Here is a 57,671-nt window from a genome sequence, read left to right as displayed (position 1 = left end):
ACGATCGGCCACTCGGGATCGCGGTCGGCGCGATGCAGATCGATGCACGACAGGCAGCTCGTGAGTCGCGGCAACACCAGCGGTCCGACGATCCCCACTCCGTCGCGCATCCGCACCTGCAGATGGGGCTTTCCCGCGTCCATGAGACCGGAGACGAGCATCGTGTCGTGTACCAGATAGTCGGTGAGCACCACCAGATCCGTCGGCCATCCCGACACCGGATGCTCGGGCGATGGTCGTCCGCTCGATCGGGTCACGGAGAACCCAGCGTCGGCCAGGGACGTCGCGAGCTGTGAACCCAATGGGCCTGAGCCGTGGACGCGGATGCGGCGCAGGCGCTCGTCGATACGACGTGGAGACGAGAGTCCGTGCAGCGCACGGCCAGCCGCGACCATGTGCTCGAGCAGGGTGGTCAGGTCGTCGGGAGTCAGGCCGGTCGTCGCGAGTTCGCTTGCGACGTCGGACATTCGCTGTGGGCGCTCGAGCGTCACGAGTAGATCCGCGAGTTGGCGTGCCGACACGTCGCGGTCGAGTTCGACCACGATGCCGCTGTCGGGGCCGCTACCGATCTGCAGCCGATTTCCCGGTCGGATGACGACGACTGTGCCCGGGATGACGACGGGCAAGTACTCATCCGATGTCAGCAGCTCACCTGCACGTCGCGCCATGGAAGCAACTCTGCCAGCAGAATCGTGGCGCGCGCCGATCCGCGGCGACGTTATCCACAGCCGACGCAGTGCGTCGGACTCTATGCACAGATGTCGACTTCAGGCGTCGCCGTCAGGCTTCCCGTCGTCCTTACTGTCATTGCCCTTGTCATCGCCGAGCGCGCCGCCGGACTCGGGCTTGTCGCCGGAGTCTTTCGCCGCCTCTTCGGCCTCTTCGGCGAGCGTGCGCTCGAGCTCGGCGATCGCCTCGTCGATGCCACCCACGTCGCCGCCGATGACGCGATCGATGAAGCCTGCGGGATTGTCGAGGTCGTCGGCATCGGGCATGAGGTCGGGATGCGCCCAGACGCCGTCGCGGTTGTTGATGTCGCTGGCCTCGGCGAGCTGACGCCACAGGGTCGACGCCTCGCGCACCTTGCGGGGACGCAGCTCGAGTCCGACGAGCGTCGCAAAGGTCTGCTCGGCGGGGCCGCCGGACGCGCGACGTCGACGCATGGTCTCGGTGAGCGCTGCGGTACTTGGGATTCGATCAGAAAGTGCTTGTGACACAACCTGTTCCACCCACCCCTCGACGAGGGCGAGTAGTGTCTCGAGCCTGCTGAGCGCGGCCTTCTGCTCGGGAGTCGTCGTGGGCTCGAACGACGCAGAGGAACTCATCAGCTCCTCGAGCTTCGACGGATCGGAGAACAACTGCGCCGGATCGATGTTCGCGGTGAGGTCGGTGATGCCACTGAAATCGACGGTGATGCCACGCGCGTACTCTTCGACCGTCGCGAACAGACGCTGACGCAGCCACGGCACATGCGTGAAGAGGCGCAGGTGCGCTGCCTCTCTCGCTGCGAGGAAGACGACGATCTCCTGTGCCGGCTGCTCGAGTCCCTCGGCGAACGCGGCGATCGCCTCGGGCAGCAGCACTGCCTCGCCCTCGGGTGCGAGCGGCAGACCGATATCGGTGGAGGTGAGAACCTCCTTGGCCAGTTGGCCGAGTCCCTGTCCGAGCTGGGTGCCGAAGGCCATGCCGCTCATCTGGGTCAGCATGCCCATCATGGGGCCAGCGAACTGCGCTGCCTCGGGAGGCAGATTCTGCTCCCAGGTACGCGAAAGCTGTTGGGCGACGGGATCGCAGAGGCGCTTCCATGTCGGCATGGTCTCCTCGAGCCACTGCACCGGAGTCCACGCGACAGACTTGCTGACACCACTGGGCAGTGTGGTCGCGTCGTCGAGCCAGACGTCGGCGAGACGAACCGCGTCGGTGACGGCGTTGGTCTCCCGCTCCAGGACAGGGGTGAAGTTGCCGATTTGTTGGCGGGCGAGGTTCGACGCGAGGTCGTAGTTGACCGGCCCCGATCCCTTTCCCTGACCACCGAAGCCGAAGGTGCCAGAACCCATCCCGCTGAGCATGCTGCCGAGCTGGCTGAACACCTGGCCGAGCGCCGCGGGGTCGAGCGACTCACCGCCGAGCGCGAAGCCGAAGGGGTTCTGTGCGGAATCGCCTCCACCAGAGGCGCCGCCGGACGCACCACTGCCCTTGTCGTCGCGGTTCTTGTCGCGGTTGTTGTCGTCACCGTCGCCGGACGGGGAGAAACCGAAGGGCAAATCACTCATGGGTTCCACGGTACCGTCCGAGTCGACCATGGGTGACCTGCACGACGTTCGCCTTGAGCGTAGTTCGCTCATGATCTTCGACGCTGCGCGACGTCGGCTCAATCGTGCCCGCTCGCGCCTGCGTGCAAGTGCCCCTCGCGGCGTCGATTATGGTGGGCGGAATGACAGGTCCCGCAACGATGGTGCGGCAGCATTCCCGCCGAATCGCCACCATCGCAGTGACGACGCTGCTCCTTCTCATCCTCATTGTCGTCGGCACAACCGTGCAGGTGCCCTTCGTGGCGCTCGGACCAGGACCGACCGTCAACACGCTGGGCAAGCTCGACGACAAGCCCGTCGTCGACATCACCGGTACCCCCGTCGATCCGACGACCGGAAACCTCAACCTCACGACCGTGTCGGTCAATGACGGCCTCACCCTGTTCGATTCGATCCGCCTGTGGGTCTCCGGCCGCTACACCGTGCAGCCCCGTGAGCAGATCTTCCCGCCCGACCAGACGACGCAGCAGGTTCAGGAACAGAACCAGCAGCAGATGTCCGGGTCGGAGAGCACCGCGACGGCCGCCGCGCTGCGCCACCTCAACCGTCCGACCAAGCTGATCGTCGACTCCGTCGCCGCAGACGGACCGTCGTCGAAGGTGTTGCGGCAGGGGGATCAGATCCTGTCGGTCGGTGGGGTAGCGGTGTCGACGTCGGAGGATGTGCAGTCGGCCGTACGCAAGCAAAAGCCGGGTGCGCAGATCCCGATCGAGATCGATCGCGCGGGCACCAAGCAAACCGTCACGGTCACTGCGGCCGCTCGCCCCGACGACAACGACGTCGCCTACATAGGACTCACGCCGGATGTGGTCAACGCCGACCCCAACCTGAAGATCACCTACAACGTCGGCGACATCGGCGGCCCGTCAGCCGGTCTGATGCTGACACTCGCGGTGATCGACCGTCTCTCAACCGGCGAGCTGACCGGCGGCAAGTTCATCGCGGGCACCGGAACGATCGCCGACGACGGTCAGGTCGGCCCCATCGGCGGGATCACGCACAAGACCCGCGCCGCCCGTGAAGCCGGAGCGACCGTCTTCCTCGTGCCGGAACGCAACTGCACCGAGGCCAAGTCCGACGCTCCCGACGGACTGCAACTGGTCAAGGTGAACTCGCTCGACTCCGCGCTCTCGGCGCTCGACGATGTGCGCGCCGGCAAGGACGCACCTCACTGCTGACGCGGCGTCGATCCCGCTGAGTGCTAGGCCTGTGGTCCGCGGTCGTCGAGCGTGGCGGCCAGAGCCGACTGCAGCGTCGACGCCAGTTCTGGATGCGTGAGCAGTTCCATCGGAGCATCGGGATCGTCGTCCGGAGTGGGCTGCAACCGCATCAACGACAGCGTCTTGCCCTCACGCAGGGCGCCGACCGCCAGGCGTGCCGTGCGCGCCGACGGGTGTCTGCGGGCCGCTGCGCGCGCTGCGGACTCGCTCGCGGCCGGATCGCCGAGCAGTGGTTCGAATGCGGAGTCCAGGTCACCTTCGGCATCCGGAGGCAACACGACGATCTCCAGGACCAGCGCGACCCCTTCCACCGGCGGACTCCACGTCGCTGTCGCCAAGAACTCCTCGAGCTGTGCGTAGGGCTCGTCGCCCGCGGCGACCTCGAGTGGGTCCTGCGCGACGGGACTCAGCGCGGAGTCGTCGTCCTCGTCGACGAGCCCCGGATTCTGCGCGGCGATCAGACTCGTCGGCACGAGGGCGAACAGTTGCGGCGGCTGGCCCCAGCCTCCGGATTCCACGTGATCGAGTACGTCGTGCAGTGCGCTGCCCAGATCGTCACGAGAAAACGTGCCGACGTCGTCGGGGCCTGTGTGCTCGTCGGTCATGGAACTCCATACTGCCCGCTACGTTGTGCAGATGTACCGCGGACACGTCCTCCGATGGGGTCGGCGCGGGGACAGTACAGTGAATGCCACGATCGCGCAGTCGAGGTGCGGCAGCCCCGGAGATGTCCGAAATGACCGAACCGGGTCCGCCCTGTAATGATCGTGGTGAAATCAACGATCGCACCGAGAACAACGATCGCACCGAGAACACCGATCGCACCGAGAACGATGGCACTGGGAGAGTGGGTTAGTGGGCGTACGCGGGCCGGCGGGCATGCCGACACTGTCGCGCAAGAGCAAGATCGCCATCGGGGTGGGTGTGGCCATCCTCGTGGTGCTGCTGGTGGGGCCACGGCTCGTCAGCGTCATCACCGACTGGCTGTGGATGTCCGACGTCGGATACACCGAGGTGTTCTCCACGATCGTGTGGACACGCATCGCGTTGTTCTTCATCGTCGGGATCGTCGCGGGTGGTCTGATCTTCGGCGCCGTTGCGTTGTCTTATCGGTCGCGCCCGGTCTTCGTGCCCGCGAGCGGCCCGAATGATCCACTGGCGCGGTACCGGGCCTCGATCATGGGCCACATTCGCTGGTACGCGATCATCCCGCCGATTCTCATCGGGCTGATCTTCGCGCTCGTCGCGCAGGGTTCGTGGGCCACGGTGCAGACCTTCCTGCACGGAACCGAGTTCGGGCAACGCGACCCGCAATTCGGCCTCGACGTCGGGTTCTACGCCTTCGACCTTCCGTTCTATCGGTTCGTGCTCAACATCCTGTTCGTTGTGGTGGTGATCTCCTTCTTCGCGAACCTGATCACCCACTACCTGTTCGGCGGCATTCGTCTCGGCAGCGGCGGCAACTCGATCACCAACGCCGCCCGAATTCAACTGGCCGTCCTCGCGGGAACCTTCTTGTTGCTCAAGGCGGTGTCGTACTGGCTCGATCGGTATTCGCTGTTGTCGAGTCAGCGCAAACAGGAGATCTTCACCGGCGCGAGCTACACCGATATCAACGCGGTGTTGCCGTCGAAACTGATCCTCATGGTCGTCGCGATCATCTGTGCCGTCGCATTCTTCGCGGGCGCGGTGATGCGGGATCTCCGCGTTCCTGCTCTCGCAACCGTGCTGATGTTGTTCACCGCGCTTGTCATGGGCGTCGGGTGGCCGCTGGCGATGGAGCAGTTCTCGGTCAAGCCGAACGCGGCGCAAAAAGAACTCGAATACATCCAGCGCAATATGGACGCGACGAAACAGGCGTACGGCCTCGTCGACGGCACCGACGTCGAGTATCAACGCAATTGGACCCAGCAACCGGCCGATCCTGTCGCGGTCAACAACGACAGCGCCACGCTGTCGAATATCCGCATCCTCGATCCGAACGTGATCGAGCCCGCGTTCACCCAGCGTCAGAAGCTCAAGAACTTCTACGGATTCCCGACTCAGCTCGCCGTCGACCGCTACAACGTCGACGGTCAGCAGCGCGATTTCATCGTCGCCGCACGCGAACTCGATCCCAGCAAGTTCGACGCCAACCAGCAGAACTGGATCAACAAGCACACCGTCTTCACACACGGCAACGGATTCATCGCCGCGCAGGCGAACACCGTCGACGAAGCGTCGTCGGATGCCGAGAGCGATCGCGGTGGCCTGCCGGTCTTCGCGGTGAGCGACCTGGAGAACTACCAGACCGAGAACTACAAGGCCAACGCTCCGATCAAGGTCAGCCAGCCGCGTATCTACTTCGGCGAGCTGATCGCCAAAGTCGATCCCGACTACGCGATCGTCGGATCGACCGGAGGCGACAAGGAGTACGACCTCGACGGCAAGAACTACACCTACAGTGCCGATTCGGGTGTCTCTCTTGGTAATTGGTTCAACCGGTTGCTGTATTCGGTCAAGTACACCGAGCGCAACATCCTGCTCTCGGGCGCAATCAACTCCAACTCGAAGATCATCTACAACCGCGACCCCCGAGACCGCGTCAAGAAGGTCGCACCGTGGCTGACCGTCGATTCCAAGACCTATCCGTCGGTGATGGCTGACGGGTCGATCAAGTGGATCGTCGACGGCTACACCACTCTTGCGACATACCCGTACGCGCAGAAGACGTCGCTGCAGGATGCGACGACCGATGCTCAGGAGCTCAACCGCGGCCAGACGGGCCGGACGCAGGTCAACAAGCAGGTGTCGTACGTGCGCAACTCGGTGAAGGCGACCGTCGACGCCTACACCGGCAAGGTGACCCTGTACGAGGTCGACCAGAACGACCCCGTGCTCAAGACCTGGATGAAGGTCTTCCCTGGAACGGTCAAGCCGCGCAGCGACTTCGACAAGCAGGCTGATCTCAAGCAGCACGTGCGCTATCCCGAGGACCTGTTCAAGATCCAGCGCGCGCTGTTGTCGCGCTATCACGTGTCGGACCCGGGAACGTTCTTCCGCAGCAACGATTTCTGGTCGATCCCGAACGACCCGACGAAGGACGACGCGACGCAGCAGGGTCTGAGTCAGCCGCCGTACTACTTCACCGCGGCATCGCCGCGCGGGCCGCAGGCGGAGTTCCAGTTGACGACGGTGATGAACGGCTTCAACAGTCGATTCCTCTCGGCGTACATGACGGCGTCGTCGGACCCCGACGACTACGGCAAGATCACCGTCAAGACACTGCCGACGACCAAGCAGACCGTCGGACCGCAGCAGGCGCAAGAGAACATGAAGAGCGCCGGACCCGTGGCATCCGACCGAAAACAGGTCGAGGACACCACCAAGGTCACCTACGGCAATCTGCTCACCCTTCCGGTGGGACAGAACGGCGTGCTCTACATGGAGCCGATGTACACGCAGTCGAAGACCGACGACTCCGCGATACCGAAGCTCTACCGTGTGCTGGTCTACTACAACGCCGCCAGCGACGAGGCCCGCGTCGGCTACGCCGCGACGGTGGCCGAGGCGCTCAAGCAGGTGGGTATTTCACCCGCCCAGGCGACGACACCCGAGAACGGTCCGGTCGACGTCGGCGACGATGGCCAACAGCCCATCGCGCAGCCGACACAACCGAGCCAGCAGGGGCCGTCGTCTCCGCAGCGTGACGCCGCGGTGAAGGAGATCGGTGCTGCACTCGGCCAGCTCAAGGATGCGCAGAGCAAGGGCGACTTCACCGCGTACGGGCAGGCGCTCGACCGGCTGAACAAGGCTGTGCAGAACTACGAGGCGCTGCCCTCCGGCAACTGACCTCGAGTAACGGCCGATTCTCGGCGTCGGACCACAGCGGTCCGACGCCGAGAGTCGTTGTGGGGTCTTGTCTCGCCGGTCTCATCGCGCATCCAAATGTGCTCTGGCGCACTGAAAGCCGTGGTTCAAGGGACCGTCACATCGATCGTTCACGATGCAAGCATCGTCGATGACGATGGCTAATGTGACAATCGCGAGTGCTCGATAAGCCGGGTGCTGATTGTTCGTTGGGGAGGTCGGGGAAGATGCCACCGCTGAGTCGGCTCGCTCGAATCCAGATCGCTGTGCTGATCATCGCCGGGCTTGTGGTGTCGGTCTTCGCGGGCATCCGCTACGTGCATCTCAATCGTGTTGTCGGCGTGGGGATCTACACGGTCGACGCTCATCTGCCGGAGTCCGGTGGGATCTTCACCAACGCCGAGGTCACCTATATGGGCGTGCCCGTGGGTCGTGTCGGCACACTGACGCTCAGGTCGGACGGGGTCACGGTGCCGCTGATCCTCGAGTCGTCCGGACCCGACATTCCGGCGAATTCGGTTGCCGTGGTGGCGAATCGGTCGGCCATCGGTGAGCAGTACGTCGATCTGCGACCGCAGTCGGGTTCTGGGCCATTCCTGCACGACGGATCGGTCATCACCAAGACTTCCGTCCCGCCACCGATCGAAGACGTCGTGTCGTCGGCGCTCGACTTCACCTCGTCGATCCCGATCGACGATCTGCACACTGTCATCACCCAGCTCGGCGCGGCGTTCAACGGGCAGGCAGATAACCTCACACGGCTCGTCGACTCGCTCGGGAAGCTTTCGCGCGCAGGGGTTGACTCACTGCCGCAGGCAATCTCGCTGATCAACTCGGCAGACTCCGTGCTCGCGACGCAAGCGGCGCAGTCGGATCAGATCCTGGCGTGGTCGCGCAGCCTTGATCTGATCACCGCGACACTCGCGTCGTCGGATCCCGATCTGCGCAGGCTGCTGACAACGGGAACGACCTCGGCCACGCAGATCTCCATACTCATCCAGCGCAACGGTGGCGATATCGGCAAGGTGGTCGGGCAGCTCTCCGAGGTGGCCCGCACCATCGCGCCCGCGGGCTACAACATCGGAAACACCTTCGCGATGCTCAGTCTGCTGTCGGCACAGGGGCATACGACGGCGCCGGGTGACGGTCAGATCCACTTCGGCGTGGTGCTGGAGACCAATAACCCGCCGGCGTGCACGCAGGGCTATGAGTCGACCGACGCGATGCTCGCGCGGGTTCGACGTGAGAAGCCGGCCTTCGACATCAACTACGACGAGTTCCCGTTCAACACAGAGGCGAAGTGCACCGTGCCCTTCGGTAACCCGACGGCTGTCCGTGGCGCACAACGAGTCTCAACCGCCAACCCCAACACTCCGCAGCCGTGGGACTCGACGCCGAAGAAGGACCCCGACAAGCTCAACCTCAATCCGCTCGCGCAGCAACTCGCGGGTCTGATGGGCGTGCGGACGTCGTGACGTCGGTCACCACGATGCTCGCCGATGCCACTTTTCGACGCATCGCCGCAGGTCATACCGGTCGGCGCAATGGATTTGCATCTGCGCCGAACGCACCTGTAACGTGGTGTTCACCAACGCGGGGTGGAGCAGCTCGGTAGCTCGCTGGGCTCATAACCCAGAGGTCGCAGGTTCAAATCCTGTCCCCGCTACTAGGAACCGGCCCCGCCGGGACGAGGACCATCGCCCCGGCGGGGCCGGATTCATTTGTGCCAGTGCGGTTCCCGCTCATCGCGAAACCATGTCACCGCGGGTAGGTGAATAATTCCCTCCGCGGCGATCTAACTTTTGGGCACAAACGTATCCGGACCGCGAAGTGGCGATGGCCGTGGGCGAGAGATTGGTTGACGGCGTCGTCGAGGACTCGATCCGTGTCACGCGCGTCGGAAGAGATTGCTGTCATCACACCTCCCGGCAGTGGATGCAGAAGTAGACACCCGATTACTAGACACCGGGGTGGCCGATGGTGGCAGTCTTGGGCTCACGTCGATTTCCACTTTGCGGCGCGAGCGGCACGGTTTGTCTTTAGGTGAATTCGACGATCCGGCGTTGATGAGCACCTTCAATCAGAGATTCGATATACTCATGTCGATTCGATAGCGATGTGTGCGCTGTGAGTTGTTGGGGCAACTTGGCGCAGAGTCCGTCCGGGGGGATGAACCGTGCGGTCGGCAGTGTGGCGTGTGCGAACACGGCACACTGCGCTGGTGTAGTGACGCTCATCACTGCTGATTGCGCCAGGAGGGATAGCTGCCGGGGTTGTCGGATTTCAGCGATTACGAGGGAGGGGACGCCGGAATGGCGACAAAGAAGATAGTCAAGTTCGTCGACGATCTCGACGGTTCTGAATTGGACGAAGCGGTGACCGTGGTTTTCGGCCTGAACGGAAAACAGTACGAGTTCGACACGTCACCTGCGCATGCGAAGGAATTCGCACAATCGCTTCAGAAGTATCTTGCAATTTCTCGCGTTGCGGATGGTTCGGGCAACAGGCACCCGTCCAAGCGGGCGCACCCCAGGACGCAGGCTATCCGCGCCTGGGCACGCGAGAACGGTTACGAGATCAGCAACCGCGGTCGCATCTCGTCGGAGATCGTGTCGGCATTCGAGGGCGCGGTCTGAATTTGCGGCTCGTGTCGCATCGTCGGGACTAACGTGGGGGTCATGGCGACCGATAAGCAAATCCACGAACACATCAACGACCTCATAGCCGAGGAGCACGAACTCCGCGCCAAGGTGGGCCGCGGCGACATCACGCCCGACGAGGAGAACTCGCGTCTGTCGCAGGTCGAGGTGTCTCTCGATCAGGCCTGGGATCTCTTGCGGCAGCGTCAGGCCAAACGGGACGCAGGCCAGGACCCTGACGCTGCGGCAACCAGGCCGGCCGATGTCGTCGAAAAGTACCTGGACTGAGCGACGAGAAGAGCGTTCGATGGCGAGCTACGACGACACGTTCGCGCGCAGCGTCGACGATAGGGAGAACTTTTGGCTGCAGGCAGCAGCCGACGTCGAATGGTCGGTTCCGCCGACCGTGGCACTCGACGATTCGACAGCGCCGATGTATCGCTGGTTCCCCGACGGTCGGCTCAACACCTGTTACAACGCGCTGGACCGGCACGTCGCCGCGGGGCATGGTGACCGTCTCGCCCTGATCTGGGACTCCGCGATGGTCGACGAGATCCGCGAGTACACCTACGCCGAGCTGCTGGTGGAGGTCTCGCGATTCGCCGACGTGCTGCGCCGCCGGGGTGTCTCTCGCGGCGACCGGGTCATCATCTACATGCCGATGATCCCCGAGGCAGCGATCGCCATGCTCGCCTGCGCGCGGCTCGGTGCAGTGCATGCGGTGGTGTTCGGCGGCTTTGCCGCCCCCGAACTCGCCACACGCATCGACGACGCCGAGCCGGTTGCGATCGTGACCGCATCGGGCGGCCTCGAGCCGGGACGCAGCGTCGAGTATCTGCCGATGGTGGCAAGCGCCCTTGACCTCTCCGACAGCGCTGTCTCGACGGTCATCGTGAAGGATCGCCCGCAGGTGGCGGGTTCTGCCGCCGACCATGGCTCGTCCAGCAATGAAGGCGACTCGTCGAGTAATGAAGGGCGCGACTGGCTCGATTGGGATGCCGAGATGGAGACGGCAGGTCTCACCGAAGCCGTCGACGTCGCGGCGACCGACCCGCTCTACATCCTGTATACGTCGGGTACTACGGGAAAGCCCAAAGGCGTTGTGCGCGACAACGGCGGGCACGCTGTCGCACTGACCTGGTCGATGGCGAACATCTACGACATCGATGCGGGCGACATCTGGTGGACGGCGTCGGACGTCGGGTGGGTTGTCGGCCACTCGTACATCGTCTACGCGCCGCTGCTCGTCGGCGCGACGACGGTGATGTACGAGGGCAAACCGGTTGGCACACCTGATGCGGGAGCCTTCTGGCGAGTCATCGCCGAGCACCGGGTCAAGGCGCTGTTCACCGCGCCGACCGCGATCCGGGCGATCCGCAAGACCGACCCGGACGCGAGACTTCTTGATCAGTACGACATCTCGTCACTCCGCTCGCTCTTCGTCGCGGGTGAGCGGCTCGACCCCGACACGCTCGCCTGGTCGTCGAACGTGCTCGGTGTGCCGGTGATCGACCATTGGTGGCAGACCGAGACCGGATGGGCGATCGCGGCCAATCTGCGTGGGCTGCAACCGATGCCGGTCAAGGCGGGATCGGCGACCGTTGCCGTCCCGGGCTTCGGAGTCGGTGTCGTCGACGCCGAGGGGAACGTCGTCGATGCGGGCGTCGAAGGCAATATCGTGATCGCACTGCCGTTGCCACCGGGCACATTGACCGGACTGTGGGGCGACGAAGAGCGTTATCGCAGTTCGTATCTCAACGCCTTCCCCGGCTACTACCTGACCGGCGACTCCGGATACATCGACCACGACGGCTACATCTTCATCCTCGGACGATCCGACGACGTGATCAACGTCGCCGGGCACCGACTGTCGACCGGAAGCATCGAGGCTGTCGTGGCGTCGCATCCCGCGGTCGCCGAATGCGCCGTGATCGGCATCCACGACGACCTCAAGGGTCAGCGTCCGAGTGGCTACGTCGTGCTCAAGTCGGGTGTCGAGATCGAACCCGACACGCTGCGTGACGAACTGATCGCGAAGGTCCGCGACGAGATCGGGCCGGTGGCGACGTTCCGCGACGTGACCGTGGTTGCCGCGCTACCGAAGACACGGTCGGGCAAGATTCTGCGAAAGACCATGCGGCAGATCGCCGATCATCAGGAGTACGCCGTGCCGTCGACCATCGAGGATCCGAACGTCCTGGCGCGACTCGCGCAACAGATCGGACAGTGACATCGCGGACTTCGCGCCCAGGGGCGACGGCTCGATAGATCCCGACGCGCCGGCCGACCGGCCTCTGCACCTGCAGTTCGGAGCGATCGCACTGGTCTTCCTCGGCGGGATCTGCGGAACTGGTCTGCGCTACGTGATCGAGGAGGCATTTCCCACGGTCGGCACGGGATGGCCGTGGGCGACGTTCGCGATCAATGTCAGCGGCGCGTTCGTGCTCGGCGCGTTGCTGGAGTTCTTGGCGCTCGCGGGCCCCGACGACGGCTGGCGTCGCACTGTGCGTGTCTTTGCGGGCACCGGTCTCTGCGGGGCCTTCACGACGTATTCCACGTTCGCGCTCGAGACCACCCAACTCGGCGATCACGGCGCGCCCGGGGTGGCGATCGCGTATGCGGTGGTCAGCGTCGTGCTCGGTGTGCTCGGCGCCTGGGCGGGCATCGTCGTGGCGGGCACCGCGGGTCGACGACGTGCGGTGCGACGAGGCGGTGTGTCGTGACGGTGCTGGCGATACTCCTCGCGGGTGCGCTCGGGGCCGTGGCGCGCTTCGTCGTCGATGGTGCGATCAAGCGGTGGCGGAACACGACGTTCCCGTGGGCGACGTTGATCATCAACGTGTCCGGCTCGTTGCTGTTGGGTGTGCTCGCGGGGCTGGTGATCTACCACGGGGCGCCGAGTGAGCTGCAGGCCATCGTGGGCACCGGATTCTGCGGCGGCTATACGACTTTCAGCACGGCAAGCGTCGAGACGGTGCGTCTGGCCGAGCGGCGCGCCGGTGGGCTCGCGCTGTGCAATGCGGTGGGCTCGGTGGCGGCGGCCACTGCGGCCTGCGCCGTCGGGCTCGCGCTCGCGTGGGCTGTGTGAGGGGTCGGGAAAGAATCGAGCCCTGCGGCACCGTGGCGCCGCAGGGCTCGTGACTCGTCGAGACTCAGTGTCTCACTTGAGTTCTGCGCTGCTCTTGTTCAACACGCGGCGCGCGATGATGAGCTGCTGGATCTGCTGGGTGCCCTCGAAGATGTCGAGGATCTTCGAGTCGCGGGCCCACTTCTCGAGTAGCAGCCGCTCCGAATACCCAAGCGTGCCAGTCAGTTCGACGGCCTTGTTGGTGACGTCGGTGACGGTGCGGCCGGCCTTGGCCTTGGCCATCGATGCCTGCAGCGAGTTGGGTTCCTTGTTGTCGGCCATCCACGTGGCGCGGATCGTCATCAGGTAGGCGGCCTCGTAGTCGGACTCCATCCGGATGAACTCGGCAGCGGCGGCATGCTGGTTCTCGGCAGGCTTGTCGTAATCAATCTCGATGCCCGCCTCCTCGAGGATGCGACGCAACTCCTCCAGGGCGGCGCGCGCTACACCGATGGCCATACCCGCGACGAGTGGGCGGGTGTTGTCGAAGGTCTGCATGACCCCGCCGAAACCCTTCTTGGTATCCACCTCGGGACTGCCGAGCAGATTCTCCTTGGGGATGCGGCAATTCTCGAAGCGGATCACCGCAGTGTCGGAGACGCGGATGCCCAGCTTGTGCTCGAGGCGCACCACCTCGACACCGGGATGCTCACGCGGCACGACGAAGCTCTTGATGGCCGCGCGCCCGAGGCTGCGGTCGACGCTTGCCCACACGACGATGTGGGTGGCGCGCGAACCGGAGGTCACGAAGATCTTCTCGCCGTTGATGACGTACTCGTCGCCGTCGAGTGTGGCGGTGGCGGTCACCGCGGCCGAATCGGAGCCGAAGCTGGGCTCGGTGATGGCCATGGCGGCCCACACCTTGCCGAAGCGCTTGAGCTGCTCGTCGGTCGCGACAGCGGCGATGGCCGAGTTGCCCAGTCCCTGGTACGGCATCGACAACGTCAAACCGACGTCGCCCCAGCATGTTTCGATGACGTTCATCACCGACTGCATGTTGCCGCCGTTGATATTCGCGCCCTCGCGCCCCGGCTTGGCCTTCTTCTCCTGGCTTCGTCCGCCGTCGGCACCGGCACCGGCCTGACCGGTCTCGGCGAGACCGTCGTACAGGCTTGCGAGAGTGTCGAGTTCGACCGGGTAGGAGTGCTCGGCGAGGTCGTACTTGCGCGAGATGGGGCGGAAGATCTCGGCCGCGGCCTGGTGGGCCTGGTCGATCGTGGTGTTCAGCTTCCGGGGGAGTTCCAGATTGATTGCCATGTCAGATGCTTTCTCGGTCGGTCTCGTCGTCGGAAGACAGTCGCCGTCAGAGGACGACGATGCCCTCGCCGATGCCGGCGCCGCGCAGATCGCGGTACCAACGCTCGACCGGGTGCTCCTTGGTGAAGCCGTGGCCACCGAGCAACTGCACGCCGTCGAGTCCGATCTGTAGTCCCTTGTCGATGGTCAGCTTGCGTGCGAGTGCCGATTCGCGGGCAAACGACAGACCCTGCTCGGCCCGCGATGCGCCGCGCAGCGTGACCAGGCGGATACCGTCGAGCTCGGTGGCGATGTTGGCAACCATGAAGGCGACGGCCTGACGGTTGGAGATCGGCTCGCCGAATGCCTCACGCTCGTTGACGTAGGGGATCACGTAGTCGAGGACGGCCCTGCCGGTTCCGGCGGCAAGCGCCGACCAACCGAGGCGCGACAGACGTACGACGTCGCGGTAGGCCGCGAGGGCTGCCTCGCCGGTCTCTTCGCCGAGGAGCGCGCTCTCGGGGACGGCAACGTCTTGCAGCAGTAGGCGACCCATGCCCGCGGCGCGCACACCCATGCCCGGATCTGCCTCGACGATCAGTCCCTCGGAATCGGATTCGACGATGAACAGCGCGGGCCGGCCGTCGAGCTGGGCTCCGACGATGAACAGTTCCGACGATCCCGCAGCGGGCACGAACGACTTCACGCCGTTGAGTCGGTAGCCGCTCGGCACCCGAGTTGCCTTGGTCTGCAACGAGAATGCGTCGAACAGAGCGCGCGGCTCCGCGATGACGACGGACGACTGCGGCACGTTCTCGCCTGCGAAGTCGGGCAGGTAGGTCTTCTGCTGACTGTCGCTACCGAAGTTGGTGAGGGTGGTGGCGACGCCGCTCGGTGCGAGGAGCGGAAGGGCTAGTCCCATGTCGCCGTAAGCCATTGCCTCGGCAACCAGGGCGTTGGTGACGACGCCACGCTCGGACGCCGCGCCGTCGAACTGCTCGGGCACGTTGATCATCGTGATGCCGAGTTCGGCGGAGCGCTTGACGATGTCTTCAGGTGCGCTCGCGGCGGCGTCGGCATCGTAGGCTGCGGGGCGCAGGATCTCCTCGGCGAATTCCTTCACCGTTTCGGCGATCATCTGCTGCTCGTCGTCGGGGTTGAGGTTGAAGTAGTCCTTCGGTGTGGTGCTCAGTCGTGCCGCGCCACCCGAGCCGCCCTGCACCTTCTTGAACGCGCGGTTGGCTGCGCCGAGGGTCTGGAAGCCGGTCTTGGTCGCCTGGTAGGCGATTCGGTTGATGGGCTCACGGATCTGGTACTTCTCCGCGAAGTCGGAGCCGGTGACCGTCGTGAGCACACGCATCGCGGTGCCGATGGCATTGCGCTTGTGCGGGTTCTTGCCGACCGCAGAGGTGTCGCGGGGTTCGGTGTGAGTCGTCATGACAACCATTTCTCTTCGCACGGGTGCTTGGACTGCGCGTGAGCAGTATCTTACTCGGTAGTAAGTACAAACCTTACTACTCGGTAAGGAGATTGTCACGCGCTCGTCGAACGTCGTGTTCTCATCGCCGGTTTAGGCTGGTCACGTGTCAACCGATCGCACCGACCTCCCGGGTCCATACACAGCGGCACCGTCGGGTGCGGGTGGCCGACGGGTCGGACCGGCGATGGTGGTCGCGGTCGGTGGGGCAGCGCTGCTCACCGCGATCGTGTGGCCGCTGGGATCGGTTGATCACGGCCGCGACCTCTGTGTCTTCCGCGCGCTCACGGGCCTGCCGTGTCCGGGGTGCGGACTGACGCGCAGTTGGGTGCACCTCATGCATGGCGACGTGGGCGGGGCGTTCACCTACAACGTATTCGGACCGTTGACGCTGGTGGCGACCGTGATCGCCGTCGCCGCCGGAGTCTGGTGTCTCGTCGCAGGTCCGGGAGCGTTGAAGCGGCTCCGGCTACGTCGAGCGCTGCCGGTGTTGGTGGTGGTGCTCGGGTTGTGGCTGGTCTACGGCGTCGCTCGCATCGTCGACGCTGCTGCGGGCTGGGGTGTGTTCCCAGCGGTTGTGTGATCCGGGGTTCGGCTGGACCAATGCGTAAACCCGTGCGGGAGAGCACAGTGGACGCATGGAGATCACCCACTTCGGCCATTCCTGCATGCTCGTCGAATTGGAGGGGACTCGTATCCTCTTCGACCCGGGCACCCTTGCGCACGGCTTCGAAGGGCTGACCGGACTCGACGCGATCCTGATCACCCATCAACATCCTGATCACTGCGACGTCGCGCGGCTGCCGAATCTGGTCGGTGAGAACCCTCAGGCGATCCGTATCGCCGACCCGCAGACCGCCGCACAACTCAACTCCGACGATGCGGCAGGGGAGTGGACTGCGGCACTCGCGGGCGGCCAGGTCGGTGTCGGCGCGGTGACCGCGCGATTCACCGGAGGGCGTCACGCCGTGATCCACCCCGAGATCCCCGTCGTCGACAACGTTGCGTATGTGCTCGGAACATCAACGGCTCCAGGGCGTTTCATGCATCCCGGTGATTCGTTCTACATTCCGTTCGAGCAGATCGACGTGCTCGCGCTGCCGTCGGCGGCGCCGTGGATGAAACTCAGCGAGTCGGTCGACTACCTGCGCGCGATGGCGCCGCGGGTTGCCGTCCCGATCCACCAGGCTGTGCTCTCCGACGCGGGTACCGGTGTTCACTACTCGCGGCTGACCGAGATGAAGGATCCCGGCACCGAATTCGTCGTGCTCGATGAGGAGTCGGGAACGCAGGTTTGACGAAGCTGTTTCAGCTCATGCAGGAGGTGCGAAGAACTCCAGCGCGATGTTGTCGGGGTCTCGGAACGAGATGCCGGACCCATAGTGCGCCCGCTTGATATCGCTGTGCGCGACCCCGAGTTCGTCCAAGCGTGCCAACCAGCCGTCGAGCTCCTCACCCCTGACGGCGAAGGCGACGTGGTCGAGTCCCGTCCGGTGTTCGTCGAAGCTTCCCGACGCCGCCGAGCCGGTGTGAGTGTGCAGTCCGAAGAGGGTTCCGCCATCGAGTGCGAACACCGCGTGGTGGAACTCGCCCGACTCCTCATCCTCGTCGAGCACTGGCGCGGCGTCGAACAGAGCCGAGTACCAACGAGTGCTGGCGTCGAGGTCGGTGACGGTGATGGCCACGTGGGTCAGTGCGGGGAAGCCGGGCATCGCGAATCTCCTGGAGCGTCGGGTCTGAAGACGTGGGGGTCTGCAGACAGCGGTGGGTCTCAGACGCACACGCTAGGAGCTGTCGCCGGTCGCCACGCCGGGATTGCGCAGGGACTATCCGAGCGGGCAGGTAGGTCGGGCGCGGCGCTGCGGTTACCCCTCGAGGGCGGTGAGCACCTCGTCGTGAAGGAGTCCGTTGGTGGCGACCGCGCTGCCGCCGCCGGGGCCGGGGGAGCCGTCGAGCGAGGTGAAGCGCCCGCCGGCTTCGCGCACCAGCACGTCGAGCGGGGCGAGATCCCACAGCGACACCTCGGGTTCTGCCGCGATGTCGACCGCGCCCTCGGCGACGAGGCAGTAGTTGAGGAAGTCGCCGTAACCGCGCACTCGCCAGACACGGTCGGTGAGGTCGATGAACTTGTCGCGGACGCCGCGGTCGGCCCAGCCGGACAGGCTCGAGAAGGTCAGGCTCGACGACGCGAGGTCGGCGACCTGCGAGACCGTCATCTGGCGCGCGTCGCCGTGGTCGAACGCGACAAACGCCCCGTGGCCGGCGGCGGCCCACCACCGGCGGCTCAACGCAGGCGCCGACACCACGCCGACCACCGGCACGCCGTCGACCAGCAAAGCGATCAGCGTGGCCCAGATCGGGAGGCCGCGCACGAAGTTCTTGGTGCCATCGATGGGGTCGACGACCCATTGCCGACCGGTCAGGATCGCGTCGCCGCCGAACTCTTCACCGAGGACCTCGTCGTCGGGGAACACGGCCGCGAGACGTTCGCGGATCATCTGCTCGCAGGCGAGGTCGGCGTCGGAGACCGGGGTGAGGTCGGGTTTGGCGTCTACCTCGAGGTCGAGCGCGCCGAAGCGCCCCATCGTCAGCGCATCGGCGGACTCTGCGAGAGAGAGCGCGAAATCGAGGTCGGCGGTGGCGTCGGAATCAGGCGTCGGAAGCACCCGGTCAGCGTAACGCTTGGCTGCGGCGCGAAAACTGTCGAGGACGGCGGCCGCGATGACGGTCGACGCTGCGTTCGCCGCCCGAAATGCCCGGTCGGGTCGGTAGGGTTGAGGTCATGTTGACCGTCATTCTCGTCATTTTGCTCGTCGTCGCCGTGATCGCGATGATCATGCGTTTTCGCGGACAGCGAATCGGCGGATTCGGTGGCAACACGGCGGGCTACGCGCAGGGGACCCTGACGGTCACCGGCGTGAGTGATCAGGGCGAGCCGGACAGCAAGGGGCAAGCGTTCTGCACCATCTCCGGAACGATCAACGGTCCGGGAACCAACCCGACCGAGGTGTACGGAACGATGATCCTCGCCGTGGGCGAGCCGTGGCCGCAGATCGGTTCCGAGCATGCCGTCGTCTACAAACCGGGCAAGACCGCCACGACGTGGAGTTTCGGCCAACTGCCTCCCATGCAGGCTCCCGACGCCCCGCCCTCGGTGCCGCCGTCGGCGTGAGGAGTGGGGGCACATCGGCGATCAGCAGTCGGTACCCTGGTAAACCGTGCATCCTGACGTAGCAACCGATCTCGAATCCCTCGACTCGACCCTGACGACCGTCGAGAAAGTCCTCGACGTCGAGGAGTTGCGCCGGAGGATCGACGAGCTCGAGATGCAGGCGTCCGACCCTGATCTGTGGAACGACCAAGACCACGCGCAGAAGGTGACGAGCGAACTCTCGCACGCCCAGGCGGAGCTGCGTCGCGTCACCGAGTTGCGGCAGCGACTCGACGACATGCCCGTCCACTACGAACTCGCGGAGTCCGAAGAGGGTGAGGCACGCACATCTGCGCTTGCCGACGCCGATGCCGAGCGCGAATCCCTGCGCAGCGACATCCAGGCCATGGAGGTCAAGACCATGCTCGCCGGCGAGTACGACTCGCGCGATGCCGTGGTCAACATCAGGTCGGGCGCGGGCGGCGTCGACGCCGCGGATTGGGCCCAGATGTTGATGCGCATGTACATCCGCTGGGCGGAGAAGCACGGCTACGGCGTCGAGGTCTACGACACCTCCTACGCGGAAGAAGCGGGTCTGAAGTCGGCGACGTTCGCGGTCAAGTCGCCCTACATGTACGGCACGCTGTCGGTGGAGCAGGGAACACACCGTTTGGTCCGCATCAGCCCGTTCGACAATCAGGGTCGTCGCCAGACCTCGTTCGCCGAGGTCGAGGTACTGCCCGTCGTCGAGACCACCGACCACATCGACGTCGACGAGAACGACGTGAAGGTCGACGTCTACCGGTCCTCGGGTCCCGGTGGTCAGTCAGTCAACACCACCGACTCCGCGGTTCGGTTGACCCACATCCCGACCGGCATCGTCGTGACCTGTCAGAACGAGAAGAGTCAGCTGCAGAACAAGGCGTCGGCGATGCGGGTGCTGCAGGCCAAGCTCCTCGCTCGCAAACAGCAGGAGGAGCGTGCCGAGCTCGACGCGCTGAAGGGCGACGGCGGATCGAGCTGGGGCAACCAGATGCGCTCCTACGTGCTGCACCCCTATCAGATGGTCAAGGATCTGCGGACCAACGTCGAAAACAACAACCCGACCACGGTTCTCGACGGCGACATCGACGAGTTCATCGAGGCCGGCATCCGCTGGCGGATGGCCGATGCCGATGCGTGAGGTCTTCGCGCAGGCAGGGTCGTCGGTGCTGGCGCGGGCCGACCTCACCACCCTCGCCTTCGCTCCCGGTGCGACGGAGTCGGTGATCGGGCGCTTCTATCGGTGGATGGCCACGAACGGCCTCGAGATCGTCATCTGGATCCTCGGCGGCATCCTCGTCGTTCGGTTCATCCGCTGGTCGGCGCAGAAGTTCAACGACCGCATCGAGGCCAGGTTCCACGACAGTGATCTGATCGTGCAGAGCGAGGACTCCAAACACCGTCGCGCGATGATCGATGTGGTGTCGTGGACGCTTGTCGTCGTCGTCGGCATCATCGTGTTCCTGCACATTCTCACCGTGTTCAAGGTTCCGTTGTCAGGCTTGGTCGGCCCGACTGCCGTGGTCGGTGCCGCGCTCGGTTTCGGCGCCCAGCGGGTGGTCCAAGACATCCTCGCGGGATTCTTCGTGGTCGCCGAACGGCAGTACGGATACGGCGACGTCGTGGCTTTGACCGTCACCGGCAATGGTGAGGCCGAGGGAACCGTCGAGGACGTGACGTTGCGCATCACTCGCCTGCGCACGTCCGAGGGCGAGGTCATCACCGTTCCCAATGGGCAGGTCATCAAGACCACAAACCGCTCGAAGGACTGGGCGAGGGCCGTTGTCGACGTTCCGGTTCCCGCCGACTCAGACATCGGAGTGGTCAACGATGTTCTCTCCGAGGTAGGCCAGCGGTTCTACAACGATCCGTACTGGCACGACCTGCTCCTCGACGCCCCGTCGCCGCTCGGCGTGACGAACCTCGAGCTCGATTCGATGACCGTCCGAATGGTGACCAGGACCCTTCCGGGTAAACAGTTCGAGGTCAGTCGCGCGCTGCGCGCATGGATTGTGCGTGCGCTTGCTCGCCGCGGTATCAACGTCGCTTCCGGTAAAGAGGTGCAGGCCGGGTCAGCGCCGCCGAGTGGTCATGCCGAGGCCGACGCACAAGCATCGTCGGGGGGTGACAAGTGATGGTTCATCGTCATGACGGCCCCGACCACGCCGCGAGTCGCTCCGACGACGCGGCCGCGAAGGCAGCGGCCGAGGCGGTCGTCGCCAAGATCGAGCAGGCAGAAGCCGCAGCCGACAAGCAGGAAGACGCCAAGGGCAACGGCGACGCGAAAAGCGACTTGGACGCAGATCGCACGGTGGCCCCGGGGCCGCGCTCGGACGAGATCGGCGATCCACACAGTCTGCGCCACCGACGCGACTGGCACCACATTCCGCACACCCGGGTCCGGACCAGTACGGCGATCGTGTCGGTGCTCTTCATCGTGTGCGTCATTGTCTACGGCTACACCTCGCAGCGATACGGAATCGTCGACGCTCCCGCCCCCCCGCCGACTCATCACCGCACCTCGGTCGAGACGACTCCGGAGACCACGTACTCGACGCCGTCTTCGTCGTATCCCTCGACGTCGGAGCCGTCGGGCATCTCGGGCGAGTCGGAGAATCCGAGCGAACAGCCCGGTCAGGGAGGTGCCGTTCCGGGCACCCAGAGTGGGCAACCGACCACGACCGGTGGCAACGGCTTCTCGGACTTCTTCAACAACCGGAACAACCAGCAGGAGACGACGGCAGTCCCGTCGCGCTGACCGGTCGGGTCGGCGCGCGGGTGCGCACCTGAACAGACCTCTCAGGCGTCACCGTTACACTCTGTTGTCGTGATCAAGCTGGAGAACGTGACGATGAAGTACAAGGCATCCAGCCGACCCGCCCTCACCGACCTCGATCTCGAGGTCGACAAGGGCGAGTTCGCGTTCCTCATCGGCCCCTCTGGTTCCGGCAAGTCGACGTTCTTCCGGCTGCTGCTCAAAGAGGATCGGCCGACGAAGGGTGAGGTGTACGTCGGCGACTTCCACGTGAACCGCCTTCGCGGACGCACGGTACCCAAGCTGCGGCAATCCATCGGATGTGTGTTCCAGGACTTCCGGTTGCTGCAGCAGAAGTCGGTGGCCGACAACGTGGCGTTCGCGCTCGAGGTGATCGGCAAGCAGCCGTCGACCATTCGCCGTGTGGTGCCGGAGGTCCTCGAGTACGTGGGTCTCGAGGGCAAGCAGGACCGTATGCCCTACGAGCTGTCGGGCGGTGAGATGCAGCGTGTCGCCATCGCGCGCGCGATCGTCAACCGGCCATTGGTCCTGCTCGCCGACGAGCCCACGGGCAACCTCGATCCGGAGACCAGCGAGGAGATCGTCGACGTGCTCGACCGCGTCAACCGGCGCGGAACAACCGTCGTCATGGCTACGCACGATCGGCACATCGTCGACGCGATGCGACGTCGGGTACTCGAGTTCGACAACGGCAGACTCGTCCGCAACGACGCACAGGGCGTGTACGGCATCGGCTGACCGTCGATTCGGGTGAGTGCGGTCGCCCGCCACCGCCCATGTCGACGCACCTCAGTCCGCGTACCACCAGCCCGCGTACTCCACAGACCAAAGGACGTGTAGCACCAGCATGCGAGCGAAGTTCATCATCAGCGAGGTCTTCAACGGTCTCCGCCGCAACGTCACGATGACGGTCGCGATGATCCTCACCACTGCCATCACTCTCGGCATGCTCGGTGGCGGATTGTTGGTCATCCAGATGGCGAACAAGAGTCAGAAGATCTTCCTCGACCGTGTCGAGATGCAGTTCTACATCAACGACGACGTCAGTGCGGCCGACCCGGATTGCCAGAAAGCACCGTGTTCGACGCTGCGCACCGACCTCGAGAACGAGCCGGGCGTCGGCTCGGTGACCTACGTCAGCAAGGCTGACGCGTACAAGGCGGCGAAAGCGGCGTTCGAGCAGAGCGCACCGGAGATCGCCGACATGATCTCGCCCGACGCCAACCCCGCGTCGCTCAAGGTTCGGATGAGTGATGCCAACCAGTTCGGCGCGGTGCTCGACAAATATGCCGACCGGAAGGATCTCGGCGTCGACGGCGTTCTAGATCAGCGAGAGTTGGTGAAACGTATCTTCAGCGTGCTCGACGGGGTGCGCAACGCGGCGTTCGCGGTGGCCGCGGTCCTTGCGGTGGCGGCGATCCTGTTGATCGTCAACACGGTTCAGGTTGCGGCGTTCACCCGCCGGACGGAAGTGTCGATCATGCGGTTGGTCGGTGCGACCCGCTGGTACACGCAGCTACCGTTCCTGTTGGAGGCCGTGTTCTCGGCCTTCATCGGTTCGCTGCTGGCGATCGGCGGCCTTTTCGCGGCGAAGGTGTTCTTCTTCGACAAGGCGTTGAACGACCTCTACGGCGTCAACATCCTGGCCAGGATCACCGCGGGCGACGTGCTGTTCGTGTCGCCGTGGCTGATCCTTGTCGGAATTGTGTTGGCAGGCGCGACGGCATATGTCACGCTGCGTGTCTATGTTCGTGAGTAGTTGCGGAGCGTAGCGAGGAGGCTCGGAGCGAGAGCTGGCCGACGATCAGAAGCGTCGGTAGCCGAGTGAGAATCGACGAGCGTAGCGAGGAGGCTCGGAGCGAGAGCTGGCCGACGATCAATTGCACAGAAAGGCATGAGTAATGGCGAAGGAGAAGGGGCGCAATGTGATTGCGTCGAACCGTAAGGCTCGCCATAACTACGCCATCCTGGACACCTACGAGGCCGGTGTCGCTCTGGTTGGGACCGAGGTCAAGAGTCTTCGGGAGGGCAAGGCGTCGTTGGTCGACGCATTCGCCACCATCGACGACGGCGAGGTGTGGCTGCGTGGCCTGAACATCGCCGAGTACGGTCGCGGTTCGTGGACAAACCACACACCGCTGCGTAAGCGCAAGCTGCTCATGCATCGGAGCGAGATCGACAATCTGATCGGCAAGATCCGCGACGGCAACCTGACCTTGGTGCCTTTGTCGCTCTATTTCAACGACGGCAAGGTCAAGGTCGAGTTGGCACTTGCTCGCGGTAAGCAGGCGCACGACAAACGCCACGACATTGCTCGACGCACCGCGCAGCGTGAGGTCGAACGCGAGCTGGGTCGTCGGGTCAAGGGCATGTGACCACGACGTCGTCGTATCGTCGAACACGTTTCTCGGTGGTTGCCGCCCTGGTGGCGGTGATCGCCGCGTTGGCGGCTGTCGCGTGTACGCCGCAGCAGGAGGGTCGGATCGGCGGTGATGGGCCCGCGATTCCCGGGCTTGCGGCGGTTCCCCCGATGGGGTGGAACAGTTGGAACACTTTCGGATGCGGGATCACCGAGCAGATCGTCCGTGCGCAGGCTGACGCGCTCGTGTCGTCGGGGCTGCGCGATGCCGGCTACAAGTATGTGATCGTCGACGACTGCTGGGCCGCGCCACAGCGCGACGCCTCGGGCAGGCTGCAGGCTGATCCGGTGCGATTCTCTTCCGGGATGGCCGCACTCGGTGTCTACCTTCATGAGCGGGGCCTGCTCTTCGGTATCTACTCCGGCGCGCGGGACAAGACCTGCACGCAGTATCAGGGCACGTATCCAGGGGCGACGGGCAGCGGTGGTCACGAGGTGATCGACGCTCAGACGTTCGCCGGGTGGGGCGTCGACTATCTCAAGTACGACTGGTGTTCGTCGAATACGTCCCACGACGATCAGGTCTCGTCGTTCACAGCGATGCGAAATGCGTTGCGCGACACAGGCCGTCGCATCGTGTTTGCGATCAATCCCAACAGTGGCGTCGCCGGATCGGTACCCGGTGCCCAATTCGATTGGGGCGGAACGGCAACGACGACCCGTGTGACCAACGACGTCACGCCCGCGTGGTCGACCGCAAATGGGCCGTCGGGGTATCAGGGCATCGTCAACATCGTCGACGCCGCCGGGCCGCTGACCGCGCGGGTGAAACCGGGGTCGTTCATCGACTCGGACATGCTCGTCGTCGGATCATCTGGTCTCACAGCGGCGGAGCAGCGTACGCAGATGTCGATGTGGTCGATGATGGCTGCGCCTCTCATCGCGGGCAACGACCTGACGAACATGTCGCAGGAGACGCTCGACATGTTGCGCAACGCGGCGATCATCGCGATCGACCAGGATTCGCGAGTCGTCGCAGGCGCGATGGTCGACGACGATCCCGAGGTGTGGTCGCGCGCGATCGGCGACAAGGGTCTGGTCATTTCGCTCACCAACCGTTCCGATCATGCTCGGACGCTGTCGGTGTCGTTGGGGAGCGTCGGACTCGTGGGTGATGCGTCGGTCACCGGTGTCGACGCGTGGACCGGGCGGTCGTTCACGGCGCAGCACGGTGAGTTGTCGGTGCCGGTAGGCGTGCACGACACGGCTGTCCTCGAGATTCGCTGAGTGCGACCGTCGCCGGGTCACGTCGACGACTCGGGGGTATCTCGGGACGGTCGTTTGCGTTGCGATCTAGTTTCGACTGACGATGAGCGGCGCGCCGAGTCTGGAAGGTTGCTGTGAGTGTGGGTAGACATGCCGGGTGATCATGAGAGGACTACCGCAGCCGGAACATCAGCCACAGGCGTCACAGTCGTCACGGATGCTGCGACCGTTGGAGGCGTCGAGGCGGTGTCGGCGCGGTGCGTCGATCGTCGCCACGTCGCTGGCCGTTGTCTTGGCGACCGTGGCAGCGGTGTTCACAGGTACCGCGGTCGCGGCTCCTGCGTCGGCGGCGGTGGTGCGTATCGACCGGGTCGACGACCAACTGTCGATCGTCTACGTGTACTCGCCGTCGATGGGCAAGGTGATCCCCAATCAGGTATTGCGACCGCGAGGCGAGGGCTCGGCGCCGGTCTTCTATCTGCTCAATGGACGGTCGGGCGGCGTCGAGGGTGATAGTTGGCTCAAGCAAACCGACCACCGATCGTTCTTCGCCGGCAAGAACGTGACAGTGGTGTCGCCGCTGGGTGGGCCGTACGCCTGGTATGCCGACTGGCAGCGGCCGGACCCCGCGCTCGGCGTCAACAAGTGGGAGACCTACCTGCTGCGGGAACTGCCAGGTGCCATCGCAGGCCCACTGCGCGCGAACGGCCGCAACGCGATCGCCGGTCTGTCCCTCTCCGGTGGTCCCGCGCTCGACATCGCCGGCCGGGGTGGATCGCTCTATCGCGCGGCGGCGTCGTACAGCGGTTGCCCTGCCATCAGTGCGCCGCCCGCGACCGCAGGCGTCTTCGCCACGACATCGATAGGCGGTGGCAACGCGCTGAACATGTTCGGACCTCCCGGATCGCCCGCGTGGGTCGATCACGATCCTTCGCGGAATCCTGCACGACTGCGGGGAAAGGCAATTTATCTGGGCGCGGCGTCGGGGTTGCCGGGACGAACCGACGGTGCTCCCCTCGGCGCACCGTCGTTGCTGGCCGGACCCGCCGAGGTGGAGATGGGGACACATTGGTGTACCGACCAGATGGCCGCCGCTCTCAATGGGGCGGGGATACCGCACACGTACCGTGTGTTCGATCAGGGCGCGCACACATGGTCGTTATTCGCCACTGAGATGCGTGACAGTTGGCGGGTCATCGGACCGGCGCTCGGCGCGTGACAGATGGGCGGCGCGCGGCAGTGATCAGGGCCGAACAGAAAAGGGAATGAACCGCGTGCCGTGGGTTGTTATAGTGGAGCTTCCGCCGGTTTCCGGTGGAACCATCTCGGGGCTGATCGGTTTCGACTACGTGCGTCGAGGTGGGGGAAGCGTGTCGGTGCAGGCCAGAGACCACCGTTAAGCGTCGCGGCAACCAATTAAGCGCCGATAAGAATCAGCGCGACTACGCACTCGCTGCCTGACAGCGACTGCGTGTCTGTTGGCCCGGGTTTTGCTCCCTTGCCCGGTGCCGGCATCATCTCAGGGAGCTCACTGTCCACTCTGGTCGCGGGAGTGAACGGGACATCTCACAGCGACTGGGATCGTCATCTCGGCTTGTTCGCGTGACCGAGAGATCCGAGTAGAGATATAGCGGACTGCACACGGAGAAGCCCTACCGAAGCGACGGAGGACCCGGGTTCAATTCCCGGCAGCTCCACGAAAGCCTCCCACCTGTTTACGCAGGTGGGAGGCTTTTTTGTGCGGTGCCGTCGCCGTACATGGTGAGCCAGAACGATCGAGCCATGGCCGAGGCGAACGCGCGGTCGTAGCCGTCGTCGGCGAGTTGCATGACGTCGGAGAAGCCTGCCTGCATACCCACCACGATGAATCGCGCCGTCTGATCGGGCTCGATGTCGGGGGACGCGATTCCAGCGGCCTGCTCGGTACGGATTCGTTCGGCGATATCGGCCGTGTAGTTCTGCAGGCCTCGTCGAAAGTTGTCGCCCAAGCGGGTGTCGGTGCTCGTCGTCTCCAGATACGCACGCCAGATCACGCGGTAGCGGCGGGCGGACGCGAAGAGTTCGACGATGACGTCGGCGAGCGCCTCCGGACGTGCCTGCGACGGTTCCTTCCAGTAGCGGTCCGCCGTCGCCACGAACTCGGCGAGCAGTGGAGTGGTGAGTTGCAGAATGAGCGCGGTCTTGTCGGGAAACCACTGATAGAACGTTGATCGGGAGACCTCGGCGACCTCGAGGATGCGTTCGACGGGGATGTCGGCGTAGTGCTCGCCGGTTTCCAGAATTGCCGATGTCGCATCGAGAATTCTGCTCTCCGACGTCGTTTTCCGCCTACCTGCCCTTGGCATGCGCACACGGTACCGCGTGGAACAGGTAGGCGATGCCCGGTGTGTGGCGCGCAACGGACTTCCGCGATAGCCGGTGAAAATCAGGTGTCTTCGGCGAGTGCACGACCGACGACGTCGAGCGCTGAACGCTGCCACAGTGAGACATGGTCGAGCATCGCGTGCCGCCCACCCGGCACCGAGACGAACGTGGCGTCGTAACCGGCGGCGCGCAGTTCGGCGATGCCTTCGGCGGTACGCCGTGGTGACGTGAGGGTGTCGGCGTCGCCATGGATGGCGCGCACGCGCACGCCTCGACGGATGTGGCGCCAGTCGCGATGCTGCCACCAGGGGGCCAGCGCGAGTATGTCGGTGACCCGTGGGTCGGCGCCGAGATGCGCCGCCACGCGCCCGCCCATCGAGTGTCCGATGAGGACGACGGGAACGTCGGGGTTGTCGCGAGTGATCGAATCGAGCGCTGCCCGCGCATACGGAAGGGGGCTTGCCTGACCGCCGTTCCACCCGTACACGCGGTAGCGCACCTGCCGCACGTCGACGGCGCTGCCGAACCTCGCCCGTATCGACCAGGTGAATGGGTACATCCTCAGCGCTGTTCCCTGGGTCGCTCGGAACGGGCGGTAGCTGTTGTCGGTGCCTCCGGGCAGGACGAGCACATTCAGTCGCGGGTTCATCGACTCCAGCATGACGCCGGTGGAACAGGGGACTGACGGCGGCGCCGTGTTTCGGGCACAATCTAGGACTATGGCTTCCCCACGTGCCGGCACTCCGGCTCAGCCCGAAGACCTCATCGACGTCGACGCCGTTGTCGGTGCCTATTACGACAAGGTGCCGGATCCGGACGATCCCGGGCAACGGGTCGTCTTCGGTACCTCGGGGCACAGGGGGTCGAGCCTCGACTCCGCATTCAACGAAGCGCACATCCTCGCGATCACCCAGGCGATCGTCGAGTACCGCGCAGGCGCGGGTATCACCGGCCCGTTGTTCATCGGATTCGATACTCACGCTCTGTCGGTTCCGGCGTGGAAGTCGGCACTTGAAGTACTGGTGGCCAACGGGGTGACCGTCTACACCGCCGAAGGCGATACCTACACGCCGACCCCCGCTGTCAGTCGCGCAATCCTCAGGTTCAACGCTGCCAATCCCGGCGTGCAATCAGACGGCATCGTCGTCACTCCATCACACAACCCACCGCGTGACGGCGGCTTCAAATACGATCCGCCGACAGGTGGCCCCGCCGATACGACGATCACATCGTGGGTCGCCAACCGTGCCAACGAATTGCTGACGGCGAAACTCGATGGGGTCAAACGCATTCCGTTCGAGAAAGCCCGACGCGACGAATTGGTACACGACTATTCGTTCGTCATGAATTACACCGACGGCCTGGCATCGGTCGTCGACCTCGAGGCGATCCGCAACGCGGGGATTCACATCGGCGCCGACCCACTCGGCGGTGCGTCGGTCGGCTATTGGGCCGCCATCGGGTTCCGGTACAACCTCGACAAGCTCACCGTCGTGAATCCGACTGTGGACCCGACGTTTTCGTTCATGACGCTCGACACGGACGGTCAGATCCGGATGGACTGTTCGTCGCCGGACGCGATGGCCTCGCTCATTGAGTCGCGTGATTCCTACGACATCGCCACGGGTAACGACACAGACGCCGACCGCCACGGCATCGTCACCCCCGACGGCGGGTTGATGAACCCCAATCACTATCTGGCAGTTGCGATCGACTACCTGTACACGCATCGGTCGAGCTGGTCGCCTGACGCCGCGGTCGGCAAGACTCTGGTGAGTTCGAGTCTCATCGACCGGGTCGTCGCGGGCATCGGCAGGAAGCTCATCGAGGTACCGGTGGGGTTCAAATGGTTCGTCGACGGCCTGCTCGACGGCAGCATCGCGTTCGGCGGCGAAGAGAGTGCAGGCGCGTCGTTTCTCACGTTCGACGGCGGTCCGTGGTCGACCGACAAGGACGGCATCATCATGGCGCTGCTGGCATCGGAGATCCTTGCGGTGACTGGTAAAACTCCGTCGGAGCGCTACCGCGAGCTGGCTGCGGAGTACGGCGAATCCGCTTACGCCAGAACGGATGCGCCCGCCACCCGCGAACAGAAGGCGGTGCTTGCGAATCTGTCTGCTGATCAGATCACTGCCACCGATCTCGCCGGTGACCCGATCACCGCGGTCATGACGAAAGCGCCGGGCAACAATGCGCCGATCGGCGGCGTGAAGGTCACCACCGCTGACGCCTGGTTTGCCGCGCGGCCGTCGGGTACCGAAGACAAGTACAAGATCTATGCCGAATCGTTCAAGGGCGTCGAGCACCTCGCGAGGGTGCAGGAGCAGGCGCAGGAGGTCGTCGACGCCGCCTTGTCGTGACTCGATGGTGCTTGTCATGACTCGACGGTGCTGTGGTGGATCACCGGTGCGTTAGGCTCGCCCGTGGTGCCACGCTGCTGACCGGTGTTGTGCACCCGCTCCGTAGGAGGCACGGCGACCACACGAAGGATGATCTGTGACTGACAGGCGCAAGCCACCCGCATCGACGTCGAAACACCAACCTCGCTCGACGTCGAGCACTTCGACGTATGTGTTGTTGGGAATCGCGGTTGTGGTGGTGATCGCTCTGGTCGTCGGCGGCGTGCTGTGGAACCGCAACCGCGACCACGGGGGAACGGCGAACGAGCAGGTCCTCAACTCCAACGCCGCGTTGATCATCGGAGCTGCCGACGCGAAGACGACGATCGATGTCTTCGAGGACTTCATGTGCCCGGTGTGCAAGCAGTTCGAGGAGCAGTCGGGTCAGGCGATTGTGAGCGCCGTCGATGCGGGCAGGCTTCGAGTTCGCTACCACATGTTGAACTTCCTCAATCGTCAGTCGGCGTCAGGCAGCTACTCGAGTCGTGCGGCCGGCGCCCTGCAATGTGTTGGCGCAGGGGAGAATAAAGAGGTCTTCTTCAAGTTCCACACCGCGCTGTTCGCAGATCAGCCGAAGGAAGGTGGCGACTCCGATAAGTCGAACTCCGACCTGGCGAAGGTCGCGGCCGAGCAGGGCGCCAACGCGGTGACGCAGAAATGCATCGCCGATGGGGCCAAGGTCGCCGAGGGGGAGAAGGCGGCAGAGGAGTCAGAGAATCAACTGGCCAAGGCCACAGGGGGACAGGTCGCCACACCGACGGTGCTCTCCGGCGGCGTGCCTGTGGACGGGATTCTCAACGGCACCGGATGGCTCGACTCGCTGCTCGGCAAGGCAAGTGAATAGTCGTTCTCGGTAGTCGCTGGAACGGTCGTGGATCTCACAGACTCAGATCTCACGGACCTAGATCTCACACACGTAGATCTCAAACACGTTGCGACGACGCGACGCGAGAGCACAAAGGCCCGAAATCGCCCGATCGCTGTCGTTTTGGTGGCACCCTTGGTATCACTTGTTGTCAGGGGGCCTGTGACCGAGGCGGTGACGTTCAGCGATGACCGGACCAGACGACAGTCGGGACGACACACACTCTGACCGATCCGACGAGTCGACGACCCCGTCGGACTCGACGCTGCTCGACGGCTACTACGTCCGGCGCATCTTCTGGGCTCTGGTGGGCATCGCGGTCCTCTCTCTGGGATCGGCGGTGCTGCGCGTCGGCCAGGTTGGCGTCGACCCGTACACCGCGGCGAACATCGGCATCAGCAACACGCTTGGGATCGACCTCCGTACCTACCAGTTGATCAGCAACGCAGTTCTTTTCATTCCTATGCTGCTGTGGGGTCGCCAGTACATCGGAATCGGATCGATCATGAACATGTTCTGGTCGGCTACTTCGTGCAGTGGTTCAGCACGTGGCTCGATCCGTACTTTTCCGACAATCCCGCGGCATGGCAGAAGATGGTCATGTTCGCCATTGGAATCACTTTCTTCTGTTACGGCGCATCGCTGTATATGACTTCGGCACTTGGTAATTCGCCCTACGACGCGGTTGCGCCGATCATCGTCGACCACTCGAAAATGCCGTATCGGGCAGTGCGAACATGTCAAGACTTGGTCTTTGTCGTGCTCGCAGTGATCTTCCACGGCACGATCGGTGCGGGCACTGTGGTCACCGCATTCTTTACCGGACCGCTGATCGAGACCTTCACCGAGAAGGTGAACAAACCGTTGATGCGCAAGGACCTTACGGCCGCCAGTGCGAAAAAATCACGCGTGGTGATGGGACGGTCACACTTCTGACGTCGGGCATCCACACCCCACCGTTACGGATGCACGCTTCGGTGTAAATGCGGGGCCGACGGTTCCGTCCGTGGGGGGGACGAGTCGTACAACTGTGAAATGGAAGGCAGGGCATGACCGAATATGTCGTAGCGATCAGTTTCCCGGAGAACTCAACGACCTACGAGGTGTACAACACCATCACCAACTCCGGCTCATCGGTCGGGCTGGTCTCCGCGGCCATCGTGCAGCGTGACGACGCGGGTCATCTGACGATCACCGAGGGCGGCGACGTGAAGTCCGGCGACGCCACGGTCGGTGGCTCCTTGATCGGGATGCTGATCGGCGTGCTCGGTGGGCCCTTGGTGTTCTGCTCGGATTTGGCCTCGGTGCCGCAGGCGGCGCGCTGGTCGACGCCAGCCGTTCTGACGACCTCGACGACGCGATCACGGAGTTCGGCAAGACCGTTCGCCCCGGCGGTAATGCCATCCTCGCGCAGACCGACGAGGCCGACACCGCAGCGCTCGACGCTCTGGTGACCAAGTACGACGGTGCCATCGTGCGTCGCCCGCTCGACGAGGTTCTCTCCGAGCTCGAGGCTCAGCAGGATGCCGCTGAGGCCGCAGCCGAGGCCGCTCGTAAGAAGCTCCACGACGAGAAGAAGGCCGAGAAGAAGGAAAAGCACGAAGAGCGCGTCGAAAAGCTGAAGGCGAAGTTCTCCTGAGCTGACACTTCTACTGCTTGAACGAGACCCCTTCGACGACGCGTCGAAGGGGTCTCGTTCTATGCGTGACCAGTGCAGGTCAGCGAATGTTGTTGCGGCAGTGAGGAATACCTCGGGACCGCGATGCCGGCGTTCTGACTCGTGGCAATCCGACGGAAGCTTTCAAGCGTTTGAGGAGTCCTCGATCAACTGATCGGCAGACTCGATGTTGCGATTCACGTTGTCGCACAAGCGAACTCAGTGTTCATAACGCGTGTTGCGGTGACTATCCACAGTCCGATCGTGTGTTCGAGAATTTCCTCGACGTTGTCTGAATTGTCGGGTAGTGTAGAACACATATTCGATACGACGCGGGGCGGGGGTGGCGGCACGTGAACAGCAACGGTGGAAACGAGGGCGCGCCTTCGGCTTTGGCTGCTGCTGTGGTGGGGTCGGCGGATGCGGTGGTGGCGGAGAAACTGTCGCGTTTGGCTGTGGTGTTGGATGAGTTGGCGACGGTGGATGTGTCGTTGGTGTCTGATGACGTGCTGGTGGAAGCCACGATTGAGGCCGAACGGCTGGCGTTGCGGACGGCGGGTGCGGTGACGGATCGTTTGATCGTGGAAGCCTCTGACCGGGATCTGCCCCACTCGTTGGGTTTCCGCGATATTCGCAACTTCATGGGACAGCGTCTGCATAGTGGTGACCCGGCCGCCCGGTATCGGGTGATCGCGGCGACCGGCTCGTTCACCACGATCTGCGGTGACCGCCTGGCGCCCGCGTGTCCGACGTTGGCCGGCTACGTCGCCGACGGTCGGGTCGCCGGCGCGCATGTGCGGGCGGTGGTGGAGGTGTTGGAAGCGATCCCTGGTGAGGTGTCGGCTCAGACGAAAGCTGCCGCCGAAGCACAGCTGGCCGGCTAGGCTCGGCGACGTCGACCCACCCGGAGGCGTCGACCCACCCTTGGCCGACACCGCCTGACCGCTGTGTCACCTGACCGGCGCGTCACCTGACCGACGTGCCAACCCGGCCGACACACAAGCCCGACGAACCGGGCGAACCGTCGAATCCGGTTGTGCCGCAACCCGTCTGCATCCCGCCACCACACCATGGTGGCGGGGCAGACGTGGTTGGACACACGTGGTTGGGGCGACGGTGAAACGTCGGACCAATGTTCAGATCTCAGCGGGCAGCGGAAGATTTACGACGCCCGACCACGTGGTCGGTAGCTGTGCGGAGTCTTTGAACTGCTTCGCGAAGTGCATCGGGTTGTAGGGTTGCGAAGCTGAGTCGCGCGCTGTCGCCGAGGTCGGCATCGACGGCGAATGCCGAACCCGGAACGTACGCCACGCCGTACGACAGTGCGACACTCAGGAGTTCGCTGGTGTCGACCCCGCGCAGTCGCACCCAGCAGAACATTCCGCCGGTGGGTGAGGTGTACTCGACCAAGTTGCCGAGCTCGGCGTCGAGAGCAGAAGTCAAGGCGTGTGCGCGGAGGGAGTATGCCGAAGCGATTGTGTCGATGTGGGCATCGAACCACTCTGTGTCCGCGAGCAAGTCGGCCACCATGAGTTGGTTGAGTGTCGATCCGCACAGGTCCGCAGACTGTTTCAGTCGTTCCACGAGCGCCACCACTGCTGGCGGCGCGTTCATCCAGCCAACTCGCAGTGCCGGTGCCAATGTCTTCGACGCAGAGCCCAGTCGGATGGTCCGTTCGCCGGGGATCGGGCTTGTTGGCGCGCCGTCGAACGCAAGGCGTCCGTATGGATCGTCCTCGACGATCCAGAATCCGTAAGTCTCGGCCAAATCGGCGAGACTGGTGCGGGTCTCGGTGCTCGCGGTTACTCCCGAGGGATTGTGGAAATTGCTCACCGTGTGCACGATTCGCGGCCGGACGCCGCGTTCGAGGAGCCTCGACAGTTCTCCGACGTTCGTGCCGTTCCTCGTGATCGGCAGGGCCACGATCTCGGCGCGCACGCATTGGAATGCCTGTAAGGCACCGACGTACACGGGATCGTCGACGACAACGACGTCGCCCGGGTCCACCAGAGCCAGAGCAAGCAACGACAACGCCTGCTGAGATCCGTGCGTCAGCAGGATTCGGTCTGGATCGACGTCTTCGATGCTCGCAACCACATCGCGGCAGAGCGATACTCCGCGGCTGGTCGTGTATTGCAGCGCATCGGGCCGGCCGATCGTTCGTGCAGCGGCGTCGGCGATCCGGTCGCTCGGCATGAGGTCGGTGGCGGGAAGGCCGCCCGCGAGGCTCAGCACTTCGGGTTGCTCGGTGACGGCGAGGAGGTCGCGGATCGCCGACCCTCGAATGCCTCGCAGCGCTGCTGATTCGATCGGGACTGTGGGAGTTGTCGAGGAAGGCGGCATCGCGCATCACTCCTGTTCTCGGGGACTGAACGGCGGGGGTGATGCGGATGGTCACCGTAAAGGCGGTGCTTCGGGTGGAGCGCCCGCCATGAGGCTAGCTGATTGGTATCACTATTCGATACTTGGTTCCCATATAATGGGACAGACCGGGGCGCCGAGTGTTGGTGGCATATGAGATCGAGTGTCTAACGATAACGACAATCGTTTACAATAGCTCCATGAAGGTACGTAACTCGGTTCGCTCATTGAAGAACAAGCCCGGCGCCCAGGTGGTGCGGCGTCGCGGGCGCATCTTTGTCATCAACAAGAAGGACCCTCGATACAAGGGCCGTCAGGGCTGAGGCCGTCGGCCAGCTCCCGGTGATTCACCCCTCCGTGCAGAGGGCCGTCCGTCCTCGTACAGGCGGCGGTCGTCGATACGAGGCTTGGCTCGCATAAGGAGTCAGTACCTGCCGGAGATCACTCGAGCTCTCGCGGAATTAGGCCCGAAAACAGTAAAGGTGAACACCTTTCGGCCCCATCGTTCGATCACGCCACGGACACGCCGTGACGAAACGTTCTATCCCGAGTACATCCACAAGATCTGTGCACGCCAGCACGCCAGCACGCCAGCACGCCAGCACGCCAGCACGCCAGCACGCCAGCACGGCGATCGGCCGCCCGTGGTGCCCGATGGAGCAGTGAATTTCGCGTTCATCGGTCAGTTCTCCGAGAGCCAGAGCCGAGACTGCATCTTCACGACGGAGTACTCGGTCCGCACACCGATGGAGGCCGTCTACACGTTGCTCGACCTCGAGCGCGGCGTGCCGGAGGTCTACGGATCGACCTACGACGCCCGGGAGTTGCTCAACGCGACTTCACGCCTAAGGGACGGCGAAGAGGTCCACCTACCCGGACCGCACCTGCTCGGAGAGAAGTTGTACAGCAAGTTCCAGGAGAACGAAGTCGGCAAGCTGATCTCGGACTACAAGCTGATCGAAAAGCCCTGATCCGTGTCTTGTCCAGCTAGCGCGGGTCTGAACTGGAAGACCCTCTCCGATGAGGTCGGAGAGAGTCTTTCTCGGTGGAGCTAAGGGGACTCGAACCCCTGACCCCCACACTGCCAGTGCGATTCGCAGTGTCTGTGCGGGTTTGGCTGCGGTCGGTTCAATCGGTGCTGACCTGTGCAGATGACGCTTTCGGTTCGGTTCCGTATCCGCCCGGTCGTGCGGTTCTTGGCACACTGTCGTCACACTGCGGGGGTCTGGTGTTTCGCTCGGAGTCGACGTACTCGGGGCCGCGCGACGATCGACGGGTGGATGAGCGACTACCTGCTGGGCTGCGTGCCGTCGTGTTCGACGTCGGTGAGACGTTGGTCGACGAGTCGCGCATGTGGGCCGAGCGCGCACTCGACGCAGGGACGACGCCGTTCGCGCTGATGGGTGTGCTCGGTGCATTGACCGAACGCGACGAGGACCATCGGCAGGTCTGGCAGCGGCTCGGGGTGGCCGCGCCTGCGTCGACGCCGCCCATCACGTCCGTCGACCTGTATCCCGACGCCGTCGGCTGTCTGCGGGCGGCGCGGGCCGCTGGGTTCGTCGTCGGTATTGCGGGCAACCAGCCGACGGGGGCGGTCGCCGGTCTGCGCTCTCTCGGTTTCGGTGCCGACCTCGTCGCGTCGTCTGCCGGGTGGCGGGTGGCGAAGCCGTCGCCGGAGTTCTTCGAGCGGGTGGTGCAGGCAGCGGGTGTCGAGGCGGGCGAGGTGTTGTACGTCGGTGATCGGCTCGACAACGACGTGCTGCCTGCGAACGGTGCGGGTCTGCGGACGGCGTTCCTGCGGCGCGGTCCGTGGGGTCACATTCACGGGAGCAGGCCGCAGGCGAGCGTCGCCGATGTGCGGCTGGACTCGCTCGACGAACTGGGCGAGCAGTTGGCCCGGTACGGGCGAGCGTGACTCGACGCCGGGGGTTCGGATCGCCACTGCCGACGCCTGCTGAGGCGGTCGAGGCGTACCGGGCTGGGCAGACAGCGCGGGTCGGGTCGGCGAATCCGTTCGCAGGCCGGCAACGCTCACCTCGCGTTGATGCGGCAACTTGCGCACGAGGTTCTGGCGACGGTGAGCTATTTTGAGTGGCCGGTGCAGGATTCGCCGATCGTGCCGTGGACGACCCGCTACCCGACCAAGGCGAACGCGACGATGACGCGGAACGTCAATGAGTGAGGCCCGTCTAAAGAGCGATGGCGCATTCTCGGCACACTGCGGGGATTCGGTACGACGAAGGGCAGGCCAGAAATAGTGTCTGACCTGCCCTTTGTGTTGTGGAGCTAAGGGGACTCGAACCCCTGACCCCCACACTGCCAGTGTGGTGCGCTACCAGCTGCGCCATAGCCCCGTATTCGTGAATGCGCGCCCGGTGAAATCCGTCCCAAGCGCAAAGGCGAAACTACACCATGCGCGTATCCGGAACCAAATTCGGTCGTCACCCGTCGAACTCGACACGCATTGCAGTGTGGCCGTGGCGCTCCCGATACGCGCCGCTTACGTCGCGCCCCAGCTGTCAGATGAGTAGGTCACCCAGCTCACGCCGTCGAAGCGAAACACACGCCGATCGCCACCCCGACCCGACAAGTAGGGCGTCTACGCAGCCATTGGCCGTATAGACGCCCTACTTGTACGTGTCCATCAATGCGGCGCGACAGTTGATACGACGCGCCGCGCGACGTCAGTGTGCTGCTTCGAATGCCTCGAGCACATTCAACGGGATGCGACCGCGGTCGCTGACCTCAAAGCCGTTCTTTGTTGCCCACGCGCGGATTGCCTGCGTCTGCTCTTTACTTCGGGCGCCACCTGCGTTGTGCGCCACACGCTTGGGGCTGCGTGAACCGCTTGCGCGAGAAACCGAAATGTATTTCGCGAGTCCGTCGCGGAACTGCTGGGCGTGCTTCGACGAAGTGTCGAACTCGTAGCTCTTGCCGTCGAGACTCCAGCGGACGGTTTCGTACTCGTCGAGTACTCTCCCGTCGACGTCGTCGATGACCTGGACGATTTCCTTCTTTGCCATTTTCCCCTCCGGGTTGTGCTGTGGACTTGTGGACGCAGCGGAGAGCTTGTCGCTGCGATGTACTGCTGTTCTTGTGAGTGCGCTCAGGGCCTACCCTCGTCGACGCCTGCATCGACACTCATCGAACTTGGACGGTATATACATTCTTTATACACCGTTTCTTCGAATATTCGGCATCTGTAATCGTGGTGACGGCGTGCACATGAGTGGTCGGGGAGGTTTAAGCATTGAAATGCGGTTCGCGTCACTACTGAGCATTGCTGATCAAGCAATGCCTTCTTCAATTGGTCGGAGATGTGGGTGTGTCGTCGCGAGGCTGGTCGGGTCCGGTTGTCGTGGCTGTATCGGAATCGATTCCAGTCGGGTTCGAAAGAGACCCAGGAGCCTTGTCGGCGGCATTGAGTGGGGCGAAACCCTTTGTGCTGAGCGAGAATCCGGATTGCGAGTCAGATTGCAGGCAGAAGATTCCAGGGGTGTCGATCAAGCACGAGAATCTGCCGACTGAAATGGTTGTTCCGTAGTCGACGATTGCGCTGCGATACAAAACCGGATGCTCATTGTCGCAACCGCCTTGTTGCGCACGTTCGGCCGTCAGCACAACCAAATCCTCAGCCCATGCACAGGAACGCGGCGTACGTGCCGGGCGTGGCGCAGACGACTGGCCGTCATTCGCTCGGCAGGTCAGAGCGCGACGGGAAGCGTCGACGTTGATCTCTGTGGAGCAACTCACAGCTCTGTCCGGGGTGGTGAAGTGAAACCCCGACGTCTCGATGACAGGGCCACGTGGGGCCGTCGAACCCTGGTGATATCGCGAATTGTCGGCGCGTGGTGCGGTGGCTATAGCGCGGCCGATTGTCCCGCTCGGCAGAAACGTTGCCGTACGGCTTTGCGTGGCGATCGTCGTCGAGGAGCTCGGATAATCCGATTCGGTCGACAAGTTGTCGGTTGGAGGTAGCACGATCGACGAGGGTGTGGTGCTGGTGTTCAACCCGCACGAGGTGATCGCAACACCGAGCACCGCAGCCGCAGCGAATGCGGGAACCGCCAGAAAACGCGCGCGGCGCCGACCGTACCCTTGCACTGTGTCGACCCCCAAGATCGTGTTGTTCTATGTCTTCACGCCGCTTCCGGATCCCGAAGCGATACGCCTGTGGCAAGTAGCCGTGTGCGAATCGCTCAATCTTCGCGGAAGGATCATTGTGTCCCCGCACGGTATCAATGCGACAGTCGGCGGCGAACTGGGCAGCGTCAAACGCTACGTCAGAAGACTGCGTGAATACCCTGCATTCCGAGATGTCGACATCAAATGGTCGGAAGGTGTCGGAGACGACTTCCCTAAGTTGGTCGTTCGGGTCCGCCCGGAAATCGTCACATTCGGTGCGCCCGATGAACTCGATGTCGACGCGAATGGCGTCGTCGGAGGTGGCGAACGACTCGATCCGGAGGGCGTCCACCGCCTCGTTGCCGAACGCGGCGACGACGTCGTCTTCTTCGACGGGCGCAATCAGATCGAGGCGCAGATCGGGCGTTTCGCCGGCGCGGTCGTACCCGATGTCGAGACCACGCGTGACTTCGTACCGCTCCTCGACAGCGGCGCATTCGACCACCTCAAGGATCGCCCGGTCGTCACCTACTGCACGGGCGGTGTGCGTTGCGAGGTGCTCTCGATGCTCATGCGTAAGCGCGGCTTCTCGGAGGTCTATCAACTCGACGGCGGCATCGTCCGCTACGGCGAGCAGTATGGCGACCGCGGCCTCTGGGAGGGCTCGCTGTACGTCTTCGACAAGCGGATGACCGTCGACTTCTCCGACGACGCCGCCGTGGTCGGCAGGTGCAGCGAGTGCGGTCGACCGACGAGCAACGTCGACAACTATCCAGATCGGCTGGGACGCGAGCTGGCGGTGATCTGCACCGACTGCTTCGACGGACTTGCCGACTCGCCCGCATGACCCCGGAGCCGGTGCCCGTAGTCGTTCTCGCGGGCTTTCTCGGTGCGGGTAAGACGACCGTGCTCAATCACCTCCTCCGCGCAGGCGGAGCCGGACAGGCCGCTGATGGGGGAGCTGTGGATGGGGGAGTCGCGGACAGGGCGCGGCTCGGCGTCCTCGTCAACGACTTCGGGGCCATCAACATCGACGCACTGCTCGTGGCCGGTCAGGCCGACGGAGCGGTCACGCTGTCCAACGGCTGCATGTGCTGCTCGGTCGACCGCGACGGACTCGACGCCGCGCTGGTGGCGCTTGCCCGACCGGAAGCCGGACTCGACGCGATCGTGATCGAAGCGAGTGGCATCGCCGAACCGAAGACGCTCGTCCGCCTCGTCGCGGGACTCGACGACCCGACGATGCGCTACGGCGGACTCGTATACGTGATCGACGCCGCGGGTTTTGCCGAACTACGCGTGCGGCACCCCGACGTCGACTCGCACATCGCGATCGCTGATCTCGTCGTCGTGAACAAGCGTGACCTCGTCGACGCTGCGGCGCTCTCGGAGCTGGTCGCCACGGTCCGCGAGGTGAATCCGTCCGCGCCCGTCGTCGCCGTGGCCGAAGGGCGGGTCGATCCGGCGTTGCTGTTCGATCGGCTCGCGCGCGCTGTCGAAGACGTCACGACGCCGCGTCAGCTCACACTCGACGAACTGCTGATCCCCGACGCCGAACACCCCGAGCACGCAGAAGCTCACGGGGAGCCTGCAGGGCACGGGGTGCACGCGCACTTGCACGACACCTACCAGTCCGTCGAACTCGACACCGCCGACGCCGTCGATCCGCGACGTCTCGCAGCATTGCTTCGTGAGCCGCCCACCGGGTGCTATCGCATCAAGGGTGTGGTCCGGTTCGATCTGCCGGGGTATCCCGAGCGCTACGTCGTCCACGGTGTCGGCGGTTTTGTTCGCATCACGCGCGACGGCTGGTCGGGGGAGGAGCCAAGAACCAGGATCGTCGCGATCGGATCGGGCATGGATCGCACCGACGCGCGGGAGGCTCTCGCGGGCGTGCTGGCGACAGCCGAAACGGCCGACGACGAGTACGGCATTCTGCACATCACTCGTCACCTGCCGGACACGCACTGACCGCATCCCACTGATCGGTGAGCGCGTCCCGCCGATTGCAGTGACATCACAGCTGCCTAACGAATCTCATCGTCCCAGGTCACCGATTTCCACATTGCGCAGTCGGCTGCTTAGCTGTTAAAGCTGTGACTGTTGTGACCAGTGTTGCGTCTTGGAAGGAGTGGGGTTCGCCCGGCAGAAGCCGAGCGTGCCCGAAACCGTGATGACCCAGAAACGACACCTGCGGACCCGTGTGTCTGCTGTTGCCGCCGCGCTCGCGTTTGCGGCCACCGCATCCGTCACCGTCACGACGGGGGCGGGTACCGCGATGGCTGCACCCGCCGCACCGTCGGCGACCGGCAACTCCCTTGCAGGTAAGACGGTTTTTCTCGATCCAGGACATCAGGGCGGCTCTGCCGGCCACAGCCTGTCGGCGCAGGTGCCCGACGGCCGCGGCGGCAAGAAGGACTGCCAGACCACCGGCGCCACCGGAGTCAACGGGGCCGCCGAGCACACCGTGAACTGGCAGATCTCGCAACTGGTGAAAGCCGGTCTGGAAAGCCAGGGTGCACGAGTCGTGCTGAGCAGGCCCGACGACACAGGGTGGGGCGGATGCGTCGACGAACGCGCGGCCGCCGCGAGCCGGTCAGGGGCGGCGGTCGCTGTCAGCCTGCACGCCGATTCGACGACTGCGGGCGCTGACGCTGCGAAAAAGGGCTTTCACATGATCGTGCCCGCGCTTCCGCTTCCCGACGCCAAGGCGAACGCGGTGCAGGGTGGGCAGGGGCGCAAGGCGTCGGACATCATGCGCGACGCGTTCGTGAAGGCGGGCTTCCCGCCTGCGAACTACGCGGGCGTCAACAATGGCATCCAGACGAGGTCTGACATCGCCGCGGTGAATCTCACGACGGTGCCTGCGGTGTTCATCGAGATGGGCAACTTGTCGAACCCGAGCGAAGCGGCAGCACTGGCGGGTCACGACGGACAGTTGAAGTACGCGATGGCGATCACCAACGGAATCCTCAACTATGCGCACCCGGGCGCTGCTTCGCCTTCGGTTGACACTCTCAACAAGCCGCCGGCGACCCCGCAGTCGAGCGCTCCGAGCTCCGATGGCGGTCTGTCGCTGGTGATTCCGTTCGTTCAACAGTTGCTGAAGTCCGGTGACCCGAAAGAGATCACCCAGCTGTTGCTGTCCGAAGGGCCTGACGTGTCGGCGCAGGTGCTCAACGCGATGCTCGACGTGATTTACGGGTTGTTCGACGGCAAACTACCCATCGGGTGAGTGTGGGTACAGGCGTTCACTGATCGGCCGGTCCGCACTCGCGTCCGGTGAACCTGCCGCTACTGTTGGAAACCATGGGTATCCATGATCTCGTCATGAAGACGCCGGTGCCGTCGTTGCGCGGTCGCAAGGTGCTGATCACCGGTGCGGCGAGCGGAATCGGCCGGGCAACGGCAGCGGCGGCGGCGGCGCAGGGCGCCGAGCTGGTGTTGACCGATCTGCACGCCGAGACACTCGACGAGGTGGTCGCCGAGATAACCGCTTCCGGTGGTGTCGTGCTCTTCCACCTCGCGGGCGACGTTTCCGACTACGACTGGGTGTCGGCGTTCGCGCGCCAGGTCGACGCCGAGGTCGGCGTGATGGACGTGGTGATGAACATCGCTGGTATCTCCGTGTGGGGAACCGTCGAGAATCTGCAGCACAAGCACTGGCGGTCGATGGTCGACGTCAACCTCATGGGTCCGATTCACATCATCGAATCCTTTGTGCCACAGATGGTTCGACGAGGTGAGGGTGGGCACCTGGTGAACGTCTCGTCGGCGGCGGGGCTACTCGCGCTGCCGTGGCACGCCGCCTACAGCGCGAGCAAATTCGGAATCCGCGGTGTCTCCGAGGTGTTGAGGTTCGACCTTCGCCGACACGGCATCGGTGTCTCGTTGGTGTGTCCGGGTGCCGTCGCCACGCCGCTCGTCAACACGGTGAGCATTGTCGGGGTCGACCGCGATGATCCGCGAGTTGCCAAGGCCATCAGTCACTTTCACCGCATCTCAGTCAGTCCGGAATCCGCTGCGGCCAAGATTCTCGCAGGTGTACGGAAGAACAAGTTCATGGTCTACACCTCCTTCGATACCCGTTTCGGGTACTGGTGGGCGCGCAAGTTCGCGCTGCCGTACGAGATCGTCATGCGCATCGCCAACAACCAGTTCGATCACCTCGCGCGCGTTGCAGGTACGACACTCGAGACGCGGTCAGCGGAGAACGCGAGCACTCGGGGACGACAGCGGACTACGGGTGAGTAACCCCTTCATCAAAACCGCTGCGGCGGGCGATGATCCAGACTTCTTCGCGGCCGAAGCGGCGTCGTTGCGATGGCTGGCGACAGGGGGAGCGCGGGTAGTCGGCGTGATCTCGGTGTCCGCGAACGACATCGAACTCGAACGACTGGCCACCACACGCCCGACCGTCGCCGCGGCCGAGGACCTCGGCCACATGCTTGCCCGCACGCACGACGCCGGCGCGGCCCAATTCGGTTCTCCACCAGATGGTTACGATGGCAGGCAATTCATCGGGAAGCTGCCCCTGCCCACCGTCGAGCTTGACCGCTGGGGTGAGTTCTACGCCTCGGCGCGCGTGCTGCCTTTCCTCGAGGCGGGAATCGCCGCGGGCAACGTCACGCAGCGTGACGCGGAGTCGACCCGACAAGCCTGCGATCTCATCGCCGCCGGAACGTTCGACGACGGTGCTTCGCCTGCGCGCCTGCACGGTGACCTATGGGGTGGAAACGTGGTGTGGACGCCAGATGGTGCGGTCCTCATTGATCCCGCTGCGCATGGCGGGCACCGCGAGACCGACCTCGCGATGCTCGCGCTGTTCGGCTGCCCGCATCTCGACAGCGTCGTCGAATCGTATGAGCGGACACATCAACTCACCGACGGATGGCGGCAACGAATTCCGCTGCACCAGATGCATCCGCTCGCGGTGCATTCGGTGCGACACGGACCCGGATACGGTGTGGCGCTTGGCGATGCGGCCCGCGCGACCTTGGCGCTCGCGGAAGGGTACCGATGAATTCGACACCGACTGACCACGACTTCGATCCCTCGATCCTCATCGTCTCGGCTACCCAGGCCGAGGCGAGGTACGTGCCGTCCGGTGCGCGACTGCTCGTCACGGGAATCGGCAAGATGCGCGCGACCGCCGCCTTGACCCGCGCCTTGGCCGACCCGTCGGCGCCGTCGACGAGGCTCGTCGTCAACATCGGTACAGCGGGAGCGCTGCACGATCACCACGCTGGATTGTTCCTGCCGTCGGTGGTCGTCGAGCACGACATCAGCGCGACCGAACTACGTGCCATGGGTTACCCGATCGTCGATCGGTGGGTGGTTCCCGACGGCGACGGCTCGGTGCTCGCCTCGGGCGACACCTTCGTCGCTGACCCGGTACGTCGCGCGAGTCTGGCACGGCAGGCAGACCTCGTGGATATGGAGGGCTGTGCCGTCACATACGTCGCTGCCGCGTTCGACGTGCGGTGCCAATTGGTCAAAGTGGTCAGCGACGGTGCCGACGAGCAGGCGATGGACTGGCCGTCGCTGGTCGACGGCGCGGCCCGGCTACTCGGCGACTGGCTTGCCGACGGAACTCTTTGACGCTCAGCACTCTTTGACGCTCAGCGCTGATTGCGTGCGCGAGTGGTCTGGTAGACAGCAGAACCCGCCGCGCGTGTTGCCGGCTCGTACCGATCGAGATCGGCGGCCGCAGTGGCGCGGACGGACTGGCCGTCGAGTTGCTCGCCGGCAGCAGTGCGCTGCACCTGCCCGGCCGTCGCCCGCGGACGAGGATCCTGTTGTGCGGGACGAGGCGGGCGGGGGCGCGCGACGTCGTCGGTCGCTGGACGCTCGCGGGCGGGGCGTTCGCGGTGATCGTCGCGCGCCGGGCGTTCACGCCCCGCGCTCCGTTCGCCCTCGTTTCGCTGGCCCCGGGTCGGGTCACCCTTGGGGCGTTCGCCCGGCTCGCCAGAGGCGCGGCGTCGAGGACGGGGGTCATCGGTCGACGTTGGCTGTGCGGGCGCCTTACGCGTGCGTGGCGTCGCATCGGACTCCGGTCGAGCAGCCTTCGCCCGACGCTGAGCGGTACCGGGTTGTTGTCCTCGGTCCGACTTCGCTGCGCCACTCTGCGGCGAACGCTTGGTCTTCGAGTCCCCGGCTCGCGCGCGGGCAGCCTCAGACGTGCGCGACGTCGAATCCTTCGGTGTCGGATTCTTCGGCGGCGGATTTTTGAACGTGTGCTCGGTACCCACGCCGCGTGATCGACGTTTCGGTGCGGGTGAATCGGTCAGCGTTTGGCCGCGCGTGATGTACCAGCGTCCTACACCGAGTGCCAGCGTGACGAGGAAGGTGAACAGGATCCACGGGAAGTCGTTGGCGATCGGAAGCAGGACCTTGAAAATCAGGCTCTTGAGGCCCGACGCTTCGTCGGTGTTGAGGCCGTACAGGGTGATGACACCCACACCGAACGCGATCAGCGGCGGCTGTGCGACGGCGGTGAACAACGCCCGCCTGCGGACAGCGAGAACAGCGACGACGCAGCCGACGAGGTAGAAGAAGTTGAAGACCGAGCCCAGCGCCTCGCTGTGATTGGCGTCGATGATCGCACCAACAGCGGTGAAGGCCGCGGCCACCAGAACGGCGCCCCACCAGGGGATACCCCTGACATTGGGCAGTACCGACTGTTGGTCGACGGGCACCGCGGAGCGGCTTCGCTGCGGGAAAGGCACTCCTAGACGGTACCGGGTGATCCCCGGATTTCCCTTAACCAGTGCTCGATGTTGCGCGCGCGTCTGGTTCGTCGGGTATTCGGTCCGGGTTGTCGGACTCTGATAGGGACATTCCGGGAGTGGGGCGCACACCGACATCGACGGGGCTGGGTCGATCCGGTTCGGAGGAGATCCCGAGCGATTCGAGCGACGCGAGTTTGCGGGCTGTGACTCCGACGCGGCTGTCGACGGCGCCGAGCGTCGAGTTGAACGACTCGACCGCCCGACGCAGTGAAGCGCCCGTTTTGTCGAGGTGATTCAGGACCGATCCGAGGCGGTGGTGGAGCTCGACGCCGAGCTCCCGGATCGTCGCGGCGTCGGCGGCGAGGGCGTCGTGACGCCACCCGAGAGCGACTGTGCGCAGTAATGCGACGAGGCTGGTCGGGGTCGTCACCACGACGTTCCGCGCGAACCCGTATTCGATGAGTCCGGGATCAGCGCGCACCGCGGCGTCGAGGATGGTGTCTCCGGGTACGAACAACACGACCATTTCCGGAGTATTGGCGAACGCGGTCCAGTACGACTTCGCCGCCAACTGCGTCACGTGTGCCCTGACCGCGCGCGCGTGGTCGGCCAGGAGCGCTGCCTGCTTGTCCGGATCGGTGCAGTCCGCGGCGGACAGGTACGCGTGCAGCGGAACCTTCGCGTCGACGACGATGTCGCGGTTGCCCGCCAGGTGGATCACCATGTCCGGTCGAACCTGCCCGGCGATGTCGGACTCGGCCGACACCTGCGTGCTGAAGTCGCAATGCTCGCTCATGCCTGCCAGCTCTACGACCCGTTCGAGCTGCAGCTCGCCCCAGCGGCCCCTGATATGCGGTGTGTGCAGCGCGTTGGCCAGCGCGCGGGTCTCGTTCGACAGCTGCTGAGAGGCGGTGTGCATACCGCGTACCTGCTCGGCGAGCCCCGAATACGCGCTGATCCGGTTGTGCTCGACCCTGCGCAGTTCTTCCGACAACTGACCCAGCACCCCGCGCAGTGGCTCGACGATGTGGTTGACCTGGCTGCCGATGGCAGTCGACTGTCTGCGTGCGGCGTCTTCGCTTGCCGCCGACAGTGATCGCGCTGCGAGCTCCTGGGAGCTGCGCAGCGCGTCGGCCTCCGTACGTGCGGCCGACACCGCCGCGGCAGAGCGTGATGCGTTGGCCAGCCAACCCAGCACGGCACCGAGCAACAGACCCACGAAGAGAGCGATAGCGACGGACAACATGACAGTGATGGTGCCGTCCGGTACCGACAATTCCCGTCAGTGCAGTTCAGGGGGCCATTGAGGTCAGAACGTCGGGGTACCGCCGTCCTCGTAGGTGAGCAGCCACTGCTTGAGCGGCTTGCCGTAGCGAAATCCCGCGACCGTGCCGTCCTGGCGGAGGACGCGGTGGCACGGAACGAACAGCGTGGCCGCGTTTCTCGCGCAGGCCGTGGCGGTCGCCCGAATCGCCGTCGGGTGTCCGGTCGCCTCGGCCAGCTGGACGAACGTCGTGGGACTGCCCGGCGCGACGGCGCGCAGCGACTCCCAGACCTTCTCCACATAGGGGCCCGAACGTTGCCGGACCGCCACCGCGTCGATCGCGTCGAGTTGGCCGGCGTAGTAGGCGTCGACCGCGTCGCGCACCTCCGTGAGTTCCTCAGACCACCGAGACGACGCCGGTCGGAGTGCCCGGTGGATCGACGGCAAGAGCGACGCGGCGTCGTCGGTCCAGCCCGAGGCCAGCACCGCGCCTGCGTCGTCGACAACAAAGGTGAAGGGGCCCGTCGGCGTCGCGACGGTCGCGTGGGCCGCTGACGATTCAGCCGCGTCGGACTCAACCGCCTCGGACTCAACCGCCTCGGACTCGACCGTTGACGGCTCTGCGTTGGTGGTATCGGGGTCGGTCGATGGCTCGGTGGGTTCGGTGGGGACGGCGTCGAGTGTTGTCATGGTTGCCTCCTGGCGCGTGTCGGTGCGGTCCGGTGCGCGGACACGCCGGTTCGGCGGTCAGGCGACCGTGCCGAGCTGCGGCCCGAGCCGATGGCGCCACAGATGCATCGATGCGTAGGAGCGCCACGGTGCCCATCCCTGAGTGGCGGTGAGGTCGACGCCGAGATCGTTCGCGGCATGCCGCACCACGAGGTCGTGGTGGAGCAGGGTGTCGGGGTCGCCGGTGACGACCATCGTCACGTAGTCGGCGGTCCAGGCCCCGACCCCGCGCAGAGTCAGAAGACGAGCACGCAACTCAGACGCAGCGACCCCCTGGTGAAGTTCCATCGAGTTTTCGGCGATCGCCGACGCCGCGGCGACGATGGCGTCGACGCGTGTACACGGACCCCGCAGCACCGACCCACCGTTGTCGGCGATCGCCGTCGCGGTGGGGAACGCCCGTGCGGGACCGTCGCTCCACCCGGTGTCCGTCCCGAGAGCCGAGACCAATGCCCCGACGTGATGGCGTGCCGCGCGGACGCTGATCTGCTGGCCCATCATCGTGCGGATCAGAGCCTCCGTCGGGTCCGGCGATCCGGGTAACCGAATGCCGGGGCCTGCGTCGATCAGGGGTGCAAGGCGTGGATCGCGCCGCAGGACGTCTTCTGCGGCAGCGGCGTCGGCGTCAAGGTCGAGGAGGCGGCGTACGCGCGACACTGCCGCGCCGAGGTCTCGGGTGTCGAGGTGCGAGAGGTCGACTCGCAGGTAACCGCCGCGCCGTTCACGCCCCGATCCCAGTGAGATCCGGGCAAGGGCATGCCCGTGCGGGAGCGTGAGGACGCGCGAGAACGTCCAGTCGCCCGCGGGATCGCCGGTGAACTCTTCCATCGAGTCGACGGCGTGTGCACCCAAGAGCGTCGCGGGCCAGGAGGCGTCGAAGGGTTCGCGGTAGGGGAGGCGCAGTGAGATCGCACCGTCATCGGCGTGAGTTCCCACATCCGCGCTGTTGCCGCGGAGCGCGCGGAGCCGCGTCGGCGTCAGGCCGAAGATCTCGCGGATCGTGTCGTTGAATTGCCGCACACTGGAGAATCCCGCGGCGAATGCGACGTCGGACATGGGCATCGTCGTGCGCTGGATGAGTATGCGTGCACTGGTCGCACGGTGCGCGCGGGCCAACGCGAGGGGGCCTGCGCCGAGTTCGTCGGTCAGCACTCGAGTGAGATGGCGAGGGGAGTAGCCGAGTGCCGCGGCGAGTCCGTCGACGCCGTTGCGTTCCACCACGCCGTCGGAGATGAGCCGCATCGCTCGCGCACCGAGGTCGGCGTTGGCATTCCACCTCGGTGAGCCGGCACGGCGTCGGGTGCGCAGCGTCTGCACGCGCGGAATCCACGCGTCTGGGCTGCGGCTGCGGTCGGGACGAACGAGATGTTGGCGGGTAGTGGTGTCCGGGCGGGACATGACGGGCGGCAGTAGATGCCGGTCGTGTGCACGGTGACAAAGAACTGGCCGTCGAATCGTCGATCTCGAGCCGACAACGCCCGGTAGCAGGCATCGAAGTCGAGGCCAGGGGCCATCGGCGGGGTGGTCATAATTCAACTCTGACACGGCGCGCAGGACTGTTCTGGCGGAAATCGGCCATCGCTGAGGCCGTGAGGGAAACCGGAAAAACGTGACGTAGATTACATCTGGGTGGCACCATGTTACGCATGAGTACACACTTTGGCGGTTTTCGACATCGAGGTCGCAACCGTGAACTCCCGCTCGTGGAGTATCCCGAGTGGGGTCTGGACATTCTGCGCGGACTGTACGGATCCGAGACCGTCGACAGCATTCTCGCCGAGCAGCAGCTATCCGGACCGAGTGCAGGCGTCGACGACCTCGCTCACCTCGACAACACGTCGTCGACACGCGGGGTGGGACCGGACGGCCGCGTCGAGCCTGCCGGTGATGCTTCGGTGAAGGCAACTCCGCAACGTAGCGCCGCGGACGACGACGCGCCGATCCCCCCGGAGATCTTGACCCCCATGCTTGCCGAGATCGAGGCGATCAACGCGATGCTGCGCTGGCTCAAGCGAACTTTCGCGCGCCACTGAAGCGACGATCCGAGTCATGCGAGCGATCGCTTTTCGCATGACCCGGTTGCTCATGTGAGGATCATCGCGTGACCGCTTCGTCCGAGAACGTCCCTGCCACGTCCGACTCTGAACCCGCCGAGACCGCACCCGCCACTTCCGCCACCGACTCCGCAGTGGCTGCCGACAAGAAACACCCGACCCGGATGTCGGTGATCCGGGAAGGCCTCCGCGAGTCTGCGATCGTCGCGCTGCAGGCTGTGCTCGTCGTGGCTGCGGTCTGGGTATTGCTGTGGGTCGTCGGCAAGTTGTGGGTCGTCCTCCTGCCGGTGCTGCTCGCGATCATCATCTGCACAGTGCTCTGGCCACCCGTCGCATTGATGCGCCGAAAAGGTGTTCCGCCTGCCGCCGCGGCTTTGGTGATGATGCTGGTCGCGATCGGCGTCGTCGCTGCGGTGATCGCTCTGATCGTCCCGTCGGTGGTCGCGCAGGCGCCCGAGTTGGCCAACCGCGCCACCGACGGTGTGCAGCGACTGCAGCGGTGGGTGCAGGGCCCGCCGCTCAACGTTCGGGACGAGCAGATCGACAACGCCGTCCACGCGATCGTCAGCAAGCTCCAATCGAGTTCGGCCACCATCGCGTCGGGTGTGTTCAGTGGGGTCGGGACGGCCACCTCGGTGCTCGTCACTCTGTTCACCATGATCGTCCTGGTCTTCTTCTTCTTGAAAGACGGACCCAAGTTCACCCCGTGGATCGACCGCACAATCGGGCACCCGTCGGCAACGCACATCAGTGAGGTGCTGCGTCGCATGTGGGGCACCCTCGGCGGCTTCATCCGCACGCAGGCCATCGTGAGCCTGGTGGATGCGACATTCATCGGCATCGGTCTGTTCATACTGAAAGTGCCGCTTGCCGGAGTGCTTGTGGTGATCACGTTCATGGGTGGCTTCATCCCCATCGTCGGTGCGTTCGTGGCGGGCGCGCTCGCCGTGTTGATCGCACTCGTGTCGAACGGTCTGACCACTGCACTCATCGTTCTCGCGATCATCATCGCCGTGCAGCAACTCGAGGGGAACGTGCTGCAGCCGTGGTTGCAGGCCAAGTCGATGAACCTGCACGCGGTCATCGTGCTGCTCGCGGTTACCCTCGGCGGTTCGATCTTCGGCATCACCGGAGCGTTCCTCGCGGTGCCTGCCGCTGCCACATTCACCGTCGTCCTGCGCTACCTCAACGAACGAATAGCCGAGCGAGCGGGGGAGACGCTGCCGCCGCAGGGCGCCCCGGTGACCGAGAACGTCGGAGTGCCCGACGACAAGGAGCCACCCGACGCCGGTGGTGGCGACGCAAACGACGCCGACGCGTCACCGTAGACTGGACACCCGTGAGTCTCACCCTCGGCATCGTCGGACTTCCCAACGTCGGCAAGTCCACCCTTTTCAATGCGCTGACCCGTAACGACGTCCTCGCGGCGAACTATCCGTTCGCCACCATCGAGCCCAACGTCGGCGTGGTGGAGTTGCCCGACAAGCGACTCGACCGCCTCGCCGAGATCTTCGGCAGCGAACGCATCCTGCCCGCAACAGTGTCGTTCGTCGACATCGCGGGCATCGTCAAGGGCGCCTCCGAGGGCGAGGGCATGGGCAACCAGTTCCTGGCCAACATCCGCGAGGCGGACGCCATCTGTCAGGTCGTCCGCGTCTTCGCCGACGACGACGTCGTGCACGTCGACGGCCGCGTCGATCCCTTCGCCGACATCGAGGTCATCGAGACCGAGCTGATCCTCGCCGACATGCAGACACTCGAGAAGGCCGTTCCGCGGCTCGAGAAGGAAGCGCGTAAGAACAAGGACCAGGCCGAGGTCCTCGAGGCCGCGAAGAAGGCCCAGGCGATCCTCGACTCCGGCAAAACCCTGTTCTCGCAGAAGGATTCGTTCGATCTGGCGTCGGTTCGTGAACTGCACCTGATGACGGCCAAGCCGTTCCTCTATGTGTTCAACGCCGACGAGTCGATCCTCACCGACGACGCCCGCAAGGCCGAACTCAAGGCCGCCGTCGCACCTGCCGACGCGGTGTTCCTCGACGCCAAGGTCGAGAGCGAGCTACTCGAACTCGACGAGGCCGACGCCCAGGAACTGCTCGACTCTATCGGGCAGGACGAGCCGGGCCTGCGCTCCCTCGCGCGGGCCGGATTCCACACGCTCGGCCTGCAGACCTATCTGACCGCGGGGCCAAAAGAGTCGCGCGCGTGGACAATTCACCAGGGCGACACCGCACCCAAGGCTGCAGGCGTCATCCACACGGACTTCGAAAAGGGCTTCATCAAGGCCGAGATCGTCTCGTTCGACGACCTCGACGCCGCCGGCTCGATGCAGGCCGCCAAGGCCGCTGGCAAGGTGCGTATGGAGGGCAAGGACTATGTCATGCACGACGGGGATGTCGTCGAGTTCCGTAGCGGATTAACCTCTGGCGGAAAGAAGTAGCATGAGCGGCTCTCGGGTGCGCACAAAGGAGAGACGCCCGTGTCACGGCTGACGGAACTACTCAGGCAGGCACGCAAGACCGACCCTCAACTCGGTGCTGACCTGGAATCAGAGATCTCCGCGCTCACCAAGCGCCGCACGTTCGGGCTTGTCTTCGAGCAGCACCAGCCCGAGGCCGTCGAATTGCCCGGTAGGCCGGTACGACGCGGCGACAAAGTGCGGGTGCTTGCGCCTCGCGGGGAGACGAAGCCCGGAGACCAGCGACTGTGGCGGGTGACGCGGATCGAGCGTGTCGATGGCCAGCGGGTGGCTCACCTCGCGGAGTTGGACATTGAGGAGCCCGCGACGCAGACCGTGCTCGCTGGCGACCTGGTGGTCGTCGCGGAGTTCAGGGACCGCATCTACCCCGGCCTGGTCGAGACCGGCAGGGTCGAACGCGGTGCGGACAAGCCGTTCCACACAGTCATCAACGCGGAGAACTTCCACGCGCTGGAGATGCTGACCTATACACATCGGCACTCCATCGATGCAATCTACATCGACCCGCCCTATAACACCGGAGCGAGGGACTGGAAGTACAACAACGATTACGTCGCCAGTGATGACGACTACCGGCACTCGAAGTGGCTCGCGTTCATGGAGCGGCGGCTAAAGATCGCCGGAGAGTTGCTGAACCCCAACGACTCCGTCCTCATCGTCACGATCGATGAGCATGAGGTGCACCGGCTCCGCCTGCTCCTTGAACAAACCTTTCCGGGGGCCTACATCCAGATGGTCACGATCGTGATCAACCCCAAGGGGGTGGCCCAGGGCCGCTTCGCGCGTGTTGAGGAGTACGCGCTGTACTGCTTCTTCGGGAACGCGGGGGTCCACGCGACTGAAGACGACTTGCTTTCGGATGGAGACACTCAGCGGAACATTCGCTTTTGGAAGGGATTACTGCGCGCAGGTACCAACGCCAGTCCTTCAGATGGCCTCGGCATGGCCTACCCCATCTTCGTCGATCCCGAACTAGGTCGCGTCGCAAGCCTGGGACGGACTCTTCGGGAACGGATCTCCTCCGGAGAAGTGTCGGGTGACCCCAACCGGTGGTTGCCCAGCGAGCGAGAGGCCTCTGAAACGCCCGACGGGCTCGTCGCTGTCTGGCCGCTCCGCCGAGATGGAACTCTCGGCGTTTGGCAGGCAATACCAGAGACACTGCTGTCGCTTCTCCAGCAAGGACTAGTGAAGTCCGTCCTTCGACCGGAGGGCTGGGCGATCAGTTATGTCCCCAACGGCGTACGGTCAAAAATCGACCGCGGCGAGGTGGTGATTTCTGGCTATGACGAGCAGACAGGAACTGCTCTCCTCGTGATGCAACGCGACCTAGCCCGAGCCAAAACCGTATGGAAGCGTGCGCGTCACGATGCGGGCTGGCATGGCTCCGTAGTCCTTCGGAAGTTGCTGAACGCTCGTGTCTTTGACTTCCCGAAGTCACTTTATGCAACCCGGGATGCGTTAGAGCCTGTCTTGGCACACAAGAAGGAAGCACTGGTCCTCGACTTCTTCTCAGGTTCCGGAACGACGGCCCACGCGCTCGCAATGCTCAACCGCGCGGACGGGGGCCGCCGTCGCTCGATCTCAGTCACAAACAATGAGGTCGGACCCACCGAGCAGTCCCGCTTCCGCGAGGCCGGACTTCGCCCTGGCGATGAAGATTGGGAAGCGCAAGGCATCTTCCGCAACGTGACCGTGCCTCGAATCAAGGCGGCCCTCACCGGTCTCCGCCCCGACGGTCACCCAGTAGAACTGGAGTACGAGGACGGCAGCCACGCAGCAGACGGTCTTGCGGAGAACGCCGCCTTCTTCACCCTGACGTACGAGGCCCCCCTCTCAGTTCGTCACAACCGGGCGTTCGAGCGGATCGCTCCGATGCTGTGGATGAGGGCCGGGTCGCAGGGCCGTATCATCGCCGACCTGGGTGAGGACGGCTGGGACGTGGCCGAGTCCTACGCGGTGCTGGAGAACTTGGACCAGGCCGACGAGTTCGTAGCGGTGCTGAGCGAACGTGACGGGGTGGGGCTTGCCTACATCGTGACGGATGACGACAGCGCGTTCCAGATCGTGTGTCGGGAACTGCCCAGCGAGGTCGTCCCGGTGCGGCTGTATGAGTCCTACCTCCAGAACTTCGAGATCAACACGGGACGGAGCCTGTAGATGCGTTACACGCTGAAGGACTACCAGGCCGAGGCTGTGCGTGACGTACTGCGGAATCTGGAACGCGCTCGAGATTCCTACCGTCGCTACGGCGCGCTGTCGCAGTTCTCGCTTGCCGCGACCACGGGCGCGGGAAAAACCGTGATGGCGGCTGCCGTGATCGAGGCGCTGTTCTTCGGCAGCGACGAGTTCGACGTGGCACCTGATCCCGGAGCGGTGGTGCTGTGGTTTTCGGATGACCCGGCACTGAATGAACAGTCCCGCGCCCGCATCCAGGCTGCGGCAGGTGAGTTGGACTCCCGTCTGCGGGTAGTGCCCACGACGTTCTCCGAACCCCATTTCCGGCCTGGGAATGTGTACTTCCTGAACACTCAGAAGTTGAGCAAGAACTCCCGTCTCGTGAAGGGTGCCCCCGATCAGACCAACGGGGAGGCAACACTGCCCGGCATGGAACCTCGACCAGATGAGGTGCAGTCCTCGATCTACGACACGATCACCAACACCGTGGCCAACGAGGACCTGACGCTCTATCTCATCCTGGATGAGGCGCACCGTGGCATGGGCACGCGTGTGAGCGACCGATCCACCATCGTGCAGCGACTCATCAACGGTCAGGGCGCCGTACCACCCATGCCCGTCGTGTTCGGCATCTCGGCCACGGTCGAGCGCTTCGAAGCAGCGATGAAGGACGCAAAGGGCCGGGACGCCCTGCCGTCGGTGCAGGTGGACTCGGCGCTGGTCCAGGCGTCTGGTCTGTTGAAGGACGACATCGCGTTGTCGATCCCCGCTGAAGAAGGCGTGTTCGAGACAGTCCTGCTGACCAAGGCCGTCGAGAAGATCAAGACCTCCTCGGCAGCGTGGGAGGACTACGCGCGAGAGCAGCACGACTCAGAGGCGGTGCGCCCCTTGCTGGTGATCCAGGTCGGGGACAAGCCCTCACCGGAGACACTCACCCGCACCCTCGATACGATCTACGACGCCTGGCCGGAGTTGGGTCATGACGCCGTGGCCAACGTCTTTGGAGAGCACGCCGACCTGACCATCAGTCAGCAGGTAGTCCCTTACATCGAGCCTCAGCGCGTGCAGGACGCGACCCATGTACGGGTGCTGCTGGCCAAGAGCGCGATCTCTACGGGGTGGGACTGTCCGCGCGCCGAGGTGCTGGTCTCCTTCCGGCCAGCCAAGGATCGCACCCACATAACCCAGTTGCTTGGACGGATGATGCGCACACCCTTGGCTAGGCGCATCCCTGGCAACGAGTTGCTCAACTCGGTGGACTGCCTACTGCCGCTGTTCGACCGCAAGACCGCCACTGGCGTAGCCGAACTGCTCATGAAGGGCGCGACCAGCAAGGACGCTGACGACGGTGAGGACGCAGGCGGCGGTTTGGGCCGCAGAGTGCTGTTTGACCCGAGCCCGCTGCACCCGAACCCAGTCATCGAGAAGGCGGTTTGGGAGCGGTTCGGGGTCATCCCCTCGGTCACGATCCCGAAGAAGAACGTCAAGCCGATCCGCAGGCTCACCGCGTTGGCCGTGGCGCTGTCCAAGGATCACCTGGTGGATGAGGCTGTGGAGCAGGCGTACACGCAACTACATGCGGCTCTCGACGGTCGGACCGTGCAGTACCAGGACAAGGTGGCCACCGCTCGCGAGGACGTGCTCACCATGGAAGGCGAGGAAGTCCGGGGGCGGGTCGGGGGAGGACTGTCCTACAAGGCGTTCGCGGTCAGCGCCGACCCGCGCGCCATCGAGGACTACTACCGAACAGCCACCCGAGTGTTGAGCCCCGCTCTGTGCTCCACCTACGTGGACCACCTGGTGGGACCGGACGGGGACGAAGACGACTTGCTGGAAGCGCACATCACTGTCGCCTCCCTCGGGCGGGTCCCTGAGATTGCTCAGGCCGTCGAAGGCGAGGCCGACACCTTGGCGAGGATGTGGCTCACCCAGACCCGTGTCGCCCGCAAGGGCCTCACCGACGAACGCCAGGCGGAGTACGACGGTCTGGAGGCCATGTCCACCACGCCCGAGCCGATCAGCCTCACCGTCCCGAAGAATGGACAGGCCGACACCAAGGTGCGCCACCCGGGCGGCACCGAAGAGGACCTGCCCACCCGCGAGATGCACCTGCTGACCACCGAGGACGGCACAGTCCCGATCACGCTGAATGAGTGGGAGCGCAAGGTGCTGGATTCCGAGACCACCCAGCCCGGATTCAAGGCGTGGTATCGGAACCCAGATCGCGCCACGAAGGAGTCCCTCGCCGTCGCCTATAAAGACGAACTGGGCGACTGGAAGGCACTACGCCCCGACTTCCTCTTCTTCGGCACCAACCACGACGGCACCGTCGCGGTGGACCTGGTGGACCCGCACGGACACCATCTGTCCGACGCGCTGCCGAAACTGCGCGGTCTGGCCGACTTCGCGGAGCGGTTCACAGAGGACTTCCGACGCATCGAGTCCGTGGCCGAGACCGGGGGCGCCCTGCGCGTGCTGGACATCACCAAGCCCAAGGTACGTCAGGCCATCCGTGAGTCACAGAGCGCCAAGGCTCTGTACGAATCAGACCTGGCGAGCGATTACTGAATCGACTGGCAGCCGGTCAGGCCTGGCAGGTCCATTTACCGTGCAGGGCGGTGCGCTCCGGCCCGAAGTACGACTGCTCGTCTTCGGTCGAGGGGCGGTAGACCTGTCGTCCGTCGAAATCGACCACCGCTCCACCGGTTGTCATGCCGCTAGCGGTGTCCTCGACCGTCGTGCCGTCACTCATCGCGACGGAGATCGTGAGGTCGCTGCCGTTGGGCGTCACGGTCGCAACGTCCCCCTTTGGTGAGGAGATGACCATCGTGGGGCTTTGACGGTCCCCACTGCACTCGACGGTCGTCTGGCCGTGGTCTCCCGACCAGAGTCCAATGTCGAAGTCCTCGGCGCTCTTGTACGGCTCTGACATCCCGGCCCTGACGAGGCTCAAGAAAGTTCCCCAGGTGTGCTCACTGAAATTCCCCACCCGTGGGCGGTTTCTACTGTAGCGACCT

At 64.5% G+C, this 57,671-nt stretch carries 52 protein-coding genes, 2 tRNA genes, 1 other RNA gene and 3 pseudogenes (1 of these 58 running past the window's edge); 41 read left to right on the top strand and 17 right to left on the bottom strand.

The features are described from left to right. Together A5766_RS09975 and A5766_RS09970 are read right to left on the bottom strand one after the other, a co-directional pair. Positions 1-668 carry the 5' portion of a hypothetical protein gene (locus A5766_RS09975; protein WP_064904552.1) on the bottom strand. 241 nt of this gene lie to the left of the window's left edge, so 668 of the gene's 909 nt are visible here — the first part of the coding sequence; the start codon lies at positions 666-668; its stop codon lies beyond the left edge, outside the window. Positions 669-767: 99 nt separating this feature from the next. Beyond that, positions 768-2,273 carry a zinc-dependent metalloprotease gene (locus tag A5766_RS09970; protein WP_064904561.1) on the bottom strand — a complete coding sequence of 502 codons (1,506 nt, stop codon included), beginning with the start codon at positions 2,271-2,273 and terminating at the stop codon, positions 768-770. 179 nt (positions 2,274-2,452) lie between these two features. Between A5766_RS09970 and A5766_RS09965 the strand changes: the two genes are divergently transcribed. Then, positions 2,453-3,490 carry a YlbL family protein gene (locus tag A5766_RS09965; RefSeq protein ID WP_064865343.1) on the top strand — a complete coding sequence of 346 codons (1,038 nt, stop codon included), beginning with the start codon at positions 2,453-2,455 and terminating at the stop codon, positions 3,488-3,490. Positions 3,491-3,513: 23 nt separating this feature from the next. Here the strand turns inward: A5766_RS09965 and A5766_RS09960 are convergent, their stop codons facing one another. Then, on the bottom strand, positions 3,514-4,137 hold the full coding sequence (locus A5766_RS09960) for a PPA1309 family protein (RefSeq protein ID WP_064865330.1): 624 nt from the start codon (positions 4,135-4,137) through the stop codon (positions 3,514-3,516). Between the two features lie 250 nt (positions 4,138-4,387). Here A5766_RS09960 and A5766_RS09955 point away from each other — a divergent pair, with 250 nt between their 5' ends. The 8 genes from A5766_RS09955 to crcB (A5766_RS09920) all read left to right on the top strand — a co-directional run bounded on the left by A5766_RS09955 (position 4,388) and on the right by crcB (A5766_RS09920) (position 13,108). Further along, the gene (locus A5766_RS09955) at positions 4,388-7,363 is read left to right on the top strand and encodes a UPF0182 family protein (RefSeq protein WP_064904549.1); all 2,976 of its coding nucleotides are present in this window, start codon (positions 4,388-4,390) and stop codon (positions 7,361-7,363) included. A 245-nt stretch (positions 7,364-7,608) separates the two neighbouring features. Beyond that, complete coding sequence (locus A5766_RS09950) at positions 7,609-8,856, top strand: MCE family protein (RefSeq protein WP_064904547.1); 1,248 nt, start codon at positions 7,609-7,611, stop codon at positions 8,854-8,856. A 117-nt stretch (positions 8,857-8,973) separates the two neighbouring features. Continuing rightward, a tRNA-Met gene (locus tag A5766_RS09945) sits at positions 8,974-9,047 on the top strand. A gap of 646 nt (positions 9,048-9,693) precedes the next feature. Next, positions 9,694-10,017, top strand: a complete 324-nt coding sequence (locus A5766_RS09940; protein ID WP_064904543.1) for a histone-like nucleoid-structuring protein Lsr2 — start codon at positions 9,694-9,696, stop codon at positions 10,015-10,017. 42 nt (positions 10,018-10,059) lie between these two features. Beyond that, positions 10,060-10,308 (top strand): DUF2630 family protein, encoded by a 249-nt coding sequence (locus tag A5766_RS09935; RefSeq protein ID WP_064862393.1) that lies wholly within the window; start codon positions 10,060-10,062, stop codon positions 10,306-10,308. Then, positions 10,283-12,250 (top strand): propionyl-CoA synthetase, encoded by a 1,968-nt coding sequence (locus A5766_RS09930; protein WP_082965490.1) that lies wholly within the window; start codon positions 10,283-10,285, stop codon positions 12,248-12,250. The genes A5766_RS09935 and A5766_RS09930 overlap by 26 nt, the downstream gene beginning before the upstream one ends. A 1-nt stretch (position 12,251) precedes the next feature. Next, on the top strand, positions 12,252-12,743 hold the full coding sequence (crcB, locus tag A5766_RS09925; RefSeq protein WP_064862397.1) for a fluoride efflux transporter CrcB: 492 nt from the start codon (positions 12,252-12,254) through the stop codon (positions 12,741-12,743). Beyond that, the gene (crcB, locus tag A5766_RS09920; protein ID WP_064862391.1) at positions 12,740-13,108 is read left to right on the top strand and encodes a fluoride efflux transporter CrcB; all 369 of its coding nucleotides are present in this window, start codon (positions 12,740-12,742) and stop codon (positions 13,106-13,108) included. Before crcB (A5766_RS09925) ends, crcB (A5766_RS09920) begins: the two co-directional genes overlap by 4 nt. 72 nt (positions 13,109-13,180) lie before the next feature. Here crcB (A5766_RS09920) and A5766_RS09915 read toward each other — a convergent pair whose 3' ends face one another. Continuing rightward, positions 13,181-14,404 (bottom strand): acyl-CoA dehydrogenase family protein, encoded by a 1,224-nt coding sequence (locus tag A5766_RS09915; protein WP_064904537.1) that lies wholly within the window; start codon positions 14,402-14,404, stop codon positions 13,181-13,183. A 46-nt stretch (positions 14,405-14,450) separates the two neighbouring features. Beyond that, positions 14,451-15,821, bottom strand: a complete 1,371-nt coding sequence (locus tag A5766_RS09910; RefSeq protein ID WP_064904559.1) for an acyl-CoA dehydrogenase family protein — start codon at positions 15,819-15,821, stop codon at positions 14,451-14,453. Positions 15,822-15,966: 145 nt separating this feature from the next. Here A5766_RS09910 and A5766_RS09905 point away from each other — a divergent pair, with 145 nt between their 5' ends. Both A5766_RS09905 and A5766_RS09900 read left to right on the top strand, forming a co-directional pair. Further along, positions 15,967-16,443, top strand: coding sequence for a DUF2752 domain-containing protein (locus A5766_RS09905; protein WP_005203602.1), 477 nt, complete (start codon positions 15,967-15,969; stop codon positions 16,441-16,443). Between the two features lie 55 nt (positions 16,444-16,498). Then, positions 16,499-17,158, top strand: a complete 660-nt coding sequence (locus A5766_RS09900) for an MBL fold metallo-hydrolase (protein WP_005203599.1) — start codon at positions 16,499-16,501, stop codon at positions 17,156-17,158. Positions 17,159-17,173: 15 nt separating this feature from the next. On the opposite strand, the gene A5766_RS09895 is transcribed toward A5766_RS09900, so the two are convergent. Together A5766_RS09895 and hisN are read right to left on the bottom strand one after the other, a co-directional pair. Then, the gene (locus A5766_RS09895) at positions 17,174-17,572 is read right to left on the bottom strand and encodes a VOC family protein (RefSeq protein ID WP_064862388.1); all 399 of its coding nucleotides are present in this window, start codon (positions 17,570-17,572) and stop codon (positions 17,174-17,176) included. 153 nt (positions 17,573-17,725) lie between these two features. Continuing rightward, positions 17,726-18,526: a histidinol-phosphatase gene (hisN, locus tag A5766_RS09890; protein ID WP_064904534.1), complete on the bottom strand. Its 801-nt coding sequence runs from the start codon at positions 18,524-18,526 to the stop codon at positions 17,726-17,728. Between the two features lie 116 nt (positions 18,527-18,642). Between hisN and A5766_RS09885 the strand changes: the two genes are divergently transcribed. The 10 genes from A5766_RS09885 to ssrA all read left to right on the top strand — a co-directional run bounded on the left by A5766_RS09885 (position 18,643) and on the right by ssrA (position 27,154). Then, complete coding sequence (locus A5766_RS09885) at positions 18,643-19,032, top strand: hypothetical protein (RefSeq protein WP_005203593.1); 390 nt, start codon at positions 18,643-18,645, stop codon at positions 19,030-19,032. Between the two features lie 46 nt (positions 19,033-19,078). After that, on the top strand, positions 19,079-20,194 hold the full coding sequence (gene prfB / locus A5766_RS09880; RefSeq protein WP_005203591.1) for a peptide chain release factor 2: 1,116 nt from the start codon (positions 19,079-19,081) through the stop codon (positions 20,192-20,194). Further along, the gene (locus A5766_RS09875) at positions 20,187-21,188 is read left to right on the top strand and encodes a mechanosensitive ion channel family protein (RefSeq protein WP_064904557.1); all 1,002 of its coding nucleotides are present in this window, start codon (positions 20,187-20,189) and stop codon (positions 21,186-21,188) included. Before prfB ends, A5766_RS09875 begins: the two co-directional genes overlap by 8 nt. Beyond that, positions 21,188-21,811, top strand: coding sequence for a hypothetical protein (locus A5766_RS09870; protein WP_064904531.1), 624 nt, complete (start codon positions 21,188-21,190; stop codon positions 21,809-21,811). Before A5766_RS09875 ends, A5766_RS09870 begins: the two co-directional genes overlap by 1 nt. A 69-nt stretch (positions 21,812-21,880) precedes the next feature. Then, positions 21,881-22,567, top strand: a complete 687-nt coding sequence (gene ftsE / locus A5766_RS09865; RefSeq protein ID WP_064862384.1) for a cell division ATP-binding protein FtsE — start codon at positions 21,881-21,883, stop codon at positions 22,565-22,567. Positions 22,568-22,676: 109 nt separating this feature from the next. Next, positions 22,677-23,588 carry a permease-like cell division protein FtsX gene (gene ftsX / locus A5766_RS09860; RefSeq protein ID WP_064904529.1) on the top strand — a complete coding sequence of 304 codons (912 nt, stop codon included), beginning with the start codon at positions 22,677-22,679 and terminating at the stop codon, positions 23,586-23,588. Between the two features lie 142 nt (positions 23,589-23,730). Next, a complete protein-coding gene (gene smpB, locus A5766_RS09855) occupies positions 23,731-24,204 on the top strand; it encodes an SsrA-binding protein SmpB (RefSeq protein WP_064862382.1) in 474 nt (157 codons plus the stop codon). Positions 24,205-24,254: 50 nt separating this feature from the next. Next, a complete protein-coding gene (locus tag A5766_RS09850; RefSeq protein WP_197501403.1) occupies positions 24,255-25,475 on the top strand; it encodes a glycoside hydrolase family 27 protein in 1,221 nt (406 codons plus the stop codon). A 196-nt stretch (positions 25,476-25,671) separates the two neighbouring features. Then, a complete protein-coding gene (locus tag A5766_RS09845; RefSeq protein WP_064862380.1) occupies positions 25,672-26,673 on the top strand; it encodes an alpha/beta hydrolase in 1,002 nt (333 codons plus the stop codon). 108 nt (positions 26,674-26,781) lie between these two features. Next, positions 26,782-27,154, top strand: a transfer-messenger RNA (tmRNA) gene (gene ssrA / locus A5766_RS09840). A gap of 15 nt (positions 27,155-27,169) precedes the next feature. Here the strand turns inward: ssrA and A5766_RS09835 are convergent. Together A5766_RS09835 and A5766_RS09830 are read right to left on the bottom strand one after the other, a co-directional pair. Beyond that, positions 27,170-27,799, bottom strand: coding sequence for a TetR/AcrR family transcriptional regulator (locus A5766_RS09835; RefSeq protein ID WP_064904526.1), 630 nt, complete (start codon positions 27,797-27,799; stop codon positions 27,170-27,172). An 80-nt stretch (positions 27,800-27,879) separates the two neighbouring features. Beyond that, positions 27,880-28,467 (bottom strand): alpha/beta hydrolase, encoded by a 588-nt coding sequence (locus tag A5766_RS09830; protein WP_064862126.1) that lies wholly within the window; start codon positions 28,465-28,467, stop codon positions 27,880-27,882. 70 nt (positions 28,468-28,537) lie between these two features. On the opposite strand from A5766_RS09830, the gene pgm reads away from it, so the two are divergent. From pgm to A5766_RS09805, 6 genes and pseudogenes are all read left to right on the top strand, one after another. Then, entirely contained in the window at positions 28,538-30,178 is a 1,641-nt protein-coding gene (gene pgm / locus A5766_RS09825) for a phosphoglucomutase (alpha-D-glucose-1,6-bisphosphate-dependent) (protein WP_064862121.1), read from the top strand. Between the two features lie 136 nt (positions 30,179-30,314). Continuing rightward, a complete protein-coding gene (locus tag A5766_RS09820; protein WP_064862122.1) occupies positions 30,315-31,061 on the top strand; it encodes a DsbA family protein in 747 nt (248 codons plus the stop codon). Positions 31,062-31,613: 552 nt separating this feature from the next. Beyond that, on the top strand, positions 31,614-32,018 hold the full coding sequence (locus A5766_RS24995; protein WP_231894605.1) for a YczE/YyaS/YitT family protein: 405 nt from the start codon (positions 31,614-31,616) through the stop codon (positions 32,016-32,018). 113 nt (positions 32,019-32,131) lie between these two features. Continuing rightward, complete coding sequence (locus A5766_RS25440) at positions 32,132-32,536, top strand: hypothetical protein (protein ID WP_331710578.1); 405 nt, start codon at positions 32,132-32,134, stop codon at positions 32,534-32,536. Further along, the gene (locus A5766_RS24985; protein WP_231894604.1) at positions 32,533-32,721 is read left to right on the top strand and encodes a hypothetical protein; all 189 of its coding nucleotides are present in this window, start codon (positions 32,533-32,535) and stop codon (positions 32,719-32,721) included. Before A5766_RS25440 ends, A5766_RS24985 begins: the two co-directional genes overlap by 4 nt. Before the next feature lie 371 nt (positions 32,722-33,092). After that, positions 33,093-33,620, top strand: a pseudogene (locus tag A5766_RS09805) (DUF222 domain-containing protein); the annotation flags it as partial. Between the two features lie 262 nt (positions 33,621-33,882). Here the strand turns inward: A5766_RS09805 and A5766_RS09800 are convergent. Next, complete coding sequence (locus A5766_RS09800) at positions 33,883-35,082, bottom strand: aminotransferase-like domain-containing protein (protein WP_064862124.1); 1,200 nt, start codon at positions 35,080-35,082, stop codon at positions 33,883-33,885. Between the two features lie 218 nt (positions 35,083-35,300). On the opposite strand from A5766_RS09800, the gene ykgO reads away from it, so the two are divergent. The 3 genes and pseudogenes from ykgO (at position 35,301) to A5766_RS09785 (ending at position 37,015) form a co-directional block, all read left to right on the top strand. Beyond that, entirely contained in the window at positions 35,301-35,423 is a 123-nt protein-coding gene (gene ykgO, locus A5766_RS09795; RefSeq protein ID WP_039856405.1) for a type B 50S ribosomal protein L36, read from the top strand. 297 nt (positions 35,424-35,720) lie between these two features. Next, positions 35,721-36,071: pseudogene (locus tag A5766_RS09790) on the top strand (oleate hydratase); the annotation flags it as partial. Positions 36,072-36,376: 305 nt separating this feature from the next. Beyond that, complete coding sequence (locus A5766_RS09785; protein WP_064904555.1) at positions 36,377-37,015, top strand: HAD family hydrolase; 639 nt, start codon at positions 36,377-36,379, stop codon at positions 37,013-37,015. A gap of 366 nt (positions 37,016-37,381) precedes the next feature. Here A5766_RS09785 and A5766_RS09780 read toward each other — a convergent pair. Together A5766_RS09780 and A5766_RS09775 are read right to left on the bottom strand one after the other, a co-directional pair. Next, positions 37,382-37,454 (bottom strand) — tRNA-Ala (locus tag A5766_RS09780). 330 nt (positions 37,455-37,784) lie between these two features. Continuing rightward, complete coding sequence (locus tag A5766_RS09775) at positions 37,785-38,123, bottom strand: histone-like nucleoid-structuring protein Lsr2 (RefSeq protein WP_005207697.1); 339 nt, start codon at positions 38,121-38,123, stop codon at positions 37,785-37,787. Positions 38,124-39,205: 1,082 nt separating this feature from the next. Here A5766_RS09775 and trhO point away from each other — a divergent pair. The 6 genes from trhO (at position 39,206) to A5766_RS09740 (ending at position 44,826) form a co-directional block, all read left to right on the top strand. Beyond that, positions 39,206-40,072, top strand: a complete 867-nt coding sequence (gene trhO / locus A5766_RS09765; RefSeq protein WP_064864345.1) for an oxygen-dependent tRNA uridine(34) hydroxylase TrhO — start codon at positions 39,206-39,208, stop codon at positions 40,070-40,072. Beyond that, positions 40,069-41,196 (top strand): CobW family GTP-binding protein, encoded by a 1,128-nt coding sequence (locus tag A5766_RS09760; protein WP_064864343.1) that lies wholly within the window; start codon positions 40,069-40,071, stop codon positions 41,194-41,196. Before trhO ends, A5766_RS09760 begins: the two co-directional genes overlap by 4 nt. Before the next feature lie 202 nt (positions 41,197-41,398). Then, positions 41,399-42,460 carry an N-acetylmuramoyl-L-alanine amidase gene (locus A5766_RS09755; RefSeq protein WP_064864362.1) on the top strand — a complete coding sequence of 354 codons (1,062 nt, stop codon included), beginning with the start codon at positions 41,399-41,401 and terminating at the stop codon, positions 42,458-42,460. A gap of 74 nt (positions 42,461-42,534) precedes the next feature. After that, complete coding sequence (locus A5766_RS09750) at positions 42,535-43,479, top strand: SDR family oxidoreductase (protein WP_064864359.1); 945 nt, start codon at positions 42,535-42,537, stop codon at positions 43,477-43,479. Continuing rightward, positions 43,472-44,248, top strand: a complete 777-nt coding sequence (locus A5766_RS09745) for a fructosamine kinase family protein (RefSeq protein ID WP_064864340.1) — start codon at positions 43,472-43,474, stop codon at positions 44,246-44,248. Before A5766_RS09750 ends, A5766_RS09745 begins: the two co-directional genes overlap by 8 nt. Then, on the top strand, positions 44,245-44,826 hold the full coding sequence (locus tag A5766_RS09740; RefSeq protein ID WP_064864338.1) for a nucleosidase: 582 nt from the start codon (positions 44,245-44,247) through the stop codon (positions 44,824-44,826). The genes A5766_RS09745 and A5766_RS09740 overlap by 4 nt, the downstream gene beginning before the upstream one ends. A gap of 20 nt (positions 44,827-44,846) precedes the next feature. Here A5766_RS09740 and A5766_RS09735 read toward each other — a convergent pair whose 3' ends face one another. The 4 genes and pseudogenes from A5766_RS09735 to A5766_RS09720 form a co-directional block, all read right to left on the bottom strand. Further along, complete coding sequence (locus A5766_RS09735; protein WP_442902954.1) at positions 44,847-45,953, bottom strand: DUF6542 domain-containing protein; 1,107 nt, start codon at positions 45,951-45,953, stop codon at positions 44,847-44,849. Positions 45,954-45,987: 34 nt separating this feature from the next. Then, on the bottom strand, positions 45,988-47,202 hold the full coding sequence (locus tag A5766_RS09730; protein ID WP_064864333.1) for a DNA recombination protein RmuC: 1,215 nt from the start codon (positions 47,200-47,202) through the stop codon (positions 45,988-45,990). A gap of 63 nt (positions 47,203-47,265) precedes the next feature. Further along, the gene (locus A5766_RS09725) at positions 47,266-47,910 is read right to left on the bottom strand and encodes a methylated-DNA--[protein]-cysteine S-methyltransferase (protein ID WP_064864331.1); all 645 of its coding nucleotides are present in this window, start codon (positions 47,908-47,910) and stop codon (positions 47,266-47,268) included. A gap of 57 nt (positions 47,911-47,967) precedes the next feature. Beyond that, positions 47,968-49,478: pseudogene (locus tag A5766_RS09720) on the bottom strand (Ada metal-binding domain-containing protein). A 117-nt stretch (positions 49,479-49,595) separates the two neighbouring features. Between A5766_RS09720 and A5766_RS09715 the strand changes: the two are divergent. The 5 genes from A5766_RS09715 (at position 49,596) to A5766_RS09695 (ending at position 57,222) form a co-directional block, all read left to right on the top strand. Continuing rightward, entirely contained in the window at positions 49,596-49,982 is a 387-nt protein-coding gene (locus A5766_RS09715) for a hypothetical protein (RefSeq protein ID WP_231894603.1), read from the top strand. A 68-nt stretch (positions 49,983-50,050) separates the two neighbouring features. Further along, entirely contained in the window at positions 50,051-51,331 is a 1,281-nt protein-coding gene (locus tag A5766_RS09710) for an AI-2E family transporter (protein WP_064865830.1), read from the top strand. A gap of 11 nt (positions 51,332-51,342) precedes the next feature. Then, entirely contained in the window at positions 51,343-52,440 is a 1,098-nt protein-coding gene (gene ychF, locus A5766_RS09705) for a redox-regulated ATPase YchF (RefSeq protein WP_064904518.1), read from the top strand. Between the two features lie 39 nt (positions 52,441-52,479). Continuing rightward, a complete protein-coding gene (locus A5766_RS09700; RefSeq protein WP_064904516.1) occupies positions 52,480-54,636 on the top strand; it encodes a DNA methyltransferase in 2,157 nt (718 codons plus the stop codon). Beyond that, positions 54,637-57,222: a DEAD/DEAH box helicase gene (locus tag A5766_RS09695; RefSeq protein WP_064904512.1), complete on the top strand. Its 2,586-nt coding sequence runs from the start codon at positions 54,637-54,639 to the stop codon at positions 57,220-57,222. Positions 57,223-57,238: 16 nt separating this feature from the next. Here A5766_RS09695 and A5766_RS09690 read toward each other — a convergent pair whose 3' ends face one another. Next, positions 57,239-57,607, bottom strand: coding sequence for a hypothetical protein (locus A5766_RS09690; RefSeq protein WP_156527428.1), 369 nt, complete (start codon positions 57,605-57,607; stop codon positions 57,239-57,241). Positions 57,608-57,671 lie beyond the last annotated feature (64 nt).

It is taken from the genome of Gordonia sp. 852002-51296_SCH5728562-b (genome assembly GCF_001665475.1).
Taxonomy (GTDB): domain Bacteria; phylum Actinomycetota; class Actinomycetes; order Mycobacteriales; family Mycobacteriaceae; genus Gordonia; species Gordonia sputi.
This window is presented reverse-complemented; position numbering and strand designations above follow the sequence as displayed.

Excerpts from the sequence above, each read along its gene's own strand:
- A5766_RS09970 (WP_064904561.1), bottom strand. The coding sequence starts at position 2,273 with ATGAGTGATTTGCCCTTCGGTTTCTCCCCGTCCGGCGACGGTGACGAC.
- A5766_RS09965 (WP_064865343.1), top strand. The coding sequence starts at position 2,453 with ATGGTGCGGCAGCATTCCCGCCGAATCGCCACCATCGCAGTGACGACG.
- A5766_RS09960 (WP_064865330.1), bottom strand. The coding sequence starts at position 4,137 with ATGACCGACGAGCACACAGGCCCCGACGACGTCGGCACGTTTTCTCGT.
- A5766_RS09950 (WP_064904547.1), top strand. The coding sequence starts at position 7,609 with ATGCCACCGCTGAGTCGGCTCGCTCGAATCCAGATCGCTGTGCTGATC.
- A5766_RS09940 (WP_064904543.1), top strand. The coding sequence starts at position 9,694 with ATGGCGACAAAGAAGATAGTCAAGTTCGTCGACGATCTCGACGGTTCT.
- A5766_RS09935 (WP_064862393.1), top strand. The coding sequence starts at position 10,060 with ATGGCGACCGATAAGCAAATCCACGAACACATCAACGACCTCATAGCC.
- A5766_RS09930 (WP_082965490.1), top strand. The coding sequence starts at position 10,283 with ATGTCGTCGAAAAGTACCTGGACTGAGCGACGAGAAGAGCGTTCGATG.
- A5766_RS09915 (WP_064904537.1), bottom strand. The coding sequence starts at position 14,404 with ATGGCAATCAATCTGGAACTCCCCCGGAAGCTGAACACCACGATCGAC.
- A5766_RS09910 (WP_064904559.1), bottom strand. The coding sequence starts at position 15,821 with ATGACGACTCACACCGAACCCCGCGACACCTCTGCGGTCGGCAAGAAC.
- A5766_RS09900 (WP_005203599.1), top strand. The coding sequence starts at position 16,499 with ATGGAGATCACCCACTTCGGCCATTCCTGCATGCTCGTCGAATTGGAG.
- A5766_RS09895 (WP_064862388.1), bottom strand. The coding sequence starts at position 17,572 with ATGCCCGGCTTCCCCGCACTGACCCACGTGGCCATCACCGTCACCGAC.
- A5766_RS09885 (WP_005203593.1), top strand. The coding sequence starts at position 18,643 with ATGTTGACCGTCATTCTCGTCATTTTGCTCGTCGTCGCCGTGATCGCG.
- A5766_RS09875 (WP_064904557.1), top strand. The coding sequence starts at position 20,187 with ATGCGTGAGGTCTTCGCGCAGGCAGGGTCGTCGGTGCTGGCGCGGGCC.
- A5766_RS09870 (WP_064904531.1), top strand. The coding sequence starts at position 21,188 with ATGGTTCATCGTCATGACGGCCCCGACCACGCCGCGAGTCGCTCCGAC.
- ftsX (WP_064904529.1), top strand. The coding sequence starts at position 22,677 with ATGCGAGCGAAGTTCATCATCAGCGAGGTCTTCAACGGTCTCCGCCGC.
- smpB (WP_064862382.1), top strand. The coding sequence starts at position 23,731 with ATGGCGAAGGAGAAGGGGCGCAATGTGATTGCGTCGAACCGTAAGGCT.
- A5766_RS09845 (WP_064862380.1), top strand. The coding sequence starts at position 25,672 with ATGCTGCGACCGTTGGAGGCGTCGAGGCGGTGTCGGCGCGGTGCGTCG.
- A5766_RS09835 (WP_064904526.1), bottom strand. The coding sequence starts at position 27,799 with ATGCCAAGGGCAGGTAGGCGGAAAACGACGTCGGAGAGCAGAATTCTC.
- A5766_RS09830 (WP_064862126.1), bottom strand. The coding sequence starts at position 28,467 with ATGAACCCGCGACTGAATGTGCTCGTCCTGCCCGGAGGCACCGACAAC.
- pgm (WP_064862121.1), top strand. The coding sequence starts at position 28,538 with ATGGCTTCCCCACGTGCCGGCACTCCGGCTCAGCCCGAAGACCTCATC.
- A5766_RS25440 (WP_331710578.1), top strand. The coding sequence starts at position 32,132 with ATGACCGAATATGTCGTAGCGATCAGTTTCCCGGAGAACTCAACGACC.
- A5766_RS09800 (WP_064862124.1), bottom strand. The coding sequence starts at position 35,082 with ATGCCGCCTTCCTCGACAACTCCCACAGTCCCGATCGAATCAGCAGCG.
- ykgO (WP_039856405.1), top strand. The coding sequence starts at position 35,301 with ATGAAGGTACGTAACTCGGTTCGCTCATTGAAGAACAAGCCCGGCGCC.
- A5766_RS09775 (WP_005207697.1), bottom strand. The coding sequence starts at position 38,123 with ATGGCAAAGAAGGAAATCGTCCAGGTCATCGACGACGTCGACGGGAGA.
- A5766_RS09760 (WP_064864343.1), top strand. The coding sequence starts at position 40,069 with ATGACCCCGGAGCCGGTGCCCGTAGTCGTTCTCGCGGGCTTTCTCGGT.
- A5766_RS09755 (WP_064864362.1), top strand. The coding sequence starts at position 41,399 with ATGACCCAGAAACGACACCTGCGGACCCGTGTGTCTGCTGTTGCCGCC.
- A5766_RS09750 (WP_064864359.1), top strand. The coding sequence starts at position 42,535 with ATGGGTATCCATGATCTCGTCATGAAGACGCCGGTGCCGTCGTTGCGC.
- A5766_RS09740 (WP_064864338.1), top strand. The coding sequence starts at position 44,245 with ATGAATTCGACACCGACTGACCACGACTTCGATCCCTCGATCCTCATC.
- A5766_RS09730 (WP_064864333.1), bottom strand. The coding sequence starts at position 47,202 with ATGTTGTCCGTCGCTATCGCTCTCTTCGTGGGTCTGTTGCTCGGTGCC.
- A5766_RS09725 (WP_064864331.1), bottom strand. The coding sequence starts at position 47,910 with ATGACAACACTCGACGCCGTCCCCACCGAACCCACCGAGCCATCGACC.
- A5766_RS09715 (WP_231894603.1), top strand. The coding sequence starts at position 49,596 with ATGAGTACACACTTTGGCGGTTTTCGACATCGAGGTCGCAACCGTGAA.
- A5766_RS09695 (WP_064904512.1), top strand. The coding sequence starts at position 54,637 with ATGCGTTACACGCTGAAGGACTACCAGGCCGAGGCTGTGCGTGACGTA.